Origin of the sequence: Stenotrophomonas daejeonensis, from assembly GCF_001431505.1 — a bacterium.
Lineage (GTDB): Bacteria > Pseudomonadota > Gammaproteobacteria > Xanthomonadales > Xanthomonadaceae > Stenotrophomonas > Stenotrophomonas daejeonensis.
The window spans coordinates 1-57,215 of record NZ_LDJP01000022.1 but is presented as its reverse complement, the minus strand read 5'-3'; the positions used below and the strand labels follow the sequence as shown (position 1 = coordinate 57,215).

Genomic DNA, 57,215 nt, shown 5'->3' with positions numbered 1-57,215 from the left:
GCTGGGTGGCCATCGGGTCCAGCCACTGCTGGTCGTTGCGCAGCGCCGCCTCCACCAGCGCGCGGGCGCGGGCGGCATCGACGCTGAAATCGGCAGGCAGGCTCGGCGGCGTCTCCATCAACGCCGCCTGCGCCTTGCGGTAGCGCACCAGGTGCTGGAAACCGCGCACCGCCTCGGCCTCGCTGGGGTAGGTCGGCACCCGCGCGGTGTTCAGCGTCGCGGTGGCGCGCTCGTCGTTGCCCAGCCAGACCGCGAACACCGGCTTGTCGCGCAGCTGCCGCGGGCGCTGGCCGAGGCTGCGGGTCAGCGCCTGCGCTGCGTCGGCCGAGGAGGTGAACGCGGTCGGCACGTTGACCACCAGCAGCGCGTCGTTGGCCTCGTCGGCCAGCAGCGCCTCCACCGCCGCGGCGTAGCGCTCGCCGTCGGCATCGACCACGATGTCCACCGGGTTGTCGCGCGACCAGCCCTGCGGCAGCGCGGCGTCCAGCCGTTCGACGGTGGCCGGCGACAATGCCGCCAGCGTGCCGCCCAACGCCTGCAGCTGGTCCACCGCCAGCCGGCCGACGCCGCCGCCGTTGCTGAGGATGGCCAGCCGCTGGCCGGGGAAGGTGCCGAGCCGGCCCAGCGTTTCGGCGGCGGTGAACAGTTCGTCCAGCGCGTTCACCCGCAGCAGGCCGGCGCGGTTGAAGGCCGCGCCGTACACCGCGTCCGGCGCGGCCAGTGCCTGCGCGTGCGAATCGGCGCCGGCCGCGGCCGCGCGCGGCTGGCGCCCGGACTTGACCACCACCACCGGCTTGGCACGCGCGGCGGCGCGCGCGGCGGACATGAACTTGCGCGCGTCGCTGATCTGGTCGACGTAGAGCAGGATCGCGCGGGTGCGGTAGTCGCTGGCGAAGTAGTCGAGCAGGTCGCCGAAATCCACGTCCAGCGCATCGCCCAGCGACACCACCGCGGAGAAGCCGATCGAGCGCGCCACGCCCCACTCCACCAGCGCCGCGGCAATGGCGCTGGATTCGGAGATCAATGCCAGGTCGCCGGCCTGCGGCGTGTGCGCGGCGATCGACGCGTTGAGCCGCGCGTGCGGGGCGATCACGCCCAGGCAGTGCGGGCCGAGCACGCGCATGCCGCGGGGCCGCGCCGCCGCTTCCACCTGCGCGGCCAGCGAGCCGGGGCCGTGGCCCAGCCCGGCGGTGAGGATGATGGCACCAGCCACGCCCAGTTCGGCGGCCGCGGCCACCACCTGCGGCACCATCGCCGCCGGGGTGGTGATGACCACCAGGTCCGGCACCCACGGCAGGTCGCGGAGCCGCTTGACCGTGCGCATGCCGTCGATCTCGGCATGCCGCGGGTTGACCCAGCCGATCTGCCCGGCGAAACCGCCCGCGCGCAGGTTGCGTACCACCGCGCGCCCGGCCGAACGCTCGCGCGGGCTGCCGCCGACCACGGCCACGGAACGGGGGCGGAACACGGTCTGCAGGTGGTAGATGCTCATCGCGGGGCCGGCGGCGGGAACGTGGTCAAAGGTACACGGCCGCGGGTGGACGCGGGATGCGCCGGATCAAAAGGCAGGTGATCTCACAATAGCGTCCCGCCGAGGATCATCGCGGCGATGCTGAAGTAGATGACCAGCCCGGTCACGTCCACCAGCGTGGCCACGAACGGCGCCGAGGCGCTGGCCGGGTCGAAGCCCAGCCGCTTGAGCACGAACGGCAGCATCGACCCGGACAGCGAGCCGAAGGTGACGATGCCCACCAGCGCCGCGCCGATGGTCACTGCCAGCAGCTTCCAGTGCGCGCCGTAATCGTGCAGGCCGGCCAGTTGCCAGACGGTGATGCGCACGATGGCCAGCAGGCCGAGGATGCCACCCAGCACCACGCCGGTGGGCAGCTCGCGCAGGGCCACCTTCCACCAGTCGCGCAGGCGCAGCTCGTGCAGGGCCAGCGAACGGATCAGCAGCGAGGTTGCCTGCGAGCCGGAGTTGCCGCCCGAACTCATGATCAGCGGGATGAAAAGGGTCAGCACCACCGCGCGCGCCAGTTCGTCCTCGTAGTGCTGCATGGCGCTGGCGGTGAGCATCTCGCCGAGGAACAGCACGCTCAGCCAGCCGGCGCGCTTCTTGATCATGTCGAAGAAGCCGATCTGCATGTATGGCCTGTCCAGCGCCTCGACGCCGCCGAACTTGTGCACGTCCTCGGTGGATTCGTCGATCAGCGCGTCGAGGATGTCGTCCACGGTGACGATGCCGAGCATGCGCTGCTGCGCGTCCACCACCGGGATCGCCAGCAGGTCGTGGCGGCGGATCAGCTGCGCCACCTCTTCCTGGTCCAGCAGCGGGCCGACCGTGACCGGCGGGTTGATCTGGGCCACGGCGAGGATGGAATCGTCCGGCGCACCGGTGATCAGCCGGCGCATCGTCACCACCTGCCGCAGCTGCTGGTCGTGCGGGTCCAGCACGTAGATGGCGTACACCGTCTCGCGGGTGCGCTCGACCTCGCGGATGTGCTGCAGGGTCCGGGCCACGGTCCAGTCGGCGGGCACGCTGACGAACTCGGTGGTCATCAGCGCGCCGGCGGTGTTGGCCGGGAAACCGAGCAGCAGCTGGATCGACTGGCGCGCCTGCGGGTCGAGCAGCGGGATCAGCCGCGCGCGCTCGTCCTCGTCCAGCTCGTGGACGATGTCGGTGGCGCGGTCGTCGGCCATCAGTCCCAGCAGCGCGGCGGCGCGGGCCGGCGGCAGCGCGGCGACCAGTTCGCCGGCGCGCTGCAGCTCGGGCGCCTCCAGCAGCTTGACCGCGCGCGGCAGCGGCAGCGCGGCCAGGGTGTCGGCGGCCTGCGCCGATTCGAGGTGGTTGAGGTACACCACCGCGTCGGCGGTGTTGAAATCCGCCAGCGGTGCGCTCAGTGCGGCGGCGTCCGCCATGCGGCGCAGGAGTTGCTTCTGGTTCATCGTGATTCGCCTTTACGGGGGTGCGACCGCAACGCCCGTGGCGGCGAACCGGCCCACTCAGGCGGTTGCCGTCACCGGCGTCGAACGAGATCGACTGCTACTGTCGCTGGGCATGGGTGGGCTCCGAAGGAATGCCACGCGGTGTCCACCGCGCAGCGGCGCGAGTCTGCGGGCAGGCACGGCGGGGGTCAAGCAACGCCGAGTGAATTTTCCAATGCCGGTGCCCGCGCGGTAATCTTTCACCCGTCGATAGCCGCATTCGTCATCGCCCGCCGTATGGCGGTGCGCGGCGCCCTTTCCTCCCTTTCGAGAGCACGAACCCGATGCATGGCGGCGGTCTGGAGCTGGCCCTGGTACTGCTGCTGGCGGCGGTGATCGCCGTACCGGTATTCAAGCGTTTCGGGCTGGGCGCGGTGCTCGGCTACCTGGCCGCCGGCGTGGTGCTGGGGCCGCACGTGCTGGGCTTCGTGCAGGACGCCGAGCGCATCCTCAACGCCGCCGAGATCGGCGTGGTGATGCTGCTGTTCCTGATCGGGCTGGAACTGTCGCCGTCGCGGCTGATGGTGATGCGGCGGCCGGTGTTCGGCGGCGGCAGCGCGCAGGTACTGCTCAGCGCCGCCGCATTGGGCGGGCTGTTGCTGCTGTACCACTTCCACTGGAAGAGCGCGCTGGTGGTCGGCACCGCGCTGGCGCTGTCCTCCACCGCGGTGGGGTTGCAGCTGCTGTCCGAGCACAAGGCGCTGAACAGCGACCACGGCCGCTTCGGCTTCGCCATCCTGCTGTTCCAGGACCTGGCGGCGATCCCGTTGCTGGCTGCCATCCCGCTGTTGGGCGGCATCCGCAACGCCACCCTGACCTGGCAGAACGCCGCCGCCGCGCTGGGCGCGCTGGCGCTGGTGATCCTGCTCGGGCGGCCGCTGCTGCGCTACCTGTTCCGCAGCGTGGCGCGCACGCGCATGCCGGAGGTGTTCACCGCCAGCGCGCTGCTGGTGGTGCTGGGCACGGCATGGCTGATGCAGACGGCCGGGCTGAGCGCCAGCCTCGGCGCGTTCCTGGCCGGCGTGCTGCTGGCCGATTCGGAATTCCGCCACGAGATCGAAGCGCAGATCGAGCCGTTCAAGGGCCTGCTGCTGGGCTTGTTCTTCATCGCCGTGGGCATGGGCATCGACCTGGACCGCGTCGCCGCCGAGCCGGCGTTGATCGCCATCGGCGTGGCCACGCTGCTGCTGGTCAAGTTCGGCATCCTGCTGCTGGTCGGGCTGGCCGCGCGGCTGCCGCTGCGCAGCGCGTTGATGTTGGGCAGCGTGCTTTGGCTGGGCGGCGAATTCGCCTTCGTGGTGTTCAACGAGGCCGAGCGGGTCAAGCTGCTCAACCACGCCGACCACGACCGGCTGGTGGCCATCGTCGGCCTGTCGATGGCGCTGACCCCGCTGCTGATGATCGGCCTCAAGCACCTGCTGAAGTCGCGGGTACCGGGTGTGGCGCCCACGCCCGCAGCGGACGACATGCGCGAGGCGCAGGCACAACACCCGCAGGTGCTGATCGCCGGCATGGGCCGCTTCGGCCAGATCGTCGCGCGCCTGCTGACCGCGCAGCGCATCCCGTTCGTGGCGCTGGAATCGGATCCGGGGACGGTCGAGGACCTGCGCCGCTTCGGCAACCACCTCTACTACGGCGACCCTTCGCGCCCGGAGGTGCTGCGCGCGGCCGGCGGCGAGCAGATCCGCGTGTTCGTGATGGCGATGGACGACCCGGACACCAACCTGCGCGCGGTGCGGCTGGTGCGCCGGTTGTACCCGCAGGCCCGGGTACTGGCGCGCGCCCGCAACCGCCAGCACGCGTGGAAGCTGATGGACATGTCGGCCGAACCGTTCCGCGAGGTGTTCGGCTCCAGCCTCGAAATCAGCGAGCGCGTGCTGACCTCGCTGGGCATTCCCGAAAGCACCGCGCGCGAGCACGTGCGCCGCTTCCGCGAGCACGACGAGAAGCTGCTCAAGGCCCAGCACCTGGTCTACGACGACGAAGCGGCGGTGATCCAGACCTCGCGCGACGCCCGCGCCGACCTGATGCACCTGTTCGAGGCCGACGTCGGCGATAGCGACGCGGCGCCGCAAAACGAATAACCCGCAATCGCTACGCTGGCGCCCGACCGTTGCTCGGGCGGCGGGAGAGTTCAATGCAAGGGGCCGTGCCGACCAACGGTCGGCACCCATCGGGAATCGCGGATGCCGGGCTTGCCCGGTACGGGGCTTCCCGTCGCGGTGGGTTCAAGGCCTGCGGGGCAAGCCCCGCAGCTACGGATTCAATGGCTCAGCCCCGGTCGCGCAGGAAGCGGGCCATCGACGACACGCCCGGCACCGCCGGCTCGAAGGCGCCGGCGATGTCGACGAAACCGCGCATCACCGCGATCTCGCGCGGGCTGCGGTTGAGGTTGTCGCGGGCGTCCGGGTCGGCACCGGCGCGCAGCAGGCTCTGCACCAGCAGCGGCAGGCCATGCAGCGCGGCCAGGTGCAGCGGGCCGAAGCCGCGCGGGTCGCGCACGTCCAGCGCCACGTCCTCGTCGAGCAGGCGCTCGACCGCGGCCAGCACCACCTGCTCGTCGCAGGCGGTGCCGGGTTCGGCGCGCGCGCCCAGCAACAGCAGCAACGGGGTGACGGTACCGGCGGCGGGCTGGTCGGGTTCGGCGCCGGCCAGCAGCAGGGTGTCCAGCAGCGCCAGCAGGCGCGAGCGGTCGCGCGCGGTGAAGCCATACAGCGCGGCGCAGTGCAACGGCGCCAGGTGCTGGTCGTCGCCGGCATGCACGTCGGCGCCGGCGGTCAGCAGCTTGGCGACGATGTCCGGCAGGCCCAGCGCGGCGGCCAGCATCAGCACGGTGACGCCGCCGGGCAGGCGGTGGTCGATGTGCGCACCAGCATCGAGCAGCGCGGTGACGATGCCGCCCTGGCGCATGCTCACCGCCGCCGACAACGGCGTGGCGCCACTGGCGGCGGCGTGCTGCGGGTCGGCGCCGCGCGCCAGCAGCAGGTCCACCGCCGCGGCATGGCCGCCGCCGGCCGCGCGCAGCAGGCCGGTGCAGCCCTGCGCATCGGTGGCGTCCACCGGCAGGCCGAGGTCGAGCAGGCGGCGCACTGCGTCGGCGTCGCCGGCCATCGCCGCGGCCGGCACGTCGGCCTCGCGCAGCGCGCGCAGCGGCAACGGCCAGCCGCGCCAGTCCAGCCAGTCGGCCAGGTCGCGGCGGCCGCTGGACAGGGCCACGCCGAGCGGGGTCTGGCCGTCTGCGGCGCGCGCGTCCGGCGAGGCGCCCTGCATCACCAGCAGTTTCAGCGAGGCCTCGCGTGCCAGTGCGGTGGCCAGGTGCAAGGCGGTCATGCCATGACTGTCGCGCGCCTCGCGGTCCACGCCCAGCGCCAGCAACGCCTGCTGCAGTTTCAGCCAGCCCAGGCGCACGGCCAGCGCCAGCGGCGGGTCGCCGGCCGGCGAAGCACCGAACGGGTCGGCGCCGCGCTCCAGCAGTTCCAGCGCGAACTGCTCGGTACCGCGCGAGCCGTGGTCGTGGCGCGCGCAGGCGGCGAGCAGGCGGCCGAGCCCGCCGCGGCCGGCCGGCGACACGCCATGCCGCAGCAGCACCTGCAGGGTCGGGATGGCATCCACGCCACGCGCCAGCAGCGCGAACATTGGCGTGTCGCCGCAGGCATCCTGCTGTTCCAGCGCGATGTCGTGCTGCAGCAACCAGTCCACCACGCACGGTTGCAACGCCAGTTCGGGGTCGTGCAGCAGGCCGCCCAGTTCGGCCGGCGTGCACAGCTGCGCCATCGAGCGCATGCCATCGATGTTGCCGAAGGCCAGCGCTTCGCGCAGCAATTCCAGCGGGGCGCGGTCGCTCAGCGGCGATGGCGTGGCGGCGCCGTCGCTTTCGCCATTGGCCTGCGCGTCGCTGACCGCGACCGGCAGCGGATAGTCCGGGTCGAGCAGCGCGACGATGCTCCAGCGCCCGGCGGCGGCGGCATGGTCGATGGCGCGGCGGCCATCGGCGGCGGCCACGTCGCGGGCGACGCCCAGTTCGAGCAGCCAGCGCACCAGCGTCGCGCCGACCTGCTCGGCGCGGCAGGCCAGCAGCAGCGCGTTGTTGCCTTCGCCATCGACGGCGTTGACGTCGGGCCGGTGCGCGAGCAGGCGTTCGAGCACGCCGGCATGGGCCTGCGCGGCGGCGTCCAGCCACGGCGTGCGGCCGGCGGCGTCGCGCGGTTCGATGTTGGCGCCGGCGTTGAGCAGGACCTCGACGATCTCGGCATGCCCGGCCAGCGCGGCCTCGTGCAGTGCGCTGCGGCGGCGACGGTCGCGCGCGTCCAGCCGTGCCTTGTGCTTGAGCAGCAGCTGCACGCCGGCCGGGTCGTCGTCCTCGGTGGCGGCGGCAGGCACCAGCACCGGCACGCCATCGGCCGGCTCCACCTTGGCGCCGCGTTCGAGCAGGAACTTGGCCAGCCGCCAGTTGCCGCTCTGGCAGGCCACCGCCAACGGGCTGTGGCCGTCGTGGTTGAGCGCGTCGATCTGCGCGGCGGCATCGCGCAGCAGCGCGGCCACGCCAGGGTCGGAACTGCGCGCGGCGTGGTGCAGCGGAGTGTTGCCGTCGGCGTCGGTGGCGCGCGGGTCGGCGCCGTTGGCCAGCAGGGTCATCACCGCTTCCGGGCGGCCGTGCCAGCTGTCGCGGGTAGCGGCCAGCAGCGGGGTCATGCCGCGGTGGGCCAGGTTCACGTCGACGCCGCGGCCAATCAGCGCGCGCAGCAGGCGCAGGTCCGGCAACACCGCGGCCAGCACCGCCAGGCTGCGCTGGTCGCGCGAGTCGTCCGGCGGCAGCGCATGCGGATCGGCGCCAGCGTCCAGCAACTGCAATGCGCGGTCGACGCGGCCACCGCGCGCGGCGTCGTACAGCTGCGGCAGCAGTTCGTGCTGCGCCAGCGGTTCCAGCGGCGCCGGCTCGGCCAGCGGCTCGGCGAAGGGATCGAATACCGGCGCCTCGGCAACCGGCGCCGGCGGCGCGCTGGGCAGCCGTTGCAGCACGCCGTGCAGCACCGGCGACAGCAGCGCGGTGGCGATCGCCAGCGGCCACTGCCAGCCGGTGCCGAGCAGGCCCGGCCAGGCCGGTACGAACACCGCCGCGCACAGCGCCAGCAACGCCAGCGCCGCGCCCAGCCCGTGCCAGCTTTCCATGCCACGCGCCGACAGCGCCTGCCCCTGCGCGCGCAACGTGCCACCCTCGCGCTCCAGCGCCTGCCACAACGGCCAGCTGCGCCACAGCGCCAGCACCGCGATGCTCACCGCCACGCTCACTGCCAGCACCGCCGGCAGGCTGCCGCTGTCGCGCAGCGCCCGCAGCGGCCACGACACCAGCAGTGCCAGCAGCAGTACGCCGCCGGCCCACACCGCCAGCAGGGCCGGCAATTCATGCTTGAACAACGCGGCCGGCGCGGTGGCGGCACGCGTACGCCGCCACCACGACACGCCCAAGGCAAACGCGGGTTGCGCCAGCAGGCCGCACACGGCGGCGGCCGCACCACCGAACCCGGCGACGAGGGCAAGCAGCGCGCCGGCGGCCAGCGCACCGGCGGCACGGGTACGCAGCGGGTCAGTCATCGCGGCCGTCGATGCGGGCGATCTTCACCGGCGCCAGCGGCTGCGGCGGCAACTGCAGGTGGAAGCCGCGCTCGGCCAGGTTGGCGCGCACCAGCGCGGCGTCGGCCTGGGCCAGGCGCCGCTCCGGGGTCAGGGCGACCTCCAGCACGAAGCTGAACGGTGCCAGCGTGGCACCGAGCGTGGGCGGGATCGCGTCGAAATCATCGCGCTTGGCAAGGTAGACGTAGGTGTCCTGCTTGCGTTGGCTCTTGTAAACGTAGGCTTGCATGCCCGCGGGCTTTGCCCTGCTTGGGAATACGCAGGATTGTGTCGGAAAGCCGACGCAGGCGAAAGGCATTTGTGCCCGCAGCGGCCGCCTTCTTCGGCGAAGCTTCATTCATTTTCATCAAGACGCCGACGTCGGTATGCCGGCATGGAGCCATGCGGCGGACGGCGCACCGATATACTCGCGCCCCGTCCAGGCCCCGGAAAACCGCGTGACCGCCGCTCCGTCCCCGCGCCAGCTCCCGCTGAACATCCTCGCGCACAGTGCCACCACCGCACTGGGCGCCGGGCTGGATGCGCAGCGCCGGGCGCTGGCGCAACGCCGCAGCGGGCTGCGCCGCAACGATTTCGGCAGCGACCCGCTGGACTGCTGGATCGGCCGCGTCGAGGGCGTGGAGGACGTGGTGCTGCCACCGGCCCTGTCCGGCTTCGCCTGCCGCAACAACGCGCTGGCGTGGCTGGCGCTGCAGCAGGACGGCCTGCTCGATGCGCTGGCCGGTGTCATCGCCCGCCACGGCGCCGGCCGCGTGGCGGTGGTGATGGGCACGTCCACCTCCAGCATCGGCGCCACCGAGGAGGCCTACGCGCACCTGCAGGCCGGTGCCGACGACGTGGCGTGCTTCCCGCCGGACCTGCGGCGCCCGCGCATCCATACCCCGCACGCGCCGGGCGACTTCGTGCAGGCCGCCACCGGGCTGCGCGGGCCGTGCGTGACCGTGGCCACCGCCTGCTCGTCAAGCGCCAAGGTGTTCGCGCAGGCGGCGCGCCTGATCCACGCCGGCTTCGCCGATGCCGCGCTGGTGGGTGGCGTCGACACACTGTGCGGCAGCGTGCTGTTCGGCTTCCATTCGCTGCAGCTGGTCGCCAACGATCCCTGTCGGCCGTTCGATGCCCGCCGCAATGGGCTGTCGCTGGGCGAAGGCGGCGGCTACGCCGTGCTGGAACGCGCCGGCGCCGGCCCGGACACCGCGCTGCAACTGCACGGCTACGGCGAATCCAGCGACGCCCACCACATGTCGGCGCCGCACCCGCAAGGCCTGGGCGCCCGCCTGGCGATGCAACGGGCGCTGCACGGCGCCGGCCTGGACGCCATGCAGGTGGGCTACCTCAACCTGCACGGCACCTCGACCCCGGCCAACGACGGCATCGAGGCGGCGGCGGTGGCCGCGTTGTTCCCGCCGTCATTGCACGCCAGTTCGACCAAGGGCTGGACCGGGCACACGCTGGGCGCGGCCGGCATCGTCGAATCGGTGTTCGCGCTGCTGGCCCTGTCCGACGGCCTGCTGCCGGGCACGCTCAACAGCGAGGTCGCCGACCCGGCCTGCGGCCCGCAGATCCGGTTCGACAACGCGCACGCGGACATCGGCCATGCGATGAACAATTCCTTCGGCTTCGGCGGCAACAACTGCTCGCTGGTATTCGGCAAGGCGGGGTGAGGCAGGTGCGCGAAGCGATCGTCGAAGGCATCGGCTTCTGGGGCAGCGGGCTGCCCGACTGGGACGCGGCCTGCGCCTGGGTGCGCGAAGGCCGGCGCCCGCCGCAGGCACCGGCACGCCCGGCGGCGGCGCTGCTGGCGGCCAACGAGCGCCGCCGTGCGCCGGCCACCGTGGCGGTGGCGCTGGACGCCGCGCTGGCCGCCTGCGAAGCGGCCGGGCGCGAAGCGGCGACGCTGCCGTCGGTGTTCGCCTCCACCCACGGCGAGATGTCGATCACCGACTACATGTGCACGACGCTGGCCGACGACCCGCGCGCGATTTCGCCGACCCGCTTCCACAACTCGGTACACAACGCCGCCGCCGGCTACTGGACCATCGGCACCGGCGCACACGCGCCGGCCACCGCGATCAGCGCCGGGCCGGGCAGCTTCGCGCAGGGCCTGGTCGAGGCGGTGGCGCAGCTGGCCGCGGGCAGCGAAGCGGTGCTGCTGGTCGCCTATGACGGCCCGGCCTGCGGGCCGCTGGGCACGCTGGTGCCCAGTGAGGGCCTGCTCGGCATCGCGCTGGTGCTCTCGCGCATGCCCTGCCCCGGCCTGCCGGTGCTGCGGCTGGAATTGGCCGGGCAGACCGGCACGCAGGCGCCCGGGCCGCTGTCGCGGCTGCTGGCCGGCAACGCGATGCAGCCGGCGCTGCCGTTGCTGGAGGCACTCGCGCTGGAACAGGAACGGGCATGGCTGCCGGCCGGCGCGGGGCAGTGGCTGCGGGTCGACATCGGGCATGGCTGACTCGTTGCCGCTTGGCCCGGACGACGTCGCCGTGGTGATCCCGGCGCTCAACGAGGCGCTGCGCATCCGCGAGGTGGTGGAAGGCGCGCTGGAACATTTCCCGCACGTGATCGTGGTCGACGATGGCTCGGAGGACGACACCGCCGTGCGCATCGCCGACCTGCCGGTCACCGTGCTGCGCCACCCGCAGCGCCGCGGCAAGGGCGCCGCACTGCGCAGCGGCTTCGCCGAGGCGGTGCGGCGCGGCCTGCGCGGCGCGTTGACCCTGGATGGCGACGGCCAGCATGCCGCCTCCGACCTGCCGCGGCTGCTGGCCAGCGCCAACCGCCACCCCGGCTGCATCATCATCGGCGCGCGCCTGCGCAAGCGCGCCTCGCAGCCCCTGCTGCGGCGGCTAGCCAACGAATTCGGCGACTGGGGCGTGGCCTGGGGCACGCATTACCAGGTGGCCGACAGCCAGAGCGGGCAGCGCTTCTACCCGGCCGAAGTGATCGCCATGCGCGAGGTGCCCGGCGAGGGGTTCGTGTTCGAGGCGCAGGTACTGATCTCGGCCGCGCGGCGTCTGGGCACGCGCTGCGTGTCGGTGCCGATCGAATCGCGCTACCGCGATGCCGGCAATGGCGAATGCTTCCGCCCCAGCCATTTCCGCCCGCTGCGCGACCTGTACCGCATCACCAGCCACATCGTGCGCTTCGCGCTGCGCCACGGGCGGGTGCGGCAGGTGCATCGCACCATCCGCGCCAATCCGCCGGTCATCGACGAGACTTGAGCCGGGTCAGCCCATGCCGCCGTTGATGCCGATCACCTGCCCGTTGACGTAGGCGGCCGCATCGCTGCACAGGAAGGCGACCAGCGCCGCCACTTCCTCCGGCTTGCCGGCGCGCCCGGCCGGCACCATCTGCTTGATCGCCTCGGGCGGGAAGGCGTCGGCCGTCATCCTCCCGGCGATCACGCCCGGCGCGACGACATTGACGCTGATGCCACGGCTGGCCATTTCCCGCGCCAGCGACTTCGAGGCGCCATGCAAGGCCGCCTTGGCCGCGGCGTAGTTGCTCTGGCCGCGGTTGCCAAGCACCGCCGCCACCGAGGAAATGCTGACGACGCGGCCCCAGCGGGTGCGCGCCATCGGCAGCAGCAGCGGCTGGGTGACGTGGAAGAAGCCGTGCAGCGAGACGTCGATCACCCGCCGCCATTTCTCCGCATCCATGCCGGCCATCGGCGCGTCGTCGTGCACGCCGGCGTTGTTGACCACGATCTGGATCGGGCCATCGGCCAGCAGGATTTCCAGCGCCGCCGCGGTGGCCGCGCCATCGGCCACGTCGAAGGCCACCGCCTGCGCGCTGCCGCCGGCCGCGGCGATCTCCGCGGCCACCGCCTGCGCCCGCACCAGGTTGCCGTTGGCATGGACGATCACGTGCACGCCATCGGCGGCCAGCCGCCGGCAGATCGCGCCGCCCAGGTCGCCACTGCCGCCGGTGACCAGCGCGCGTCGCTTCGTGCCCATCGTCATTCCCTCCTCGTGCATTGCCTTATCCATCATCCGGGTTGCAGCATTACCGCGGCGCGCCCTTCGGCCAGCACGCGCGTGCCGTGGTTGATGCGGAACGCATACTGCTGGCTGGTTTCCGCCTCGGCCAGCACCTGCGCGGTAGCCTCGATGGCACCGTCGAGATCATCGATGCGCGCGAGGTGCAGCTGCACGTCGCGCAGCGCCACCAGCACGCCGGGCCGCACCGCGCCGCCATGCTGGCGCGCGCGCAGGCCGCCGTGCACCGCCATCGCCTGCGCGCCGTATTCGCACAGATGGATGGCATGCAGCCGGCCGCCGCTGCGCAGCGGATGGTCCGGGGCACGGTGGTTGAAGGCGCGCAGCGCGATGTCCGTGGCGGTCCAGGCGCTCACCTCGTCCCACAGGCACATGCCGCCCTGGTGCGGGACCAGTTGCAGGATGTCCTCACGCGCCAGCATCGGTCGCGGCCTCCTGCCAGGGTTCGCGCGCGATCAGCAGCGCCAGCACGAAGTTGCACACCACGCCCAATGCCACGGTGCCACCGATCGCGCGCAGCACCGGAATCGAGGACAGGCCGAGCAGGCTGAACACCAGCAGCGTCATCACGCTGCACACCAGCAGGCCGTGGAAGGTGCGCAGCTGGTCGGCGAGGCTGTCGCCGGCATGCTCGAAGAACAGGCCATAGTCCAGGCCCAGGCCGGCGGCGAGGATCAGCCCGATCAGGTGGAACAGGTTCAGTTCGATGCCGGCGCCGCGCAGCGTGGCCAGCACCACCAGCGTGGCCAGCAGCATCGGCAGCAGCACCCGCAGCACGCGGCGCGGCGAGCGCAGCGCCACCCACACGGTGGCGGCCAGCAGCAGCATGGCGACGGCCAGCGCCGCCAGCACGCGCCCGCGGTAATCGGCCACCAGCGATTCGGAGGCGTGCTTCAGGTCCAGCAGCTCGGCGCCGTGCAGGCGCGCGGCGGTCGCCACCGCGGCCACGTCGTGCAGGCCACTCAACGAAACCAGCGCGGTGGCCTGGCCGCCGCCCTGCAGCAGCAGCCCGCCGACCACGGTCGCCAGGGGCGTGCCGCGCAGGTCCCGCGGCAGCAAGGGCGGTGCGTCGCGGGCGCGCTGCACGTCGGCGACGAAGGGCTCGAACGCATCGTCGCGGAACGGCGTGGCGGCCACCGCCGCGGCCAGCGCGCCGCGCAGCGTGGCCGCGTCCGGCAACCGTTGTTGGCGCTGGCGCTGCAACGCCGCGCTGGGCAGGTAGCGCGCGGCCATGTCGTAGCGCTCCAGCGCGCCATCGGCAACCAGCCGGTCCAGCGCCGGGCGCAGCCGCTCGCTGGCCTGCAGCGCCGCCTGCGCATCGCCGCCGTGCACGGCGACCACGTAGCGCACGTCCGGCGTACCCAGCTCGCGGCTCAACTGCGCATGGCGCAGCAGGTCGGCGCCATCCACCGGCGTCAGCTTGCCCAGGTCGTTCTGCCAGAACGGTCCCGGCGCCCAGGCCAGCACCACCAGCGCGGCGGCCGCCAGCACCGCCAGCGAGCGGCGCGGGCGCGGCAGCCGCCGGGTATGCCGCCACAGGCGGGCCAGCCATGCCGAATCGGCGAAGTCGCGGGTGGCCGGGTCCACCAGCGCCGGCAACAGGTAGCGTGTAGCCAGCGCCGCGGTGGCCAGCGCGGTGATGGTGAACACCGACAGCTGCTTCAGCCCCTCGACGCCGGAGAACAGGAAGGTCAGGTAGGCGATGCAGGTGGCGACCACGCCGGTGCCCAGCGTCGGCCACAGCGCGCGCACGTTGTCCCACGGCGAGCGGCCGGGGCGCTGGTGGCTGAAGAAATGGATCGGGTAGTCCTGCACCACGCCGATCAGGGTGAAGCCGAAGGCGATGGTGATGCCGTGCACGCCGTCGAAGGTCAGCGCCACCGCGGCCAACCCGGCCAACCCGGCGCTGGCCAGCGGCAGGAAGCCGAGGATCGGCATCTTCCAGCTGCGGTAGGCGAGCCACAGCAGCAGGATCATGCCGATCGTGTCGATGCTGCCGATGGTGCCGGCCTCGCGGGCGGTGCGGTTGCCGATCTTCACCGAGAACGCGCCCGGCCCGCTCGTCTCCAGCCGGCTGCCGCTGCCGGCGGCGATGCGCTCGAAGATGCCGTTGATCGTATCCACCGCCTGTTGCTGCGCACCGGGGTCGAAGCCGGCCGCGTGCGTCTGCACCAGCAGCAGTGCCTGCGTGCCGGTGTGGTCGAACCAGACCTCGTCGATGCGCTGCGGCGCATTGGCCGGTTGCAGGGCTTCGGCCACGCGCAGGACCTGCAGGGTGGGGTCGGACGGCAGCAGCGGCTCGACCAATGCGCCGGCGGGTGATGCGAGATCCTGCAGCCGCGCCTGCAGTTCATCGCCCAGGTGGCCGGCGTCGAAGGCGTCGGCGGGCAGGTCGTCGATCAGGTAGCGGTAGGGCAGCAGGCGCTCGGGAAACGCCTCCAGCCCGGCCTGCCCGCCATTGGCGACCAGCTCGAACTGCGGATCGGCCGCCAGCGCCGCGTGCAGTTGCCGCGACTGCGCGGCCAGCCGTTCCGGCGCCGCGCCGGACAGGGCCAGCAGCAGCAACCGCGCGCCGGGGCCTTCGCCCAGTTCGTCGAGCAGCAGCTTCTGCGCCGGGGTGCGCGCATCGGGCATGAACTTGCGCAGGTCGCCACTGACCTGCATGCGCTGGCCGACCCACGCGCTGAGCAGCCCCAGCAGCAGCAGCCAGCCGATCGCCAGGCCGATGCGCCGGCGCGGGGTCAGCTTCAATGCCCGCTCCTGCCGGGAGCGAGCCCGGCGGGAGCCGGCCCATCGCCATCGCGGCCGTCACGGCACAACGCGGCCAGCGCGTCGGCCTGGCGTACTTCGCCGGCGGCAGCGGCCGCGCTGCCGAGCAGGGTGCGCTGCAGGTCGCCCCGCGCCGGTTGCGTCTCGATGCAGCGCAGTTCGCCGGCGCGGCCGCGCAGCGTCACCTCGCGCACCCGCGCGGCCAGCGCCTGCGCCTTCGGCGTGAGCACCAGTTGCCAGTGCTGCGCGCTGCCGGAAGCGTGCAGGCGGTAATCCCGCTCCAGTGCCGCCAGGTCGCCGGACAGCAATGCGCCGAAACTGGCCTGCAGGTCCGACAGCTCCGGCACGCGCTGCAACGGGAACACGCGCGGCGGCTTGCCGGCGCGGTCGATGCTGACCTTGCCATCGGCGATGGTGGTGGTTTCGGCGTAGGGCGCGCGCACTTCGCGCACCAGCGTGCCGGCGTCCGGGCGGCGGTATTGGCCCTCCACCCGCAATGGCTCCTTCAGCAGCGCCGAGCCACGCAGCTCGACGAAGCCGGTCTGGCTCGGGGCCGGCTGCGCCAGCTGGCGCAGGACCCACGCCGCATCAACGTCGCCGGCCAGCGCCGGGGCGATGCCGCAGCCCGCGGCCAGGGCCGCCGACAGCATCCGGCGATACGGGAGGAAGGGCTTGGGAATGCCAGAAATCATAGAAATTGAACCAGTTCCAGGGGGCGCTTCGCAGGTGCTGTTCCAGCCTGCCGGCATAACGATGAACCAGCGCCGACAATGCCTCGGCGCGCTGTGCGCGCGGCACCTCGACCGTCGATGCGAACGGCTCGAACAACAGATCGTAGCGGTTGCCGCCGCGGTACAGGCCGAACGCCAGCATCACCGGCGCCTTCAGCACGCTGGCGATCAGCCACGGCGCGGCCGGGAACGCTGCCGGCGCGCCGAGCAGCGGCGCCGGCAGCGCGGCCTCGCCCGGGCGTGTGCGATCCACCAGCAACGCCACCATCGCGCCCTCGTCCAGTGCCTGGCGGATGGCGAGCACCACCGTCGGCCCATCCTGCCCGGCGTCGATGATGCCCGCGGCCAGGCCGGGGTCGAGTTCGGCCAGCAACTCGGTGATGGCGGCGTTGTGGGCGCGGTCCAGCAGCACCCGCAGCTTCAGGTCCGGCCGCTGCCGGCCCAGCGCGCGCAGCGCGTCGAAACTGCCCAGGTGCGCGCCGAACAGCAGCACGCCACGGCCCTGGTCGAGGCAATCGAGCAGTTGCCCGGTGCCCTCGGTGTGGATGGTGAACAGGTCCATGCGCCCGCTGAGCAGGAACACCCGGTCGAGGATGGTCGCGGCGAAGGTGTGGATGTGGCGCGCCACGTCCCGCAGGCCGGCGCGGCGCCCCAGCACGCGGCGCAGGTAATCGCGCGAGGCACGCCGCTCGCTGCCGCGCACCAGCAGGAAATAGGCGGTGATCGGGTACAGGCAGGCTCGGGCGATGCCGCGGCCGCCGTGGCGGGCGATGGCGGCGATCAGGCGCACCGCGGCGCGGCCGCCACCCTCGGGCCGGTGCTTCCAGTCGGCGTCGTTCATGCCGCCACGTCGCCGGCCGCCAGCTCGCCGCGCGCCAGCAGCACGTCGCCGCGCCAGACCCGGAACTTCCAGCGCGGCGCCTGCCCGTCCAGCTCGATCCGGGCCGGCTGCCCGGGCAGCAGCGGCGCCATGAACTTCACCTGCGGCAGGCGCAGGGCCGCCAGCGGCACACCGGCCTGCGCCTCGACGGCGAGCAGCACCTGTTCCAGCAGTACCACGCCCGGCACCAGCGGCCGCCCCGGGAAATGGCCGGGCAGGCAGGGGTGGTCGTGGGCAATAGTGAAGTGCATGGCGTGGCGGAGGGCGGGCGCAGGCCAGAGGATACCCGCGGCCTGCGACTTCAACGCAGCAGGTCGCGCCAGAACGCCGGGCCGAGCCTGCCCATCTCGCGCACGAACTGCCCGGCCCGGCGGTACGGCCGCTGCGGGAACAGGCGGCAGCGCAGCGCGTACTCGGCCACGAAGAAACCGCCGATCAGGCCCCAGTCCGCCACGTTCGTGCACCAGGACCACCGTGCGTGATCCAACGGCCACCACGGCGTCCACCCGAACGCGGCCAGCAGGCCGTCGGGCACGACGCTCAGCGCCAGCGCCAGGTTGATCGCCGCCAGCAACGCCAGCAGCAGTGCCCAGGCGGCGGTCAGGCGCCGGGCATAGCGTTCCAGCGCCGCCTCGACCGGCACGCCGGCGCGCGCGTGCAGTGCATGCACGATGCGCGCGACCAGCGGGACGCGGCCCGGCAACAGCGAACGCGCGAAACCCCATGCCACCAGCAACGGGAACACCACCGGCGGCGCCTGCAGCAGCACCCACGCCCACGGCGAGCGCCCCAGCCAGGCCAGCAGCAACGCCGCCGCCGGCAGCGCGCCCCAGGCCCATGCGCGGCGCCGCGCCAGTGCGCCAAGCAGACACAGAAACACCAGTCCGAACAGTGCCAGCGCGGCCCAGAGGCCCTCGCCGCGCTGGCTGGCCAGATGCGAGAGCACCGGGTAGGCCAGCAACAGGACCACCCGCAGCACACCCACCGCCGGCCCGTGGCCGGTGCCGTCCATCGCCGTCAGTTCGTGCGGTTGGCCTGCACGTGCGCCGACAGCGCGCGCAGCGAGGCGAAGATGCGGCGGTTGTCGTCGTTGTCCGAGCGCAGCTGGAAGCCGTAGCGCTTGCCGATGGCCAGGGCCAGTTCCAGCGCATCGATCGAATCCAGGCCCAGGCCGTCGTTGAACAGCGCGGCTTCCGGGTCGATCGCCGCCGGGTCCACGTCTTCCAGGTTCAGGCTCTCGACCAGCAGTTCGGCCAGCTCGCGCTCGGCCTCGGTTTGTTGCGACATTGCCACTTCCACGAAGAGATGATGCGCAACGATCCGGTATCGCCGCCGCCAGCGCAACCGCGGCACGCGTGGGCTGCGCAGTATCATGGCGCATCTGCAGCACCCGATCCGCCCGCACAATGACGTCCCGGTTTCCCGCATCTTCGCCCCTGCCCCCGCCTTTCGACCCAGCCGGCCGCTGCCATCGCGAGGGCCTGCGATGAGCGCCGTTCCCGGCGTCCGGCCCGGTACCGGGCTGGAGGTGGACTACGCCGACCCGGCCCGGCTGCCGGCGTTGCTGGCCGATCCGCATGTACTGGCGGTGTTCGGCTTCCGCGCCGGCGATGCGGCACCGCCCAGCGACGACCCCCGCTACCTGCAGGTAGGCCTGCAGCCCGATGGGGAACCGCAACTGGAAGTCTGGCGCAGCACCGGCGCCGTGCAGTGCGGCCGCGACGCCGACGGCCTGGCCTGGGCCAGCGACGGCGCGCTGATGTTCGGCGCCCTGCAGATCGACGAAGCCCGCCACGGCGGTATCGCCGGGGCCGCCGAGCATTCTTACGCACAGTTGCTGTCGGCGCTGCCCCGGCACGGCTATCCGCATCTGCTGCGGATCTGGAACTACCTGGACGCGATCATCGAAGGCGAAGGCGACGACGAGCGTTACCGCCAGTTCTGCATCGGCCGCGCGCGCGGGCTGGGGGATGTCGATCCGGGCACCCTGCCGGCCGCCACCGCCATCGGCCGCCTGGACGGCGTGCGCGTGCTGCAGGTCTATTGGCTGGCCGCCCGCGCGCCGGGCACGCCGCTGGAGAATCCCCGCCAGGTCAGCGCCTGGCGCTATCCCCGCCAGTACGGGCCGCAGTCGCCGAGCTTCGCCCGCGCCATGCTCGCCGCACCGGGCAGCACGTTGCCGCTGCTGCTGTCGGGCACCGCCAGCGTGGTCGGGCACGCCACCCTGCATGGCGAGGACACGCTGCGCCAGCTGGAGGAAACCTTCGCCAACCTCGATGCGCTGGTGGGTACGGCGCGTGCGCGCCTGCCGGCGTTGCCGGCGCGTTTCGGCGCCGGCAGCCGGTTGAAGGTCTATGTGCGCGACGCGGCCGAGATTCCGCTGGTGCGGCAGGCGTTGTCGCGGCATCTGCCGCCGGAGGTGGCATACATCGTGCTGCATGCGGCGGTGTGCCGGCGCGATCTGCGGGTGGAGATCGACGGGGTGCATGGCGCCTGACCGCGGTTGCGGTTGCGGTTGCGGTTGCGGTTGCCCGTGATTCTGCCGTTGCCTCTGGCTTTTGACTTCCCCGGCCGTAGAGCGAGCCGAGCACCGCAGCGGGACGGGGGGCGAAGAGGCGCACGTGTCTGAGCGAAGCGAGTTGTGCGCCGTCCCCCCGGCCCGCGAGGAGCACAGGGGACCGGCGGGCACAGCCCGACGGATCGCGGCCCGGCCCGTGTTTCTCTTGGTTACTTCTCTTTGCACGAGCAAAGAGAAGTAACTCGCGCCCCGAAGGGGAGCGAAAGCTCTTGATCCTGCTTCAGCCGTTGCTTTGCTCTTTAGCACTGGAAAGAAGCAACGACCAAAGCGGAAGCTTGAAAGCAGAGCTTTCACTCCTGCTTCGCAGGAGCGAGCCACCTTTCTTTGCTCGTGCAAAGAAACGTGGCCCAAAGAAACACGCCCCTGCCTACGCGCCCAGCCCGCTACGCGTGCTGGGTCCACTCCGCCGACGGGATTTTTCGACGAGACATCCCTGTCTCGTCGAAAAACAACGTGCATCCATGCACGTCGCCCCTGCGGGGTCTTGTCCGTCGGCTCCGTCGCTATGGAAGGGGACCCGGAAGTCAAAAGCCAAAAGCAACGGCAACGGCAACGGCAACGGCAACGGCAGAATTATTCCCCGCCCCGCAACAACGCCAGTACCGCATCCCTCGGCAACTTCCCCGTCTCATTGCGCGGCAAAGCCTCCACCTTGCGCAGCGGCCGCGGCAGGAACACCGGGTCCATGCCGGCACGCAATTCGTGCAGGATCTCCGCCTCCCCGCACCCCGGCGCAACCACCAATGCCGCGATGCGGCCCACCGTCTGGCCCGGCTCCGGGTCCAACTGCACCACCACCGCATCGCGCACGCCGTGCACCGCCTGCAGGCGCCGGGTCAGGTCACCCAGCGAGGCACGCTTGCCGGCGATCTCCAGCAGGTCGGCGCGGCGGCCGCGCAACAGGAAGCGGTCTTCCGGCAGCAGCTCGACCAGATCGGCCAGCGCCACCGCCTCCGGCAGGTGCGGTGCATGCACCAGCGTGCCTTCCTCCTGCGGCTCCAGGCGCACGCCCGGCAACAACGTCCAGGCCTGCTCGCGGGCGGTGCGGCGACGGGCGAAGATGCAGGTTTCGGTGGACCCGAACACCTCGCGCACCTGCGTGGCGAAACGCCGTTCGGCCGCTTCGGCCAGCGCCTGCGGCAGGGGGGCGGTGGCGGTGACGATGCCGGCCAGCGGCGGCAATGCCACGCCCGATTCCACCAGCGCCTTCAGGTGCACCGGCGTGGTGACCAGCAGCCGCGGCGCGGTCGCCTCGGCCAGCGCCTGCGCCACGTCCTGCGGGAAGAACGGCCGGCCGGCATGCAGCGCGGCCGGGGCCAGCAGCGGCAGCAGCACCGACATTTCCATGCCGTACATGTGCTGCGGCGGCACCGTGGCGATCACCGTCGGCATGCCCTCCCACAGGTCGGCCAACGCCTGCAGGTTCTGCAAGGTACTGGTCGCGAACGCGCCCCAGTGCTTCGGGTTGGCGGTGGGTGCGCCGGTGCTGCCGGAGGTGAAACCGATGGCGACCAGCTGCGCCGCGTCGAGCATCGGGGTTTCACCCGGCAACCGCGGCAGCTCCGCCGGCAGCACGAACCAGTCGGCCGGCAGCGGGTCGGGCGCGCGGTCGCCCAGGCACCAGGTCCGCTCGTGGCGGCGCTGCACCTCGGCCACCACCGCCGGCGCGCGCGAGGGCGGCAACAGGTTCACCTGCCCGCGCAGGGCGATCGCGCAGAAGCCGACCAGGAAGCGGTAGCGGTCCTCGCACAGATTGACCGCATGCCGGCCCGGCGGCAGCAACGCCGCCACCCCGCGCACATGCTCGAAGAACATGGACAGGTCGATCCGCTCGCCGCCGGCAATCGCCAGCAGTCGTGCGGGTTCACCAACGGCGAGGGGATGGCGGGACGGGGAAGACGGATCGGCGACGGGCACGCGAGACAAACCTTGGGAAGACGAGGGCCGCGGAACCAAGGCGCGGCCGGCGCCCAGCATAATGCGGGGCGCGCGTGCATTCGCACCATCCATGTCTCTGCGGGCGGCGACGCAAGGGGACTCGAGACGCCACCCGCTTGAAGTGGTGCGCGCCCATCCATGACCACTGGCCCAGCCCCCGCGCCTGCCCGGCTGCTAGGCTTTGCCGGTTTTCTTCCACCGGTGCCCACGATGCCCAGATTCCTGCCCCTGTCCCTGCTGCTGTTGGCCGCCGTCGGTGGCGCCCACGCCGCGCCCACGCCGATCACCATCGAACAGGCGATGGCCGACCCGGACTGGATCGGGCCGCCGGTGGAATCGGCATGGTGGTCGTGGAACGGCCAGCAGGTCGAGTACACGCTCAAGCGCCAGGGCAGCCCGGTGCGCGATACCTTCCGCCAGCCGGTGGCCGGCGGCGCGGCGCAGCAGGTCGCCGACGACCAGCGCGGCACCCTCGACGCGGCCAACCGCGCCTACGACCGCCAGCGCCAGCGCATGGCCTTCGTGCGCAACGGCGACGTGTTCGTGCGCGACCTGCGCAGCGGCGCGCTGACCCAGCTCACCCGCGGCAACGAGAGCGCATCAAACGTGGCGTTCGCCAACGACGGCGGCGTGCTGTGGAACGTCGGCAACGACTGGTACCACGGGGACGCCGGCAGCGGCGCGACCGCGCTGGTCGCCCAGCTCAAGGCCGAAAAGAACCCCGCCGACGCGCCCAAGGCCGACGTGCTGCGCGACCAGCAGCTGCACGCGCTGGAAACCCTGCGCCGCGACCGCGCCCAGCGCGAGGCCCTGCGCGAGCAGGGCGAGCGCTGGCGCCAGAGCGACCCGACCCGCGCGCCGGGCCCGGTCTACCTTGGCGCCGACGTGGAGATCGTGGACAGCGCGCTCTCGCCCGACGCCACCCACCTGATCGTGGTGACCAAGCCCAAGGGCTTCGACGAGGGCCGCGGCGGCAAGATGCCGCTGTACGTCACCGAATCCGGCTACGAGGAAAGCGAGGACACCCGCGAGCGGGTCGGCCGCAACGGCTTCGCGCCGCATGCGCTGTGGCTGGTCGACGCCGCGACGGGCGAGGTCAAACCGCTGGCGCTGGACGCCCTGCCCGGCATCGCCACCGACCCGCTGGCCGCGCTGCGCAAGGCCGCCGGCAAGGAACCGCTGAAGGGCAACCGCGGCGTGCAGGTGATGGGCGACTTCATGGGCGGCGGCATCCAGTGGAACGCCGACGGCAGCCAGGCCGCGGTGATGCTGCGCGCCAACGACAACAAGGACCGCTGGATCGTCGGCGTCGATGCCGGCGGCCGGCTGCAGAACCGCCACCGGCTCACCGACCCGGGCTGGATCAACTGGAGCTTCAACGACTTCGGCTGGATGGACGACGGCCGCACCCTGTGGCTGCTGTCCGAGGAAAGCGGCTGGTCGCACCTGTACACGCAATCGGGCAGCGGCAAGCCGCGCGCATTGACCGGCGGCCAGTGGGAAACCTCCGCGCCGGAATTGTCGGCCGACGGCAAGGGCTTCTTCTTCCTGTGCAACCAGCAGGCCCCGCACGACTACGAGGTGTGCAGCGTCGATGCCGCCAGCGGCCAGGTGCGCGAGCTGACCGACCTGAACGGCGTCGAGGATTTCTCGCTCTCGCCCGACGGCAGCCAGCTGTTGGTGCGCTATTCGGGCGCCTACCTGCCGCCGCAGCTGGCGGTGGTGCCGGCCACCGGCGGCAGCGCGCGCGTGCTCACCGACACCCGCAGCGCCGGATTCAAGGCGCGCCAATGGGTCCAGCCGCAGCTGGTGGCGGTGCCGTCGCAACATGGCGCGGGCCACGTCTGGGCCAAGTACTACGGCCCCGAGCACAAGGAACCGGGGAAGAAATACCCGATCGTGATGTTCGTGCACGGCGCCGGTTACCTGCAGAACGTGCACCAGCGCTACCCCACCTACTTCCGCGAGCAGATGTTCCACAACCTGCTGGTGCAGCAGGGCTACATCGTGCTGGACATGGACTACCGCGGCAGCGAGGGCTACGGCCGCGACTGGCGCACCGCCATCTACCGCAACATGGGCCACCCGGAACTGGAGGACTACCAGGACGGGCTGGACTGGCTGGTGCGCGAGCAGCAGGGCGACCGCGACCACGCCGGCATCTACGGCGGCTCCTACGGCGGCTTCATGACCTTCATGGCGCTGTACCGCGCGCCGGGCACGTTCAAGGCCGGCGCCGCGCTGCGCCCGGTCGGCGACTGGCACCAGTACAACCACGGCTACACCAGCAACATCCTCAACACCCCGGACATCGACCCGGAGGCGTACCGCGTGTCCTCGCCGATCGAGTATGCCGACGGCCTGCAGGACCACCTGCTGATCGCCCACGGCATGATCGACGACAACGTGTTCTTCCAGGACTCGGTCAACATGACCCAGCGCCTGATCGAACTGCACAAGGACAACTGGTCGATCGCGCCGTACCCGCTGGAACGCCACGGCTTCACCCGCGCCGACTCCTGGCTGGACGAGTACAAGCGCATCCTCAGGCTGTTCGAGGAAAACCTGAAATGACCCTGGGCAAGGGCGGCCACCCACCGCCCTTGCCGCGTTCCGCAGGAGCGACGCGAGTCGCGACGAGGCTTTCCCGGTGAAGCCTCGTCGCGACTCGCGTCGCTCCTGCAAATAAACACCGAGCGCAAATATCCGCCATGCCCCCCATCCGCATCGTCACCGCGGTGATCCTCGACGCCGCCGGCCGCGTGCTGGTGGTGCGCAAGCACGGCTCGGACAGCTTCATCCAGCCCGGCGGCAAGCGCGAGACCGGCGAGGAGCCACTGCAGACGCTGGCGCGCGAACTGCGCGAGGAGCTGGGCGTGGCCCTGCGCGAAGGCAGCGCGCGGGCGCTGGGCACGTTCGAGGAAAACGCCGTCAACGAACCTGGCCGGCGCGTGCAGGGCGCCGCCTATCTCGTCGAAGTGGACGGCACGCCGCGGGTGCAGGCGGAGATCGCCGAGCTGGCGTGGATTCCGCTGCAGGCGCCGCACGGCGTGAAGCTGGCGCCGCTGAGCGAACGCCACATCCTGCCGGCCGCACGGGCCGGCAGGCAGGCCTGGGCCACGCCCCCGGCGTATTCCGCCCGGCTGCCGTGACGTCGCCCCGGCCTGTAAAAACACCACGAACCCGGCGATAGTGCGGCCCTCCTTTCCTGCGTGCTTCCCGCATGAATCCACTCCCGCCACCCCGCAGCGCCGCCGCGGCGTTCGTCGATGTCACCGCGAAGCTGTCGCTGCTGATGGCCGGCCTGTCCGTGCTCTGGTGCCTGCTGCAGCTGCTGCTGGCCACGCTGCTGGACCAGTTCGACCCCGTCGGCTGGCTGCAGCGGCAATACCTGCCGGTGCCGCCGGCGCTGGAGTGGGCATTGCACCACGCACTATCACTGAGCCTGGCGATGCTGCTGCTGGCGCTGGCCTTCGCCGCGGTGTCGTGGGCACTGCTGCGCCATCGCGGGTGGGGGCGCCGGGGCTTCATCGTGTTCCTCGTCGCCGTGGCCGTGGCCAACTTCGCCATGCTGCCGCTGCTCGACGGCATGTTCGACGCGATGCAGGCGATGCTGCCAGCCGACTTCCTCGCCACGGCGCAGGGCCGCGAGGCCATGTTGCAGATGCGTAGTGGGCGCTGGGTCGCGCTGGCCAGTGCCGGCATCACCGCGCTGGCCTTCGCCGCCCTGCACGGCTGGCTGGTGCTCAGGCTGTGCCGGCCGGACGTGCGCGCCCTGTTCCGCTGAACACCTGCGCTAAAGTACGCCGATGAACGATTTCGACCGCGTACGCGACTATCTCACCGGCCTGCAGGACCGCATCTGCAGCGCCATCGAACAGGCCGACGGGCAGGCCCGCTTTGCCGAGGACAACTGGCGCCGTGCCGATGGCGGCGACAATGGCTCGCCACTGGGCGGCGGCGGCCGCACCCGCGTGCTGCGCGAAGGCGCGGTGTTCGAGCAGGCCGGCATCGGCTTCTCCGACGTCGCCGGCACCCGCCTGCCGCCTTCCGCTTCGGCGCACCGCCCGGAACTGGCCGGTGCCTCGTGGCGCGCCTGCGGTGTGTCGCTGGTGTTCCACCCGCGCAACCCCTACCTGCCGACCACACACGCCAACGTGCGCTACTTCCAGGCCGAGCGCGACGGCCAGGCGGTGGCGGCATGGTTCGGCGGCGGCTTCGACCTGACCCCGTTCTATCCGTTCGACGAGGACGTGCGCCACTGGCACACGGTGGCGCGCGACCTGTGCGCACCGTTCGGCGCCGATCGCTACGGCGAACACAAGCGCTGGTGCGACGAATACTTCTTCCTCAAGCACCGCAACGAGACACGCGGCGTCGGCGGCCTGTTCTTCGACGACCTGCAGGGCGACTTCGAGCGCGACTTCGCCTACCTGCGCGCGGTCGGCGACGGCTTCCTCGATGCCTACCTGCCGATCGTCGAGCGCCGCAAGGACACCCCGCACGGCGAGCGCGAGCGCGAGTTCCAGCTGTACCGGCGCGGCCGCTACGTCGAGTTCAACCTGGTCTACGACCGCGGCACCCTGTTCGGGCTGCAGAGCGGCGGCCGCAGCGAAAGCATCCTGATGAGCCTGCCGCCGCGCGTGCGCTGGGAATACGGCTACCAGCCGGAAAGCGGCAGCGACGAAGCGCGGCTGGCCGGATACCTCGTCCCGCGCGAGTGGGTGTGACGCCGGCACGCTGGCACCCGCGTGCCGGCGCCCCACGATTCCATTCGCGGATGCCGCATCGGCCGCGGGCGGATGGCGCGACCTCCATCTTCAGCGGCATGTCGAAGGCGTCGCCCGGCCCGGATGTCACGTGATCGGGGCAAAAAAGAAGCCCCGTCGACCAGGGGGGGATCGACGGGGCCGGGAGCGGGAACTTGGGGAGGAATCCCCGCTCGGAGATCTGCTCCAGGGGATGGGAGAGATCCAGGACAGGCGTTGCGCCTGTCGAGGGCTATATGACCATTTCCGACATTGATGGATCGTGAAGAACGCGCGTGTTTTTCGGAAGGATTAAGGGGCGATTCATGCGCACGACAACGTTGCAAATGTTGAATGCGCGCCGCATGACGCAACGTTCCATCCATGTGCACCCGCGACGTTAAATAACCGGAAAAAAGTGGTGCCGATCACAGAGTCCGGCACCACGGAAATCCTCGCGGGAGCACGCGGTTTTCCGATGGACGGCGCCCCGGCATATCCACCGCGACGGCCGCGCCCATCGCGCCGCCACGCAGCGATGGAATGAATGGCCGTCAATGCGCCTCGTCCCGCACCATGCACGTCCTTCGGCGGCGACCAGGCGTCTCGCGTCGCCACGCACCAGCGAAATGAATGGCCGTGGCAAACGTTGTCAGTGCGCCTCGTCCCAGTTATCCCCCACCCCGCTGTCCACCACCAGCGGTACCCGCAGCGATGCGGCCGCGGTCATGCGCGCCTCCACTTCGCCGCGCAGGGTGTCGATGAAATCCGCATCGGCCTCGAACACCAGTTCGTCGTGTACCTGCAGGATCATCAGCGCGCGGTTTTCACCGGACGCGTTGCGCTGGTCGGTCAGCCAACCGTCCACGCTGACCATCGCGCGCTTGATGATGTCCGCCGCGGTGCCCTGCATCGGCGCGTTGATCGCCGCGCGTTCGGCGCCGGCGCGCAGGTTCTGGTTGCGGGCGTGGATGTCGTTCAGATACAGGCGGCGGCCGAACAGCGTCTCCACGTAGCCCTGCTCGCGCGCCTGCTCGCGCATGCGCTCCATGAAATCGCGCACCGCCGGGTAGCGGCTGAAGTACAGCGACACGTAGTCCTGCGCCTGGCCGCGGTCGATGCCCAGGTTCTTGGCCAGCCCGAATGCGCTCATGCCGTACATCAGGCCGAAGTTGATCGCCTTGGCGGCGCGGCGCTCGTTGGCCGTCACCTCCTCCAGCGCGCGCCCGAACACTTCCGCGGCGGTGGCGCGGTGCACGTCCAGGCCCTGCTCGAAGGCGCGGATCAGGCCGGGGTCCCCGGACAGGTGGGCCATGATCCGCAACTCGATCTGCGAGTAGTCGCAGGCCAGCAGCTTGCGCCCCGGCGGGGCGACGAAAGCCTTGCGGATGCGGCGGCCGTCGTCGGTGCGGATCGGGATGTTCTGCAGGTTGGGGTCGGACGAGGACAGCCGCCCGGTGGCCGCGCCGGACTGGTGGTAGCTGGTGTGCACGCGGCCGGTGTCGGGGTTGACCATCTCCGGCAGCTTGTCGGTGTAGGTGCTGCGCAGCTTGGCCAGGCCGCGGTATTCGAGGATCACCCGCGGCAGCTCGTGCTGCTCGGCGATCGCCTCCAGTGCCTCCTCGTTGGTCGAAGGCTGGCCCTTGGGCGTCTTCACCAGCGCCGGCAGGCCGAGTTCGTCGAACAGCACCGCCTGCAACTGCTTGGGCGAATCGAGGTTGAAGCTGCGCCCGGCCAGCTCGGTGGCCTTCTGCTGCGCGGCCAGCATGCGCGACGATAACTCGACGCTCTGCCGCCGCAATTCGGCGCCGTCGATGCACACGCCGTTGGCCTCCACGCGCGCCAGCACCGGCACCAGCGGCATCTCGATGTCGCGATAGACCTTCTCCAGCGCCGGTACGGCCGCCAGCTGCGGCGCCAGCACACGGTGCAGACGCAGGGTGATGTCGGCATCCTCGGCGGCGTAGGCGCTGGCCTCGTCCAGGCCCACCTGCGAGAACGAGATCTGCTTGGCGCCCTTGCCGGCCACGTCCTCGAAGCGGGTGGTGGTGTAGCCGAGGTAGCGCTGCGCCAGCGAGTCCATGTCGTGGCGGGTGGCGGTGGAATTGAACACGAAGCTCTCCAGCATGGTGTCGTCGGCATAGCCGCGCACCTCCACGCCGTGGCGGCGCAGCACGTGCAGGTCGTACTTGCCGTGCTGGCCGAGCTTGTCCTTCGCCGCGTCCTCCAGCAGCGGGCGCAGCGCATCGAGCACCTGTTCCATCGGCAGCTGCGGCGGCGCGCCGGGATAGTCGTGGCCGACCGGGATGTAGGCGGCCGTGCCCGGCTCGACCGCCAGGCTGATGCCGACCAGCCGCGCGCGCATCGCGTCCAGCGCATCGGTTTCGGTGTCGAAGGCGAAGCCGTCGGCCGCCCGCAGGCGCTGCACCCAAGCCTGCAACTGCTCGTCGGTCAGCACGGTTTCGTATTCGCCCTTGGCCGCCAGCGCCGCATCCACCTCGCCGACCGGCGCGGCATCACCGGCCTTGGCATAGCCGGCGGCGGTGCCGCGCAGGCTGCTGGTGCCGCCCTCGGCGACTTCCGGCAATGGCGCGCTGCCGCCCAGCTCGCGCAGCGCCTGGGTGAAGCCGTAGCGGCCGTACAGGCCGCGCAGGACCTCCACGTCCTGTTCGCGCAGCTGCAGGTCGCGCGGGCCCTGCTCCAGCGCCACGTCGGTGCGGATGGTGACCAGATCGCGGTTCAGCGGCAGCCGCGGCAAGGCGGCGCGCAGGTTCTCGCCGATCTTGCCCTTCATCGCCGGCGCGGCGGCGATCACCCCGTCCAGCGTGCCGTATTCGGCCAGCCACTTGGCCGCGGTCTTGGGGCCGCACTTCTCCACGCCGGGCACGTTGTCCACGGCGTCGCCCATCAGCGCGAGGTAATCGACGATCTGCGCGGCGCGCACGCCGAACTTGTCCAGCACCGCCGCGTCCGAATCGGTACGGCTGCCGGTCATGGTGTTGACCAGGATCACGCCCGGGCGCACCAGCTGGGCGAAGTCCTTGTCGCCGGTGGAGATGGTCACCTCCAGCCCATCGGCGGCGGCGGCCAGCGCCAGCGTGCCGATCACGTCGTCGGCCTCCACGCCCGGCACGCGCAGGATGTCGATGCCCAGCGCGTGCACGATGTCGCACATCGGCTGCACCTGCGCGCGCAACTCGTCGGGCATCGGCGGGCGGTTGGCCTTGTACTCGGCGTACAGGTCGTCGCGGAAGGTCTTGCCCGGCGCATCGACCACGAAGGCGACGTAGTCGGGCTTTTCCTTCAGCGTGGCGCGCAGCATGTTGACCACGCCGAACAGCGCGCCGGTGGGTTCGCCGGCGGCGTTGGACAGCGGCGGCAGCGCGTGGAAGGCGCGGTACAGGTAACTGGACCCGTCGATCAGGACTAATCTGCTCATGCCGCGATTCTACGCGGCGGGGCCGGGCGGCGACGCGCACGGCTGGCGCGCACAGGCATAATCGGCGCATACCGATGCGAGGAGTCGCCGCGATGAAACACCTGTTGCTGATCCCGCTGCTGGCCCTGGCCGGCTGCGCCACCACCGGCGGCAACGCCGACGCCCCGCCGGTCGACGTCAACGGCGCCGACGTCGACCGCAAGGTGATGGACAACGGCGACACCATCGAGGAATACCGCGTCGGCGGCCAGCTGCGCATGGTCAAGGTGACGCCGGCGCGCGGCGCACCGTTCTATCTCTACGACCGCAACGGCGACGGCCGCATGGACAACGACAAGGACCGCGTTTCGCCGGTGTACTGGAAGCTTTACAGCTGGTGAGCGCGAGGGCGGTGCCGTCACTCCGGTTTGCGGGGACAGCGGCGAGGATGGAACGCTCCTTGCCTATGGAGATGGCCTTCGCCTTCCCCCTCCCTGATGAACAACCCGGAACGCCGCACGCCCCACATCCCCGCAAACCCGCGTGAAAGCCTCACCCCGCAACAGCAGCAGGCCGTGGAAACACTGGAGTTCTTCGGCTGGCACCTGAAGTTCGTCCGCCGGCCGCTGTTCCGCGACCCGATCCCGGTGCTGTTCGAGCGCGCCGGCACGCGCTACGTCGTGGTCCTGCCCGACGGCACCTTGGACGAATCGCAGACGTTGAAGCTGCGCGACTGAATGCACGGCGCGCGACGGCCGAGCGATGACACCGGCCGCCGCCTTGCACCTTTCAACATGCCGGCCGCGGCCGGCCGGCACCGGCTAGCGGATCACCAGCACCGGTACCGCGCTGCGCGCCAGCACCTCGGCGGTCTGGCTGCCGAGCAGCACGCGGGTCACGCCGCGGCGACCGTGCGAGGTCATCACGATCAGGTCGCTGTCGCAGCCGCCGGCGGTGTCGATGATGCCGTCGGCGGCATAGCGGTCGAGCACGTGGTGGGTCTTCGGGTCGGCCACGCCGGCGGCGACGGCCGCTTCCAGCGCCGGTTTCAGGATCTTCTGCGCGGCGTCCTCGCGGTCCTGCCGGTATTCGTCGCTGGCCTCGTAGCCGGCGCTCCAGCCCATCGCGTCGTACATGCCCACCGCCCACGGCTCGGAGACGGTGACGATGTCGACCTGCGCGCCAAGCTGCACGGCCAGCTCCAACCCCTTGTCCAGGCCCTTGGCGGCCAGTTCCGAACCATCGGTGGCGATCAGGATGCGCTTGTACATGGCGTCAACTCCGGGTGGCAGGTGCCTACCATGACACACCCGGCGCCGGGCGGCCGCGTTGATCCGGATCAAACCGGGGGCGATCGGCCAAGTGCCCGGTTCATGCCATGCGATATCCCCGATCCCGGCACAATGGCCCCGGCTGCCGGCAGCAGAATGGCGCATTCATCCGAGGAAGCTCCGACCATGCGATCCGTCCTGCTGTCATTGGGCCTCTGCCTTGCTCCGGCAACGGTGGCTGCCTGCCCCCTGGCCACGAATGACCCCGCCACCTTCGACAGGCTCCGCCGGCATGACTTCGCCATCGGCGACGCTGCCCGCCTCCGCCCGCTGGCGCTGGCCCTGGTTCCCTGCCTGTCATCGCCCGACCCCGCCGTGCGCGATGACACCGCGCTGGCCGCACTGACCGAATGGATGCGCGGCGACCGGCTCGACGTGGCCACGCTGCGCGAGCTCCGCGCACGGGGTTACGCACGGCTGGAAAGCAACGATGCCGAAGGCTTCACCGGCCCGTTCACCGCATTGATGCTGGCCGAGGTCGCCCGGACCGACCGGCGCATGGCGTGGATGGACGATGTCGAGCGCGCCACGATGGTCGAGCATGCAGCGCATCATCTGGAACAGGTGCGCGACTACCGCGGGCATGTCCCCGGCGAAGGCTGGCGCCACGGCGTCGCCCACGGCGCCGACTGGCTGATGCAGCTGGCGTTGAACCCGGCGCTGACACGTCCGCAGCTGGACCGGCTGCTTGCCGCCATCGCCAGCCAGGTGGTGCCGGCGTCATCGCATGCCTATGCCGAAGGCGAATACGAACGGCTGGCGCGGCCGGTGCTGTTCATCGCCCGGCACGAGGCGCATGCGGAGGACGACTGGCGGCAATGGCTGGCAGGCATCGCCGCGCGGCTGGACGAGACCGGCCCCGCCTGGCGCGACCGCGACTGGCTGGCCCGGCGCCACGACCTGCTGGTGTTCCTCGCGGTGCTGAACCTGCAGATCGACCTGGCCCCCGACCCGGCGCTGCTGCCATTGCAGCAGGCGGTGCAGGCGGCGGCGCGGGCCATGCCCTGACCTGCATGCAGAGCATCCGGCCGCCCGAAGGCGGCCGGATGACATTCAACCGTTCGACGCCACGGGCTTACCAGTCATACGACACCGAGAAGCGCACGCCACGCGGTGCCTGGAAGAACGTGGGCAGGCCGTAATTGGGATTGCGGTCGCCCGGCCCCAGCTCGCCCACCTCGTTGACCTCCAGCACCCGGCCGCTGTTGAAGATGTTGTTGACGTCCATCTTCACCCCCAGCCGCTTGCCCGCCCATTGCGGCCGATATTCCAGCCCCAGGTCGAGACGGAAGGTCCACGGCGTGGTACCCAGCGAGCCGCGCGGGTACAGCACCGGGTTGTAGGTGCCATCGTCGCTGAGGTCGCAGTAGAACGACTCGGCGCCGTAGGCAGCGGCGAATTCGTCGGTGGGGTGGTTGCCAAAGCAGTTCTTCGGGCGTCCGGAGGCGACGTTGACCAGGCCGCTGGCCTTCCAGTCGGCGGCGAACTGCCAGGCGCCGAACAGCTTGAACTGGTGTCGGCGGTCGTTGGGCAGGTTGCCGTAGGCACCTTCCAGCAGGCCGGGCTGGTCGAACAGGGTGGTCAGGCCGGCATCGCCCTGGCCGTTGTCCGAGCGCACGTAGCCCTCGTTGTTGCCGTAGCTCTTGGACCAAGTGTAGGAGCCCTGCAGGAACCACACGCCGTCCCACGCGCGGTCGAGGGTGAACTCCAGCGCGTGGTACTTGCGCACCGACTTCGGGTAGCCCAGCTGCGCCGCGCTCAGGTTCAACTCTTCCAGCACGCCGTCGCCGTCCATGTCGACGAAGATATTCATGGCCTTGCCGGGGTTGGTCAGCACGTAATAGTCGAACCCGCCGGCATGGAAGTCGTCGTAGCCGTTGGCGGCGGCGTAGTCGTTCAGCGCCGCGTCGATGGCGATGTCCTCGATGGTGCTCTTCAGGTCGCGGCGGATGGCGCGCACGCCCGCGGTCCAGCCGCGCGCGATCTCCTGCTGGTAGCCGAGGATGAACTCGTCCTGGAACATCGGCTTCAGGTTCTGGTCGACGATGGTGCGCGGGTCCTTGACCGTGCCGTCGCTGAACACCGACAGGTCGGTCAGCGCCGCGCCCAGCACCGGCGTGTAGTCGGCGTTGACGCCATCGAGCACGAAGAACTGCTCTGTGAAGAACTCGGCGCCGGCCAGGCGGATGTTGGTGTTGCCGGCCACCGGCAGGTGGTAGCGACCGGCGTTGGCGAAGAACTTGCGCTTGCTGTCGCCACCAATGTTCCAGCTCAGGCCCACCCGCGGCGCCCACTGGTTGGTCTGTTTGGTGAAGGTTTCGCCCAATGCGTTGCGGTTGTCGAACTGCTCGTTGCGGATGCCCAGCACCAGCAGCAGGTCGTCGCTCACGTCCCAGTGGTCCTCGAGGTAGAACGCCCGCGATTCGGTCTCGAAGCGACCGCCGTTGCTCAGGAAGCGCTGGCGCACCTCGAAGCCGGTGGGCGAGCGGGTCGCCTCGCGGTACTGCCACAGCACGCCGCCGGAATAGAAGCTGTCGTCCTCGGAGGTGTTGGTTTCCTGGTCCAGGCCGAAGCGCAGGCGGTGGTTGCCGTGCAGCCACTGCCCGATGTCCCACTCGGCATCCAGCCGGTAGGCCTCGCGGGTGTCGAACGCGGTGCCGGGGATCTGGTTGGACCAGCAGCCGCGGCGGATCTGGGTGCCGGTGCGGTTGTCGAGGATGACCGGGCAGGCATCACCCTCGCCGATGTCCGAGCGGTCGAACTCGCCCTTGCCGTACAGCGCCGACAGGGTGAAGCGGTCGCCGAGGTAACCGGTGTAGCGGAAGATGTTGTTGCGGCCGCCACGGCGCAGTTGGGTCGCCCCCACGCGCTCGCCGATGGCGTCGGCCTCGTGGTCATACAGGTAGGTGGTGTCGACGATGTGGCGCTGGTCGCGGAAGCCGGTGTATTCGAGCAGGTGGTCGTCGCTGATCTGCCAGTCCAGCTTCACGCCCCAGAACGGGTCGTCGTTCCTGCGGTCGCGGTAGGTACCCACCGCATGCAGCGTCTCGTCCCAGTTGCGGACGTTGTAGATGCCGGCGAAGAACAGCCGGTCCTTGATGATCGGGCCGGCCGCGCTGAAGTTGGCCTCGATTTCGTTGGCGGTGTCGCGGCATGTCAAGGTCAGCACCGTGCCATCGGGCCGGCTCACGCAGTAGCCATCCTCCTGCAGGCTCTTCGGCGCGAAGTACACGTTGGCGCCGAACTCCCACTCGTTGGTGCCGCGCTTGGTGATGGCGTTGATGACGCCGCCGGTGGAGCGGCCGAACTCGGCGCCGTAGCCGCCGGTCTTGACCTGGAACTCGCGGTAGAACTCGAACGGCACCGTGCTGCCGCCCAGGCCGTTGCGGAAGTTGGTGACGTTGAAGCCGTTGATGTAATAGGCGTTCTCGCCGACCGTGGCGCCACCGAAGGAGGCCAGGTTGCCGAACGCGGCGTCGCCGACCGTGGTGCCCGGCGCCAGCAGCACCACGTCGGTCACGGTGCGCGCCACCGGGATGGCGTCGAGGATGGCCTCGGTGAGGATGGTGGCCGACTCCACCGACGACACGTCGATCGGGTTGATGCCGGCGGCCACCACCTCCACCCGGTCGAGCGTGGCCACGTCGGTGGCGACGAAGTTCACGTTGGCGCCGGTGCCGGTGGAAACGGAAATGTTCTCGCGCACCGTGGCGGTGCCGTCGGCGGCGCGGCGCGTGACCCGGTAGGCGCCGGGTGGCAGCGCACCGACGCGGAACGCGCCGTTGCCGGCCACCGCCACCTCGCGGCTGAAGCCGGTGGCCGGATTCTCCACCACGATGACGTCACCCGAATGCGCCTGGCCATTGATGCTGCCGCTGGTGTTGGACTGCGCGTAGGCCGCCGACGCGAAGCATGCGCCGATGGCAAGGCACAACGCGCTGTTCCTGATCTTTCTTCCGATAGCGGGTACCGGCATGGTTGCTCTCCTCGATTGTTCTTGTTTGTCCCCGGATGCGCTGCCGGCCGCGTCGACCGCACCGGGACGCACGCGCCCTTCCCGGCTGCCGGAGCAGGCGGGTGCGGGCGGAAACGTGTCCACGTGGCGAAAGCGGCGGGCCGATGCGGCAGGCAGCATTGCTGCGCCCGGTCACCGTTGCCGGCGATGTTTTCGTTTCATCCGGGCGCACCGACACAGTAGTGCCCGCTGCCGGCGGTGAATTTCCCTCGCCGGTGCCATCGTTTGGCGGATCTTGTGTTTTGCGTTGCGGCGGCATGCGTTCGTCGCAACCGCACGGAAACGGCATAATCGATCCGGCGATTCCGCACCGCCGCCCGCTTCCGCATGCCACGCGACCACCACGACATCCTCAGCGCGCTGCCCGCCGAACGCCTGCGCATCGGCGACGCACACGTGGATGCCGGTACCCGCGAGATCACCCGCGGCGACGGCCGGCGTACCCGCGTGCCGTTGAAGGCGATGGACGTGCTGACCACGCTTGCCCTGCAGCCGGGCAAGGTGTTCGCCCGGCAGGAACTGCTGGAGGCGGTATGGCCGGACACGCTGCCCGGCGACGAGGTGCTCACCCAGGCCATCGCGCAACTGCGCCGCGCACTGGGCGACGGCAAGCCGGCCACCTGCATCGAAACCATCGCCAAACGCGGCTATCGGCTGCTGCCCGCGGTGGAATGGTTGCCCGAATCCGCTGCCGGCGACGCCACGACGGACGCACCCGTTGCACCACCACGCCGCCGCTTGCCGCCGATGCTGGTCATCGCCTGCATGTGCATCGCCCTGCTGCTGGCCTGGTGGTGGCACGACGGCAGGCGGCAGGCCGCCACGCCAACACCTGCGGCCGTTGCCTACGAGCGCCTGACTTCGCGGCCCGGCAGCGAACTGTGGCCGGCGCTGTCGCCCGACGGCACGCTGGTGGCCTACAGCAGTTTCTCCGGCGACGAGCGGACCGCCGCGCTGATGCTGCAGACCACCGGCTCGATGCAACCACGCGCCCTGACCACGGCCGTGACCGGCGAACGCCACACATTGCCGGCGTGGTCACCGGATGGGCGCGAGATCGCCTACTTCCGCACCCTCGATGGCCAGTGCCGGTTGATGCGCATCGCCGCCAGCGGCGGCGAGCCCCGCGAGATCGGCCCCTGCCCGGCATCGCCGCAGAAGTTCGGCTGGCACCCGGACGGCAGGCATCTGGTATTCGGCGGGCCGTTGCTGCGCACGCTGGAGTTGTCCAGCGGCACGGTGCGGGAGCTGGCCTACGCGCGCGCGCCTGACGATGCCGATTCGCACCCGGCCTATTCGCCCGACGGGAAGTGGATCGCCTTCCAGCGCGGCATCTCGCGCGGCGACCTGTGGCGCGTGCCGGCCAGCGGCGGCGACCCGGAGCGGCTGACCCGGCTGGAAACCAACCTCTACGGCTTCGCCTGGACACCGGACGGCAAGGCGCTGGTGCTGTCGCGCTTCCTCGACCATCGCCTGCACCTGTCGCGGCTGGAACTGGCCGGCGGCACGCTGGCCGACCTCGGCGTCGACGACGTCGCCTATCCGCATATCGCCCGCAACGCGCCGGTGCTGACCTTCATCGCCGGCATCGCCACCTCCAGCGCGCTGTACCGGGTGCGCGTGCCCGAGGCCGGCGATGCCGCTCCGCCGCCGGAGCGCGTCTTCACATCCACCGGCAACGACACCCTGCCCTCGCTCAGTCCCGACGGCCGCCTCCTGGCCTTCCTGTCCGACCGCAGCGGCAGCACCCGCCTGTGGTGGGCGGTGCGCGACCGCCCCGAATCGCCGCAACCGGTCGATGGGCTGGCGCCGTTGCTGCGGCAGGTGCCGGCATGGTCGGCGGATGGCAGCCGCCTGCTGGTGGTCGGCACTACGCCGCAGGGCGAGCGCCTGCACGAGGTCACCCTGCCCAGCGGGCGCGTCGGCGTGCTGCCGGCGCCCGGGCCGGCGCCCACCCATGCCATCGCGTTGCCGGACCGGCGCCTGCTGGCCACCCTCGACCACGGCAAGGGCCTGAGCGCGGCCACCCTGTACGACACCGCCACCACGCCCTGGCGCACGCTGGCGCGGCTGGAGGACGTCGGCTTCGTGTTCCATGACCCGGCCCGGCAACGGTTGCTGTTCACCCGCCGCAGCAGTTGGGGCGTCTGGGAGACGGGCATAGCATTGGCTGCGCCGCGGCTGCTCGACGGCCTGGACGCCGGCGACGGGAGCCGCCTGCTACTGGCCAGCAGTCCCTACAACCAGGGCCGGCGGATCGTGGCGTGGCCGGGCGGCAGCGCCCTGCTCGGCAACGATGGCGAATGCGGCCTGCGCTGGATCCCGTTGCCGCGCCGGACGGATGCCGATGCCCCCTGCCTCGACCCGCGGCCGGGCAGCCTGCACGGCGCCAGCCTGGACCCGCAACGGCGCGAGCTGTACTACAGCTTCGGCAGCGGCCACAACGAGGACATCGGCTGGATGCCCCTGCCCGGCGGCCGTTGAACCGGCCGCAATATTTTTTTCATCCCCGCGTCAGTTCGATTTCAGCGCGAAATCATCCGATCCTGCGAACTTCCCGCGCCGTCGCGGGCAAACAGGAAGCCTGTCCCGGACGAGGCTTCCGACCATGCTCGACATCCTGACCGCCGATCGCGGCGCCACCCACGACCATCCCGTTCCCACCGGGCCGCGCTGGTTCGCGGTGTCGCGGCTGGGCAACCTGCAGTTGCCCGGCCAGTCGGTGGTGCTGTGCCTGCAGATGCGCGGCGGCTCGCGCATCGATGCCCGCGAAGGCGTGTTCCAACTGCAGCGCGGCGACTGGGTGGTGTTCGAGCGCGACTCGGCGCCGCAGGTGCAGGCCGGCCGCGGCGGCCTGCTGCTCGGCATCACGGTGCCGGCCGCGGACTGGGAGCAGGCCGCACGGGACGCCGGGGCCGCCCCCTTGCCGGGTCGCTGCCGGCTGCCGGCCGCCGAACTGCGCAGCCTGCTGCGCCTGTGGCGGCAGGGCACGCAAGCCACCGGCGAGCGCCGCCAGCGCTGCCTGCGGGTACTGCTGGCGTTCCTGGCACCCCGGCAGGCCGACATCGCCGGCCTGCTCGCACGCTGCCCGGGCCGCAGCCGGCAGCGCAAGCTGCAGGTGCTGGCGCGGCTGCAGCGCACCTGGCTGTTCCTCGAAGGCAACGCCCACCGCACGGTGCGGCTGGCGGAGCTGGCGGAACTGAGCAGCCTGTCGGTCTGCCATTTCGCCAAGACCTTCCAGTCGCTGTACCGGGAAAGCCCATTGGCCGCCAACCACCGCCTGCGGCTGGAACGCGCCTGCCGCCTGCTGGCTTCCACGCCGCTGTCGGTTTCCGACATCGGCCAGGCCTGCGGCTTCGACAGTTGCTGCAGCTTCTCGCGCGCCTTCAGCAACCGCTACCGGCAACCGCCCTCACGCTACCGCAGCACCGTGGCTGCTCACAGCGCGGTCAGGTTGGCGTAGGCCATCACCAGCCACTTGCTGCCGGCCTCGGCGAACTCCACCTGTACCCGAGCGTGGGCGCCGCTGCCCTCGTAGTCGGTGACCATGCCTTCGCCGAACTTCGGGTGGGTGACCAGCGCACCGAGCTTCAGCGGCGGCGCTTCCAGCGCGGCGTGGCCGGCCACGCGGCTGGCGCCGAGCGAGGCCGGGCGCGAGACCTGCACCTTGGGCCGCACTTCGTTGAGCAGCTCGCGCGGGATCTCGCGCAGGAAGCGCGAAGGCAGGCTGTAGTTGTCCTGGCCGTGGATGCGGCGCGATTCGGCATAGCCCAGCACCAGCTTCTGCCGGGCACGGGTGATGCCGACGTAGGCCAGCCGCCGTTCCTCCTCCAGCCGCCCGCTTTCCTCCAGCGAACGCGCACCGGGGAACAGGCCCTCCTCCATGCCCGCGAGGAACACCAGCGGGAACTCCAGTCCCTTGGCCGAATGCAGGGTCATCAGCTGCACGCCGTCCTCGCCGGCCTGCGCCTGGCCTTCGCCGGCCTCCAGCGAGGCATAGGACAGGAACGCGACCAGTTCGCTCATGTCGGCGGCGCCCTCCTCGTCCTCGTCGCGCTGGATGAAGCGCGAGGCCACCGACACCAGTTCGTCGAGGTTGTCGCTGCGCGATTCCGAATCCAGCGTATTGCGGCTTTCCTTGCTCCAGTGCTCGCGCAGCGCCGAGCGCACCAGCACGTGGTCGATGCGCTCGGCCAGCGTCATCTGCGCGGTTTCGCCGCCGATCTGCTGGATCAGGTTGAGGAAGCCGGCCAGCGCGTTCTTCGCGCGCGACGTGAGGTCGTTGCCCTGCGTGGCCAGCATCGCCGCTTCCCACAACGACACGGCCTGCGCGCGGGCGATGCGCCGCACCTCGTCCAGCGTGCGCTCGCCGATGCCGCGGGTGGGCGTGTTGACCGCGCGCTCGAACGCGGCATCGTCGTTGCGGTTGGTCAGCAGCCGCAGGTAGGCCAGCGCGTCCTTGACCTCGGCGCGCTCGAAGAAGCGCATGCCGCCATACACGCGGTACGGCACCTGTTCGCTGAGCAAAGCTTCTTCAAAGGCGCGCGACTGCGCGTTGGAGCGGTACAGCACGGCGATGTCGCCATAGCTGCCGCCGTCGCGCACCCACTGCCGCGCGCGCTCGACCAGGTAGCGCGCCTCGTCCATCTCGTTGTAGGCCGCGAACAGGTCGATCGGTTCGCCGTCGCCGCTGTCGGTCCACAGCTGCTTGCCGATGCGGCCGGGGTTGTGCGCGATCACCGCGTTGGCGGCACCCAGGATGTTGGCGCTGGAACGGTAGTTCTGTTCGAGGCGGATGGTCTGCGCGCCGGGGAAATCCTTCAGGAACTGCTGCACGTTCTCGACCTTGGCGCCGCGCCAGCCATAGATCGCCTGGTCGTCGTCGCCGACCACGAACACGTTGCCCGAGTCGCCGGCCAGCACCCGCACGAAGGCGTACTGGATGGCGTTGGTGTCCTGGAACTCGTCGACGAGAATCTCGCCGAAGCGCGTGCGGTAATGCGCCAGCAACGCCGGGTTGTCGCGCAGCAGTTCGTGCGCGCGCAGCAGCAGTTCGGCGAAGTCCAGCAGCCCGGCGCGGTCGCAGCGCTGCTGGTACTCGATATAGCACTGGCGCATCGTCTCCAGCCACGCGTCGTGCGGCTCGGGCTGGATGTGCTGCGGGCGGCGGCCCTCGTCCTTCTGCTGGTTGATCCACCACGCGATCTGCTTGTGCGGGAACTTGCCGTCGTCCAGTTCCAGCGCCTGCACCACGCGCTTGACCAGCCGCAGCTGGTCGTCCGAATCCATCACCTGGAAGGCTTCGGGCAGCTTCGCATCTGCCCAGTGCAAACGCAGCAGGCGGTGTGCCAGGCCGTGGAAGGTGCCGATCCACATGCCACGCGCACCGTTGCGCAGCTGCAGGTCGATGCGCTGGCGCATCTCGCCGGCGGCCTTGTTGGTGAAGGTCACCGCGAAGATGCCGTGGGTCGGCACGCCATGCACCTCGTGCAGCCAGGCGATGCGGTGGGTGAGCACGCGGGTCTTGCCGGAACCGGCGCCGGCGAGGATCAGGTAATGACCGGGAGGCGCGGAAACGGCCTCGCGCTGGGCCGGGTTCAGCCCGTCGAGCAGGTGGGAAACATCCATTGAGGTATTTTAGCGGCTGCGTTGGCGTATATTTTCTCCTCCATCCCGGCCAACCATACCTGCCGCTTCTTGACCAGTTGCGGTTCGAAGGTGCACTCGCGGTCACGTGGCGTGTCGATTTGCAGCTCCCCGACCATGCTGCGCATCATCTTGCAGTTGCGTGGGTTACCGCCCGAGGCACCAGACCACTCGTGGCCCACATGTACCTGCATCTCCGCTTCCAGCGAGCGATTGATCATGTGCTGGAGCATCTGCGAGAACAGCTTCTTCACGTCGCCCGGCGTCTAGCAAGCGGCCGTCGACACCTCCAGCATCGACTCGTCCAGCTCCACCATGCCTGCTCCTCACGGCCCGTCGCCGCATTGTCTTAAAGGCAGTTACACAGTTCAAATTACAGACTCTACACAGCCACTGGCGACGCCACACTTCGCCTGCTTCTTCATTTCCATATTCAGCTCCCGGGGAGCGGCGGCACTATACCGAGACAGGAATCTCCGGGGCCAATGCGGCACACAAGCCCCCCCTGAATCAGCCACGGGATGATGTTTCGCATATCTCGCAAACAGTCTTGTTGGTGAAAGCTCGACGTGAAGATGTCATGGGCAGGCATGCCACGCGCTTCGTTGAGCGATGCAATGCAATGCCCGATCCTGCGGATACTGGCGCGGTTTGGAGGCTACCAAGCTCACACTGTCATCATGGACCATTCACCGCGCATTCATTCGAATCATGAGATTCGTCACACATGCGCAGCATGTATCCGATGGGGTTCCCCTTTAAATAGCTGGCTGGAGAAGAAACATGAACAGAAAGATAGCCACATTGATTGGCACTCTGGCATTGACTGCAGCTGGCAGCGCCCTTTCCACGGAACAACCACACCACAGCAGTGTCGATGGCTATCGCACCACCATTTCTGTTCTGGTGGAGGTGGATGCCCAAGGTGACGCAACTAGGATTTCTCCCGCCATCAAGCTTCCGGATGCCTTGGATCATCTCCTGCATACCAGCATCGTCAATCACATGCAGGTCCACCCTGTCCGCGATCAGTTCCTGGCCCACATGGCCATGGAAGTCATCCCTGTAGATGATGACCACGTGACCGTGCAGTTTTTGCACGTCTCTTCGAAGGAATTGCCAAAAGGTAGCTGGTACTGGGCAAACACCGACGAACAACATCCCATGTTGGCGTCAGAATCGGATAACAATGCCGAATTCATCCAGCGCATCAGGCCCTTTTACGTGAGAGGTGATGCTCCAGGCATCAAAGAACCGCTCAGCCGGTATTGACCCTTGTGCCAATGCTGGGATCTCCGCTTGTTCCCGGTATAACCGCGATGATGGAAACGCCGGATGTAATGACATCCGGCGTTTCCTTTTTCATGCCCATGCATCTGACTTGTCTGATGCCACGCCAATCCTGCGAACGACGCCACCAAGCACCTTGCTAAACAAAACGATGGGCGACGTCGTCAGCCTGTACCCGCAACTCCGGTATCGCCAGACTTTCCCACAGGGTGCCGATGCGCAGGCTACCGACGACCCGAATGCGGGCGTCGGCCACGCCCTCGGCGTCGAGCAGGCTGCCGTCGGCACTGCTGTCGACGCCGATGCCGTGCGGGCCGGGGCGGGCGATGCCGCTGCCCAGCAGTTGCTGCAGCAGCGGGTTGCGCATGGCCTGCGCGCGCATTTCCACGCCGGTGGCGTTGATGACGCATTGCACGTCCAGCTGGAACGGGCAGCGCCGCGGGTCGAGCGCCACCAGGTGCACGCAGGCGCCTTCGGCGACCACCGTCTCCAGCCGCCCGCGATGCAGGTGCAGGCGACCCTGCCGGCGCAGCTCCATCAGCTGCGCATGTACCGGAACGGCAATGCGGTGGCGATGCACGTCCCAGTAACGCACCACGTGGCGCAGGAAGCGGCGCTGGTCGTCGGGCGTCAGCGACTGCCACAACGCCTGCCCCAACGGCCGGATGCGCTCCATCACGTTCTGCCACGGGATGCCGCGCAGCGCCGCCTCGGCGGCATGGCGGCGCAGCATGCGCAGGCGTTGGCGCAAGGGCATCGCCAGCAGCGGTTGCGGGTCGTAGTCGGCGGCCGGGCCGGCGGCGTGCGGCAGGGGCAGCAGCGCGTGGCGCGACAGCACGTGGACATGGCCTTTGTGCCCCGCCGCGGCCAGCGACACCACGCTGTCGGCCATGCTCAGGCCGGAGCCGACGATGGCCACGTCCGCGTTCGTGGGGATGCCGCGCACCGCGTCGAAATCCCAGGCTTCGACGCGCTTGCCCGCCGCCACCGCGCCGGCACCGCGCGCCGGCAGCGGCCGCAGCGCATTGCCGCTGCACAGCGCCACGCGGCCGGCCAGCAGCGGCTGGCCCGAATCCAGCTGCAGCACGACGCCATCGGCATGCCGTTCCAGCGCCACCACGCGGCCGGCGCGGACATCCAGCTGCGCCGGGCTGGCGTCCACCGCCTGCTGCAGGCGCCGGCGCAGGTAGCCGGCGTAGTGCAGCCGCGGCACGAAGGTCCGCGCCAGCGCGTCGCGCTGCAGCTGCGGGAATGCGCGCTGCTCGACCAGGTAGTCGAGGAAATCGTCGGGACGGTCGGGAAAACCGCTCATCTTGCCAGCCGGCACGTTGAGCAGGTGCTCGGGATGGCGCGTGGCATAGGCCACGCCGCGGCCGAGCGGCAACTGCGGCTCGACGATCACCACCCGCAGTGCGGCAGTGGCGGCACGCAGCACGCCGATCGCGGCGAGCGTGCCGGCGGCGCCGCCGCCGATGATCGCGACGTCGCAGGCCTGCGGCTGGTCGGAAATCGTCATCGGCCGATTGTAGGCGATGCCGGCGGAAAGCCTGATGCCAGCGGCGCATGTGCTGATGGCAACGACGGCCACCGGTTTTCACCTTCCTGAAACACGAAACCCGCCTTGCGGCGGGCTTCATGCGAAACGGCAGATGGCAATCCTCACGGATTACTTGATCTTGCCTTCCTTGTACAACACGTGCTTGCGAACGACCGGGTCGTACTTCAGGAATTCCATCTTCCCGGGGGTGTTCTTCTTGTTCTTGTCCGTCGTGTAGAAGTGGCCGGTGCCGGCCGAGGAAATCAGACGGATCTTGTCGCGCTTGCCTGCCATGATTGTTTACTCCTCAGACCTTTTCGCCACGAGCACGCAGCTCAGCCAGAACGGAATCGATGCCGTTCTTGTCGATGGTGCGCAACGCGTGCGCGGAAACACGAAGCTTGACCCAGCGGTTCTCGCTGGCGACCCAGAAACGGCGCTCGTGCAGGTTCGGCTGGAAGCGACGGCGGGTCTTGTTGTTGGCGTGCGAGACGTTGTTACCCGTCTGCACCTTCTTGCCGGAAACTTGGCAAACTCGGGACATTGCGCACCTCGGTAATGTCGGTTGTGTCTTCCTTGGCCAGAAAGACGGCGGCCCCGGCGGTCGCCCGCCACACGTCATGGGAATCAAGGGTCACGCCGGCGTTGGGCTGTGCGGGGACGTGCTCCCGGCACCGCCGCCCGGACTGAACCGGACACAGCGAGCCGCGCATTATGCGGCAGCGCAAGGCGCCTTGCAAGTTGTCCACAGAGCAGGCCGTGAGGTGCCCTCGCTTCCTATTCCGGTGCGAAGGACAGCGAGCGCCGCGCACGCAGCGGAGTGGCCGCCCGCGCCGGGTCCGGCGGGAACAGGCTCAGGTAGCCGGCGGCGATGGCACGGTCGCGGATACGCTCGCCCACGCCCTCGGCGACTTCCACCTCCACATGGGTCACCCGGCCCTGTGGGTCCACATCCATCGCCCAGACCAATCGCCCGCTCCATTCGGCCGGCGGGATCGAGCCATCGTAGTTGGGCCGGCCGGCCACGTAGGGAACGCCGCGTTCGAGGTGGTAGGGCGAATCCTCGATGCGCGGATCGACGCGGACCGTCCTTTCCTGCGCGCGGCCATCGCCCAGCCGGGCTCTGGCCGTCCAGACGCCCGGCGCGCCATCCTTGCCGAGGTTGGCCGGGTAGCAACGCTTGGTGCCTGGGTAGTCGGCATGTTCCTCCAGCGAAACCCGCCGGCCATCGGCGTCGAGGAATTCGACCCACAGGCCGCCCACGTCGGTTTCCTTCGCATTGGCGGCCACGCAGACCTGATGTTCATGGCCGCCCTCGGTGAGGAACTGGCGCGTCTCCTGCCGGGCGATGGCCCCCTGCGGCGTCTTCGACCACAGGAATTCGATGTAGATGCCCTCGGCAGCAGCGCTGCCAGCCACGGCCGACGACAGCAGGACGATGATCCAGCGCATTCTCATGGCGCTTCCCATTCTCCTCGTGCGATGGACGACAGGATGCCGCACGTCCTCCCGTTCAGGAAGCCGATCCGGTGCAGCCCTCGTCCTGCCCGCGCAGCTCGTGCCACGCCGCGCGCGCCACCCGCCAGGCCGAGCGCAGGAACAGCAGCAGCAAGGCCACGGCGATCAGCAGGTCCGGCCAGCCGGCGCCGAAGGCCCATACCGCCAGCGCGGCGAGGATCACCGCGCCGCCTTCGTAGACATCGTTGAGCGAGCAGGCCCACGCCGAGGCGAGGTTGATGTCGCCCTGCCGGTACGGCCACAACAGGCGCAGGCACAGCAGGTTGGCGGCCAGGTTCAGCAGCGCGGCGATGCCCATGCTCTCGAACAGCGGCAGGTGCGGATGCGCCAGCTTCCAGCCGATGCCCGCCGCCACCGCCAGCGCGGCACAGAGGATGAACACCGCCTTGAGCATCGCCACCCGCGCCTTGGCGGCGACGCTGGCACCGACCACCGCCAGGCTCAACGCGTAGGTCAGCGCGTCGCCGAGGTTGTCGAGGCTGCCCGACAACAGCGAGGCCGAGCCGCTGTGCCAGGCCGCCAGCATCATCATCGCGAAGGTGAGCAGGTTGATCGCCAGCACCAACCACAGCACGCGCCGCTGCCGCGCCTGCATGCGCTCGACTTCCAGCGTCTTGCCGCAGCCGCAGCAGTCGCTCATGTCGCCTCCGCCCCGTTCATGGCCCGGCATTGTCGCGCCGGTGCAGCCAGCGGTACAGCACCGGCAGCACCAGCAGGGTCAGCAGGGTGGAAGAAACGATGCCGCCGATCACCACCGTCGCCAGCGGCCGCTGCACCTCGGCGCCGGCACCGACGTTGAAGGCCATCGGCACGAAGCCCAGCGAGGCCACCAGCGCGGTCATCAGCACCGGCCGCAGGCGGCCCAGCGCGCCCTCGCGCACGGCGGCGTCCAACGCGTGGCCGGCTTGGCGCAGGTGGCGCACGAAGCTGACCATCACCAGTCCGTTGAGCACCGCCACCCCGGACAGCGCGATGAAACCGACGCCGGCCGAGATCGACAGCGGGATGCCGCGCAGCGCCAAGGCCAGCACACCGCCGGTCAGCGCCAGCGGCACGCCGCTGAACACGATGACCGCGTCCCTGCCCGAGCCGAACGCCCAGAACAGCAGCGCGAAGATCAGCAGCAGGGTCAGCGGCACCACCACCGCCAGCCGCTGCCCGGCCGCGATCAGCTGCTCGAAGCTGCCGCCGTAGTCGATCCAGTAGCCGGCCGGCAGCGCCACCTGCGCGTCGACCGCGCGCTGCAGTTCAGCGACGAAGCCACCGAGGTCGCGGTCGCGCACGTTGGCGGTGACGACGATGCGGCGCTTGCCGTTGTCGCGGTTGATCTGGCTCGGACCTTCGCTGGTGCCGATGCTGGCCAGTTCGCGCAGCGGCACGGTGGCCGGCGCGCCCGAGCGCCAACTGGCGCCACGGCTGGCCTCGTCATGCTGGCCGCCGGCCAGCGCCGGCGCCAGCGACACCGGCAGGTCGGCCAGCACCGCCGGGTCCTGCCGCAGGGCCTCGGGCAGGCGCACCACGATGTCGAAACGGCGGTCGCCTTCGAACAGCTGCCCCGCCACCTCACCGCCCACCGCGGTGGCGACGGTGGCCTGCACCTGCCCCGGGTTGAGGCCGTAGCCGGCCAGCTTCCGCCGGTCCGGGGTGATGGTCAGCAACGGCAGGCCGCTGGTCTGCTCCAGCCGCACGTCGGCCGCGCCCGGCACGCCGGCGGCCACCTTCTCGATGCGCCGGCCGACGGCCGTCAGCGTGTCCAGGTCGTCGCCGTAGAGCAGCACCGCCACGTCGGCACGCACGCCGGAGATCAGCTCGTTCATGCGCATCTGGATCGGCTGGGTGAACTCGTAGTTGTTGCCCGGCAGCGCCTCCACCGCCGCCTCCAGCTCGGCCAGCAGCACGGCGCGCGGCTTGCGCGGGTCGGGCCAGTCGCCGCGCGGCTTCATCATGATGAAGGTGTCGGCCACCGACGGCGGCATCGGGTCGGAGGCCACCTCCGGCGTGCCGATCTTCGAGAACACCTTGGCCACTTCCGGGAACTGCAGCAGGCGCTGCTCGATCTGCTGCTGCATGCGCACCGACTGGCTCAGACTGGTGCCGGGAATGCGCATGGCGTGCATCGCCACGTCGCCCTCGTCGAGGGTCGGCACGAACTCGCTGCCCAGCCGTGTCGCCAGCAGGCCGCAGCCAAGCACCAGCGCCAGCGCACCGCCGGCCACCCAGCGCCCGTGGCGCAGGGCGAGGTCGAGCAGCGGCCGGTAACGCCGGCGCAGCCATGCCATCAATCGGTTTTCCTGCTCCTGCACGCGGCCGCCGAGGAACAGCGCGATCGCCGCCGGCACGAAGGTCAGGCACAGCGCCATCGCACCGCCCAGCGCCAGCACCACGGTGATCGCCATCGGGTGGAACATCCTGCCTTCCACCCCGGTGAGCGCGAACACCGGCAGATAGACGGCGGTGATGATGCCGAGGCCGAACAGGCTGGGGCGGATCACCTCGGCGGTGGCGCTGGCGGTTTCGGCGAAGCGCTCATCGCGCGTCATCGCCCGGCCCAGTGCATGCGTGCGTTCGCCGAAGCGACGCAGGCAGTTCTCGATGATGATCACCGCGCCATCGACGATCAGGCCGAAATCCAGCGCACCCAGGCTCATCAGGTTGGCCGACACGCCGCCGCGCGCCATGCCGGTGAGGGTGAACAGCATCGCCAGCGGGATCACCGCCGCGGTGATCAAGGCCGCGCGGAAATTGCCCAGCAGCAGGAACAGCACCACGATCACCAGCAGTGCGCCTTCCAGCAGGTTCCTCGCCACGGTGGCGATGGTGCGGTCCACCAGCGCGGTGCGGTCGTAGCTGGCGGTGACGGTGACGCCCTCGGGCAGGCTGCGCTGCGCCTGCTGCAAGCGCGCGGCCACCGCCTGCGCCACCTCACGGCTGTTGGCGCCGACCAGCATCATCACCGTGGCCATCACCACTTCATGGCCGTCCTGGGTGGCCGCGCCGCTGCGCAGCTCCGGGCCATCGGCGACGTCCGCCACGTCGTGCACGTGGATCGGCACGCCCTCGCGGCGGTCGAGCACGATGTCGCCGATCTGTTGCAGGTCGGCGACCTGCCCGGGGATGCGCACCAGGAACTGCTGGCCGTTGCGCTCGATGTAGCCGGCGCCGACGTTGCGGTTGTTGGCCTGCACCGCGGCGACCACGTCCTCCAGGGTGAAGCCCAGCGCGCGCAGCTTGGCCGGGTCCGGGGTGATGTGCACCTGCCGCTGGTAGCCGCCGATGCTGTTGACCTCGGTGACGCCGGGCACGGTGCGCAGCTGCGGGCGGATCACCCAGTCCTGCAGGGTGCGCAGGTCGGTGGCGGTGTAGGGCGTGCCGTCGGCCTTGCGCGCGGCCGGGTCGGCGTCGATGGTGTACATGAAGATTTCGCCGAGGCCGGTGGCGATCGGCCCCAGTTGCGGGTCCAGGCCTTCGGGCAGTTGCGACTTCACCTGCTGCAGGCGTTCGGCCACCTGCTGGCGGGCGAAATACAGGTCGGTGCCGTCGGCAAACACCACCGTCACCTGCGACAGGCCGTAGCGCGACAGCGAGCGCACGTTCTCCATCCGCGGCAGCCCGGCCATCGCCGTCTCCACCGCGAAGGTGATGCGCTGCTCGGCTTCCAGCGGCGAGTAACCGGGTGCGGCCGTGTTTATCTGCACCTGTACGTTGGTGATGTCGGGGGTGGCGTCGATCGGCAGCCGGGTGAAGCTCCAGATGCCGGCCAGCACCAGCACCCCGGTCAGCGCCAGCATCAGCCAGCGGTGGGCGATGGCGGCGGCGACGGTGCGTTCGAGCAGGCCGGCGCGCGCGGGAAGCTCAGTGTTCATGGCCCGCCCCCGCCTTGCCGATGTCGGCCTTCACCGTGTAGCTCTGCTCTACCACCACCTGCTCGCCGGCCAGCAAACCCTGCGTTACCGCCACCTGCGTGGCATCGCGCGCGCCGAGGACGACCGGCCGCGCGCGGTAGGTGTCGCCCTCGCGCACGAACACCACGTCGCGGCCTTCCATGTTCTGCAACGCGGCCAGCGGCACCACCACGTCGGCGGGCATGCTGGCCACGACGATGCGCGCGCGCACCGCCGCGCCCTGCCGCCACAGGCCGTCTTCGTTGCCGATGGTGGCCCGCGCCACCGTACTCTGGCTGGCGGTTGCGGTGCCCGGCAGCACGCGCTCCAGCGTCGTGCCCTGGCTGACGCCGTCGGTCATCCGGGTGATGGTGACCGGCACGCCGGCGGTGATGTGCTGGGTGTCGCTGCCGAAGATGTGCAGGTCCACCCACAATTTGGAAAGGTCGCCGATCTCGAACAGCAGCTGCCCTTCGCCGGCGACGCCGCCCACCTGCGCCTGCCGCGACAACACTACGCCGGAGATCGGCGCGTTGATCGCGTAGGTGGTCAGGCTCAGGTTGCTGTCGATGCTGGCCAGCGGCTGGCCGGCACGCACCACATCGCCGACGTCGGCGCGTAGTGCGCGGATCGGGCCGGGGAAACGTGCGGTGACCTGCGCCATGCGCCCGTCGATCGGTGCGAGCAGGCCCTGCACCTCGTGTTCGTCGGCGATGGTGCCGGGGCCGGCGGCGGCGCTGACGATGCCGGCCGCGCGCGCCTGCGCGGCAGGGATGGTGGTCTGCTCGGCGTCGTGTTCGTCCGCAGGTTCATCGCCGTGGCCGTGCGCATCGCCACCGTCATCGGCATGTGCATGTTCGTCGGGCGCAGCGGTTCCGCCCTTCGTGTCGGCGCGGTCGCCACAGGCGGCCAAGCCTGCCAGCAGCAGCGCCAGCACGGTGGTACGGAACATCGGGGAAAGGGGCAGGCAGGCCTTCATGGCATGGTTCCTTCGGAAGCGGTGGCGAGCAGCGGTTGCCCGCTCAGGCGCTGGATTTCGATCAGGGCGGTTTGCGCGGCGAGCGCGGCGGCGAGCTGGCGTTGCCGCGCTTCGATGCGCATGGCTTGCAGCTGCGCCCATTCGAGGTAGCTGATCGCGCCCGCGCGCCATGCGGTTTCCGCACTCTTTTCGGCGCGCTGCAGTTGCGGCAGCACGTCGCTGCCGAGGCGCCGCACCTCCAATCGCGCGGTGCGGTAGCGGCCGTGGGCTTCGGCCAGCGTCGCGTGCAGTTGCAGCACGCGGGATTCGCGCTCCAGCGCCGTCATTGCCAACTCCGCCTGCGCGGCGCGGATGTCCGGTGCGGCACGGCGGGCGCCGCCCAGCGGCAGGTTGAAACCGCCGACCAGCGCGGTGTCGCCGCTGGCGCGATCGTTGCGCACGCCCAGTTGCCACGACAGGTCGCCGCGCTGCTGGCTGCGCGCCAACTGCACCTGCGCCTCGCGCACGCGCACCTGCCCGGCGATCAGCGCCAGCTCCGGGGTATCGGCCAGCAGCTGCGCCAATTGCCGGAAATCCTGCACTGCCGGCAATTGCAGCGGATCGCCACTGACCGCGTCGAAATCCGCCTCGCGCGCATTCCACAACGCGGCCAGCGACAGCCGCGCGGCGCGGCCGGCCTCGATGGCGCGGTCGCGGTCCAGCTCGGCCTGCGCCAGTGCAGCCTGTGCGGTCAGCAACGTGGACGCGGGGGAAGCGCCGGCCTGCAGGCGCAGGCGCGCGGCCTGCACCGCGCGGCGGCGCTGCTCGATATCGTCCAGCGCGATCCGGTGCCGGTTGTCCGCGGCGGTGACCGCCAGGTAGCGGCGTGCGACTTCGGCCATCAGGTCCAGTCGTGCGATCTCGCGCTGCGGGGCCACGGCGTCGAGGTTGGCCTGCGCCACCGCGCGGCGGGCGTCGAGCTTGCCGCCTCGTTCGAGAACACCGGCCAGCGAGACCGTGACTTCACTGCCGTCGAAGCCGCGGCGGGTGCCGGTGCCGAGGACATTTTCGACTTCGACGCCGAACGCCAGCGGCGGCTTGAAGCCGGCGCCATCATGACGGGCTTCGGCGGCGGCACGCTGCAGCGCCGGCAGGCGCAGGTCGGGATGGAGGCGGGCGACGCGGCCGATCGCCTCGTCGAGGGTCAAGGGTGCAGGCGGCGACGGCGCCTGCGCGAAGGCGCACGGCGCGATCGCCAGGGCCGCGAGCGCGGCCAGGCGTTTCCACATGGGGAATCTCCGGTTTCGGAAAAGGATCGGGGCGTCCGCAGCGCGGACGCGGGATCAGGCCGGAATCGGGGGACGCAGCAGGCTTTCCAGCGGTGCCGGACGCCAGTTGTCGTCGTTTGGTGTCGGCGTGGTCACGGCCGGCGGCATCGCCACCTCCCACACCGGCGCGGCGAACGGCAACACGCCGCCGTGGCCGTGGCAATGGCCGCAGTGGACCAGCAGGTGCAGCAAGCGTGCTTCGCCGTCATCGTCGTCGCGGGCATCCGCTGCCGGCAACGCATGCGCGGCGGCGTGGTCGGCATGGCCCGCCGCATGCAGCTCGCCCAGGGCCGACACCAGCGTGCCGCCGGCGCTGCCGAGCGCGACCACCACCAGCACCAGCAGGCGGAGCAGCAACGGCGAACGGCGGCGCAGGAAGGCGAGCATGCGCGGCAGGGTAGCGATGGCACCGCGCGTTACACAATCGCAGGGGAACGCGCCCAAGCAGTGCCGGCCGCTGGCCGGCAACCCCGCATTCCAACATCGTGCAGTGGCGCAGGTCGGCCCTGCGTGGCCGACGCAAGCAATCCCGGGGCCACCTGCGCTCGTCGATCCGGTTTGATCCGGCATGTCGATCCGGCACGTCGGGGACATAGCCCCGACCTACTGGCGGGCAACCTTGGTATTCCGGCATCGTGCGGTTGCCGGCCGGCGGCCGGCACTACCCGTCAGCGCATCAGTGGCGTAGGTCGGCCCTACGCGGCCGACGCAAGCAATCCCGGGGCCGCCTGCGCTCGTCGATCCGGTTTGATCCGGTATGTCGATCCGGCCCGTCGGGGACATAGCCCCGACCTACTGGCGGGCAACCTTGGTATTCCGGCATCGTGCGGTTGCCGGCCAGCGGCCGGCACTACCCGTCAGCGCATCAGGCCTTCTTGCGCGCTTCGATCCAGGCCTTGATCTGCTGCTCCAGCACCGGCAGCGGCACCGAGCCCTGCTTGAGCACGGCGTCGTGGAAGGCCTTGACGTCGAACTTGTCGCCCAGCTCCTTCTCGGCCTGCGCGCGCAGCTTGACGATGCTGATCTCGCCCAGCTTGTAGCTCAGTGCCTGCGCCGGCCAGGAGATGTAGCGATCCACCTCGGTAGTGACCTCGTGCTCGCTCAGCGCGGTGCGGTCGCGCAGGTAGGCCAGCGCCTGTTCGCGGCTCCAGCCGAAGTGGTGCACGCCGGTGTCGATGACCAGGCGGCAGGCGCGCCACATCTCGTAGGTCAGCCGGCCGAAGTCCTCGTAGGGGGTTTCGTAGATGCCCATCTCCACGCCCAGCTTCTCGCTGTACAGGCCCCAGCCTTCGCCATAGGCGGAGATGTAGGCGCCACGGCGGAAGTCCGGCTGTTCGCCCTGCTCGGCGGCCAGCGCGCCCTGCAGCGCGTGGCCGGGGTCGGATTCGTGCAGGGTCAGCGCCGGCAGGTTGTACAGCGGGCGCGCCGGCAGGTTGTAGGTGTTGAGCCAGTAGGTGCCCATGCCGCCGCGGCCGGCGGTCCAGAACGGGGCGATGTCCGGCGGCACCGGGACGATGGTGAAGCGCGCGCGCGGCAGGGTCATGTAGCGGCCGATCACGCCATCGATGCGCTTGGCGATCCACGCCGCGCGCCACAGCAGTTCGTCCGGGGTCTTGGCGTAGAACTGCGGGTCTGTGCGCAGGAATTCGAGGAAATCGGCGAAGCGGGTCTGTGCGCTTTTGCCCTTGAAACCCACCTTGTCGATGATCGCGTCCATTTCCTTCTGGATGCGCGCCACCTCCTCCAGCCCGATCGCGTGGATCTGCTCGGGCGACAGGTCCAGCGTGGTGTATTCGCGTATCTGCTGGCGGTAGAACGCTTCGCCGCCGGGCATCTTCTCCGCGGCCAGGGTGGTGCGCGCCTGCGGCACGTATTCCTCGCGGAAGAAGGTGAGCAGTCCGGCGAAGGCCGGGATCACGCTGCCGGCGATGGCCTGCCGTGCTTCATCGCGCAGCTCCTGCTGCTCGGCGGCCGGTATGCCCGCCGGCAGCTTCTTGAACGGCGCGTACAGCGGCGACCCGGTCGGGTCCTCGAGCTCGGCAACCATCGAGATCGACACGTCGCGGCCGTCGAGCACCGCGCGCGGCACGCTGAAACCGCGGGACAGGCCGGCGCGCATGTTCTCGGTCTGCTGCCCGAAGTAGCGCGGCACGTCGTTCAGGCGCGCGATGTAGTTGCGGTAGTCCTGCGCGGTCTTCATCTCGCGACGGGCCATGAACGACAGGTTCGACCAGAACGAGGAGTCGGCGTTGAACGGCATCTCGTAGGTGCGCAGGCGCACCGCGTCGGCGAGGTTCTCGACCTGGTACCTGTAGATGGCGTAGTTGACCTGGTTGTCGGCCGACAGCGTGGCCGGGTCGATGGCTTCGAGCTGCTCCAGCACCTGCTCCCACACCTTCAGCCGCGCCTGCTGCGCCTGCGCGCCGACGTCGGGCAGATGCGTGGCGCTGGCCGGGGCGTCGCTGTCCTCGTCGGCCTCGCCGCCGGCGCTCTGGCGCCAGGCCCATTCCTTCTCGTAGATCGCCTTGAACTGCGCGTCGGCGGCATGCGCGGCCAGCGTGGCGGGCGCGGACGGCGTGGCGGCAAGAGCGGGCGCGGCAGCCAGGCCGAGGGCGAGGGCGAGGGCGAGGGCGAGGGCGAGCAGGATGGCGGCGGTCAACGGCGATTTCACGGTCGGGTTCCCCGGATGAATGGCAGGTTGCCCCGATCATCGCATTGAATCCATTGGCCGACCTAGACCGATTCAGGCGGAAAAATCGCCGGAATCAGTGCCCCGCCCGGTCGCGCTTCCAGCCGCGATGGCGGATGTCCAGATGCAGGCTGTACAGCGCGGTGAAGGCCGGGAACAGGTTCTGGATCACGCCCACCGCGTCCTGCTTGGCCGAGAACACGAAGTAGCTCAGCGTCATCAGGCTGCCGGCCACGCTCATGTACCAGAACAGCCGCGGGATCACCGGCTTGCCGGCGCGCCGGGAGGCGATGAACTGCACCAGCCAGCGGCCGCCGAACATCAGCGCGCCGGTCAGGCCGATCAGTTTCCACGGCGACATGTGCACGCCGGTCCACTCCAGCCACGGCAGCGACTGGTTCATGACGTCCATGCTCACAGTTCCTCGGCCGCCGTGCGCCTGCTGCGCGCGATCAGCCAGGCCACGCCGCGCAGGTCGCGGATGCCGACCAGGGCGCGGCCGAAGTTGGTGTACTTGGACACGCCGGCGGTGCGGTGGCGGTGGTTGACCGGCACGCTCACGGTCTTCCAGCCGGCGCGCTGCATCAGCGCCGGCAGGTAGCGGTGCATGTGGTCGAAGTACGGCAGGTCGAGGAAGGCGTCGCGCTCGAACAGCTTGATGCCGCAGCCGGTGTCGGGGGTGTCGTCGCGCAGCATGCGCGCACGGATGGCGTTGGCCCACTTGCTGGCCCAGCGCTTGGAACCGCTGTCCTGGCGGTTGACGCGCCAGCCGGCGAACAGCTTGACCTGCGGCGCGGCGGCATCGCGCGCGGCCAGCAGTTTCGGGATGTCGGCCGGGTCGTTCTGGCCGTCACCGTCGAGGGTGGCGATCCACGGCGCGCGCGCGGCCTTCACCCCGCTGCGCACGGCGGTGCTCTGCCCGCTCTGGCTGGCATGGTGCAGCACCCGCAGCTCCGGGTTGGCGGCTTTCAGCGACTGCAGCACCTGCAGGGTGTCGTCCTTCGAATCGTCATCGACATAGACGATCTCGAACGGCAGCCACCCGCGCAGCGCAGCGGTGATTTCATCGACCAGCGGGGCGACGTTGTCGCGCTCGTTGAAGACGGGGACTACCACCGAGAGTGCGGGCAGGTCCATCGCGGAATCCATGCGTTCGAGAAAGGGGAAGCCGCGCATTTTCCAGCACGTGGCTTGACGGGAGATGAGTCAGGCCGCCGCGCCGAAATAATCGTGGCACCACGCTACCACCGGCGGCAACCCGACCTCGATCGGCGTGGCCGGTTCGTAGCCGAAGGCGGCCTTCGCCCGCGCGGTGTCGGCCATCGTGCGCACCATGTCGCCCGGCTGCATCGGCTTGTAGACCTTGCGTGCCGGGCGGCCGGCGGCCTGCGCGATCACCTCGATGAAGCGCTCCAGTTCCACCGGGGTGTGGTTGCCGAGGTTGAACACCCGGTGCGGCACCGGCTCCTCCGGGGGATGGTCGAGCGCGCCGAGGATACCGGCGACGATGTCGGAAACATGTGTGAAGTCGCGCTGCATGCGGCCTTCGTTGAATACCTCGATCGGCCGCCCGGCCAGCACCGCGCGCGCGAACAGCAGCGGTGCCATGTCCGGCCGGCCCCACGGGCCGTACACGGTGAAGAAGCGCAGGCCGGTGGCACGCAGGCCGTACAGCTGCGCGTAGGTGTGGGCCATCAGCTCGTTGGCGACCTTGGTCGCCGCGTACAGCGAGCGCGGCTGGTCCACGCGCTGGTCCTCGGAGAACGGCGGCGTGGCCGAGTCGCCATAGACCGAACTGCTCGACGCATAGACCAGGTGCCGCACGCCGCGATGGCGGCACAGCTCCAGCATGTTGACGAAGCCGACCAGGTTGCTGTCGACGTAGGCATGCGGGTTCTGCAGCGAGTAGCGCACGCCGGCCTGCGCGGCCAGGTGGATCACCCGCGTCGGCCGGACCTCGTCGAACAGCGCGGCCAGGCCGTCGCGATCGCCGAGGTCGAGCGTGCGGATGTCGGCCTGCGGACACAGCGCGGCGACGCGGTCGCGCTTGAGCCGCGGGTCGTAGTAGTCGTTGTAGTTGTCCAGCCCGACCACGCGCTCACCGCGCACGGCCAGAGCCTGGCAGGTGTAGGCGCCGATGAAACCGGCGGCGCCGGTGACGAGGAGGGTCATCTGCTTGTTCCGGGAGTTTGCGGGATTCAGGCCCCTCCCCCTCCGGGGGAGGGGTTGGGGAGAGGGCCGGTGCGAAGCATCGCAACATCCGGTTGCAAGTGGCTCCAGCCGTACCCTCGTCCGGCGCTTTGCGCCACCTTCTCCCGGAGGGAGAAAGGACACAGCGACTACAGCGTCATTGGATCCTTTGCGAGAGCCTGCTTGCGCTCGGCGCTGAACGCCCACCACGGCTGCGGCGCCTCCCCGGCCATGAAGCGCACGATGGACAGGAACACGTCGATCACGCAGGGGTCGTGCACCACGCCGGTCTTCAGGCACAACTGCGCGTACATGTCGTAGGGATCACGCCCGCGCAGGTGCGCGGGGACACGGATCCCGATCATGCGCAGATCCTTTTCACAGGCCGGCCCGACATTCGGCAGGTCGGTCAGACGCAACAGGTGATTGCGGTCGACCTTGGTGGGGTTCATTGCCTTGCAGGTACCTCGAACGATGGAAGGAACATCAGCCCTGCGGGGGGCGGGCGCGCAGCTTTTCCAGCACGCCGTCGAGCGTATCCAGGTCGGTGTAATGGATCACCAGCCGGCCCTTGCCGCCGCGGCCGTGGTTGATCGCCACCTTGGTGCCCAGCGATTCGGACAGCTCGGTTTCCAGCGAGGCGATGTCGGCCTGCGGCGCGGCCGGCTTCGGTTTGGCGGTGCGCGCGCCCGGCACCTTGCCGGCGGCGAACTGCTGGGCGCGGTGCTCGACCTCGCGCACCGACCAGCCTTCGTCGGCGGCGTCCTGTGCCAATTTGGTCGCCAGTTCCGGTGCCAGCGTCAGCAGCGCGCGGGCATGGCCCATCTCCAGCCGGCGGCTTTCCAGCAGCACGCGCACGCCTATCGGCAGGTCGATCAGGCGCAGCAGGTTGGACACCGACGCACGCGAGCGGCCCACCGCCTGCGCGGCCTCGGCGTGGGTCAGCGAGAATTCGGAGATCAGCCGCTGCAGCGCCTCGGCCTCTTCCAGCGGGTTCAGGTCCTCGCGCTGGATGTTCTCGATCAGCGCCATCGCGATGACGGTGCGGTCCTCCAGCTCGCGCACCACCACCGGCACTTCGTCCAGCCCGGCCAGCTTCGACGCGCGCCAGCGGCGCTCGCCGGCGACGATCTCGTACCGGCCGCCGGCGACCTGGCGCACC

General features: G+C 70.3%; 46 protein-coding genes and 3 pseudogenes (1 of these 49 running past the window's edge). 16 read left to right on the top strand and 33 right to left on the bottom strand.

Features of this window, described 5'->3' with window-relative positions; genetic code table 11:
- Positions 1 to 1,492, bottom strand: partial view of a bifunctional acetate--CoA ligase family protein/GNAT family N-acetyltransferase gene (locus ABB34_RS04645; RefSeq protein WP_057640083.1) — the 5' portion only. The gene continues 1,217 nt to the left of window position 1, outside the view; the window shows 1,492 of its 2,709 coding nt (coding positions 1–1,492); it begins with the start codon at positions 1,490 to 1,492; its stop codon lies off the left edge, out of view.
- A gap of 83 nt (positions 1,493 to 1,575) precedes the next feature.
- The gene (mgtE, locus tag ABB34_RS04640; protein ID WP_057640082.1) at positions 1,576 to 2,946 is read right to left on the bottom strand and encodes a magnesium transporter; all 1,371 of its coding nucleotides are present in this window, start codon (positions 2,944 to 2,946) and stop codon (positions 1,576 to 1,578) included.
- A 323-nt stretch (positions 2,947 to 3,269) separates the two neighbouring features.
- Between mgtE and ABB34_RS15835 the strand changes: the two are divergent.
- Positions 3,270 to 4,392 (top strand): annotated as a pseudogene (locus ABB34_RS15835) (monovalent cation:proton antiporter-2 (CPA2) family protein); the annotation flags it as partial.
- A gap of 74 nt (positions 4,393 to 4,466) precedes the next feature.
- Positions 4,467 to 5,069, top strand: a pseudogene (locus ABB34_RS15830) (NAD-binding protein); the annotation flags it as partial.
- A 187-nt stretch (positions 5,070 to 5,256) separates the two neighbouring features.
- On the opposite strand, the gene ABB34_RS04630 reads toward ABB34_RS15830, so the two are convergent.
- The gene (locus tag ABB34_RS04630; protein WP_057640080.1) at positions 5,257 to 8,577 is read right to left on the bottom strand and encodes an ankyrin repeat domain-containing protein; all 3,321 of its coding nucleotides are present in this window, start codon (positions 8,575 to 8,577) and stop codon (positions 5,257 to 5,259) included.
- On the bottom strand, positions 8,570 to 8,845 hold the full coding sequence (locus ABB34_RS04625) for a YcgL domain-containing protein (RefSeq protein WP_057640079.1): 276 nt from the start codon (positions 8,843 to 8,845) through the stop codon (positions 8,570 to 8,572). The genes ABB34_RS04630 and ABB34_RS04625 overlap by 8 nt, the downstream gene beginning before the upstream one ends.
- A 208-nt stretch (positions 8,846 to 9,053) precedes the next feature.
- Between ABB34_RS04625 and ABB34_RS04620 the strand changes: the two genes are divergently transcribed.
- From ABB34_RS04620 to ABB34_RS04610, 3 genes are read left to right on the top strand one after another with little or no spacing between them, the layout of a single operon-like run.
- Complete coding sequence (locus ABB34_RS04620) at positions 9,054 to 10,277, top strand: beta-ketoacyl-[acyl-carrier-protein] synthase family protein (RefSeq protein WP_057640118.1); 1,224 nt, start codon at positions 9,054 to 9,056, stop codon at positions 10,275 to 10,277.
- A gap of 5 nt (positions 10,278 to 10,282) precedes the next feature.
- Entirely contained in the window at positions 10,283 to 11,062 is a 780-nt protein-coding gene (locus tag ABB34_RS04615) for a beta-ketoacyl synthase chain length factor (protein ID WP_057640117.1), read from the top strand.
- Complete coding sequence (locus ABB34_RS04610; RefSeq protein WP_057640078.1) at positions 11,055 to 11,831, top strand: glycosyltransferase family 2 protein; 777 nt, start codon at positions 11,055 to 11,057, stop codon at positions 11,829 to 11,831. The genes ABB34_RS04615 and ABB34_RS04610 overlap by 8 nt, the downstream gene beginning before the upstream one ends.
- A gap of 6 nt (positions 11,832 to 11,837) precedes the next feature.
- Here the strand turns inward: ABB34_RS04610 and fabG are convergent, their stop codons facing one another.
- From fabG to ABB34_RS04570, 8 genes are read right to left on the bottom strand one after another with little or no spacing between them, the layout of a single operon-like run.
- A complete protein-coding gene (gene fabG, locus ABB34_RS04605) occupies positions 11,838 to 12,566 on the bottom strand; it encodes a 3-oxoacyl-ACP reductase FabG (RefSeq protein WP_057640116.1) in 729 nt (242 codons plus the stop codon).
- A 32-nt stretch (positions 12,567 to 12,598) separates the two neighbouring features.
- Positions 12,599 to 13,030, bottom strand: a complete 432-nt coding sequence (locus ABB34_RS04600; RefSeq protein ID WP_057640077.1) for a hotdog family protein — start codon at positions 13,028 to 13,030, stop codon at positions 12,599 to 12,601.
- Positions 13,017 to 15,359: an MMPL family transporter gene (locus ABB34_RS04595; protein ID WP_057640076.1), complete on the bottom strand. Its 2,343-nt coding sequence runs from the start codon at positions 15,357 to 15,359 to the stop codon at positions 13,017 to 13,019. Before ABB34_RS04595 ends, ABB34_RS04600 begins: the two co-directional genes overlap by 14 nt.
- Positions 15,356 to 16,027, bottom strand: coding sequence for a LolA-related protein (locus ABB34_RS04590; RefSeq protein ID WP_057640075.1), 672 nt, complete (start codon positions 16,025 to 16,027; stop codon positions 15,356 to 15,358). The genes ABB34_RS04595 and ABB34_RS04590 overlap by 4 nt, the downstream gene beginning before the upstream one ends.
- Complete coding sequence (locus ABB34_RS04585) at positions 15,966 to 16,949, bottom strand: lysophospholipid acyltransferase family protein (protein ID WP_057640074.1); 984 nt, start codon at positions 16,947 to 16,949, stop codon at positions 15,966 to 15,968. The genes ABB34_RS04590 and ABB34_RS04585 overlap by 62 nt, the downstream gene beginning before the upstream one ends.
- Positions 16,946 to 17,239 carry an ApeI family dehydratase gene (locus ABB34_RS04580; RefSeq protein ID WP_057640073.1) on the bottom strand — a complete coding sequence of 98 codons (294 nt, stop codon included), beginning with the start codon at positions 17,237 to 17,239 and terminating at the stop codon, positions 16,946 to 16,948. Before ABB34_RS04580 ends, ABB34_RS04585 begins: the two co-directional genes overlap by 4 nt.
- A gap of 50 nt (positions 17,240 to 17,289) precedes the next feature.
- A complete protein-coding gene (locus ABB34_RS04575) occupies positions 17,290 to 18,000 on the bottom strand; it encodes a hypothetical protein (RefSeq protein WP_083490065.1) in 711 nt (236 codons plus the stop codon).
- Between the two features lie 5 nt (positions 18,001 to 18,005).
- Positions 18,006 to 18,275 (bottom strand): phosphopantetheine-binding protein, encoded by a 270-nt coding sequence (locus tag ABB34_RS04570; protein WP_057640072.1) that lies wholly within the window; start codon positions 18,273 to 18,275, stop codon positions 18,006 to 18,008.
- 199 nt (positions 18,276 to 18,474) lie between these two features.
- Here ABB34_RS04570 and ABB34_RS04565 point away from each other — a divergent pair, with 199 nt between their 5' ends.
- A complete protein-coding gene (locus ABB34_RS04565) occupies positions 18,475 to 19,485 on the top strand; it encodes a chorismate transformation FkbO/Hyg5 family protein (protein ID WP_057640071.1) in 1,011 nt (336 codons plus the stop codon).
- A gap of 654 nt (positions 19,486 to 20,139) precedes the next feature.
- Here the strand turns inward: ABB34_RS04565 and ABB34_RS04560 are convergent.
- The gene (locus ABB34_RS04560) at positions 20,140 to 21,576 is read right to left on the bottom strand and encodes an AMP-binding protein (RefSeq protein ID WP_425478962.1); all 1,437 of its coding nucleotides are present in this window, start codon (positions 21,574 to 21,576) and stop codon (positions 20,140 to 20,142) included.
- Between the two features lie 138 nt (positions 21,577 to 21,714).
- Here ABB34_RS04560 and ABB34_RS04555 point away from each other — a divergent pair, with 138 nt between their 5' ends.
- The 4 genes from ABB34_RS04555 (at position 21,715) to hemF (ending at position 26,234) form a co-directional block, all read left to right on the top strand.
- Positions 21,715 to 24,078, top strand: coding sequence for a S9 family peptidase (locus ABB34_RS04555; RefSeq protein ID WP_057640069.1), 2,364 nt, complete (start codon positions 21,715 to 21,717; stop codon positions 24,076 to 24,078).
- A 137-nt stretch (positions 24,079 to 24,215) separates the two neighbouring features.
- Complete coding sequence (locus ABB34_RS04550; RefSeq protein ID WP_057640068.1) at positions 24,216 to 24,656, top strand: NUDIX hydrolase; 441 nt, start codon at positions 24,216 to 24,218, stop codon at positions 24,654 to 24,656.
- A 71-nt stretch (positions 24,657 to 24,727) separates the two neighbouring features.
- A complete protein-coding gene (locus ABB34_RS04545) occupies positions 24,728 to 25,291 on the top strand; it encodes a hypothetical protein (RefSeq protein ID WP_057640067.1) in 564 nt (187 codons plus the stop codon).
- 22 nt (positions 25,292 to 25,313) lie between these two features.
- Positions 25,314 to 26,234, top strand: coding sequence for an oxygen-dependent coproporphyrinogen oxidase (gene hemF / locus ABB34_RS04540; protein WP_057640066.1), 921 nt, complete (start codon positions 25,314 to 25,316; stop codon positions 26,232 to 26,234).
- Between the two features lie 670 nt (positions 26,235 to 26,904).
- Here the strand turns inward: hemF and polA are convergent.
- On the bottom strand, positions 26,905 to 29,691 hold the full coding sequence (gene polA, locus ABB34_RS04535; RefSeq protein WP_057640065.1) for a DNA polymerase I: 2,787 nt from the start codon (positions 29,689 to 29,691) through the stop codon (positions 26,905 to 26,907).
- 92 nt (positions 29,692 to 29,783) lie between these two features.
- Here polA and ABB34_RS04530 point away from each other — a divergent pair, with 92 nt between their 5' ends.
- Positions 29,784 to 30,071, top strand: a complete 288-nt coding sequence (locus ABB34_RS04530) for a DUF2782 domain-containing protein (RefSeq protein WP_057640064.1) — start codon at positions 29,784 to 29,786, stop codon at positions 30,069 to 30,071.
- Positions 30,072 to 30,167: 96 nt separating this feature from the next.
- A complete protein-coding gene (locus ABB34_RS04525; RefSeq protein ID WP_057640063.1) occupies positions 30,168 to 30,407 on the top strand; it encodes a hypothetical protein in 240 nt (79 codons plus the stop codon).
- An 84-nt stretch (positions 30,408 to 30,491) separates the two neighbouring features.
- Here the strand turns inward: ABB34_RS04525 and ABB34_RS04520 are convergent, their stop codons facing one another.
- Entirely contained in the window at positions 30,492 to 30,941 is a 450-nt protein-coding gene (locus tag ABB34_RS04520) for a universal stress protein (protein ID WP_057640062.1), read from the bottom strand.
- A 234-nt stretch (positions 30,942 to 31,175) separates the two neighbouring features.
- Between ABB34_RS04520 and ABB34_RS04515 the strand changes: the two genes are divergently transcribed.
- Positions 31,176 to 32,009 carry a DUF2785 domain-containing protein gene (locus tag ABB34_RS04515; protein ID WP_161808893.1) on the top strand — a complete coding sequence of 278 codons (834 nt, stop codon included), beginning with the start codon at positions 31,176 to 31,178 and terminating at the stop codon, positions 32,007 to 32,009.
- A 67-nt stretch (positions 32,010 to 32,076) separates the two neighbouring features.
- Here ABB34_RS04515 and ABB34_RS04510 read toward each other — a convergent pair whose 3' ends face one another.
- A complete protein-coding gene (locus ABB34_RS04510) occupies positions 32,077 to 34,977 on the bottom strand; it encodes a TonB-dependent receptor (RefSeq protein WP_161808892.1) in 2,901 nt (966 codons plus the stop codon).
- 366 nt (positions 34,978 to 35,343) lie between these two features.
- Between ABB34_RS04510 and ABB34_RS04505 the strand changes: the two genes are divergently transcribed.
- The gene (locus tag ABB34_RS04505) at positions 35,344 to 37,500 is read left to right on the top strand and encodes a winged helix-turn-helix domain-containing protein (RefSeq protein ID WP_057640060.1); all 2,157 of its coding nucleotides are present in this window, start codon (positions 35,344 to 35,346) and stop codon (positions 37,498 to 37,500) included.
- A gap of 124 nt (positions 37,501 to 37,624) precedes the next feature.
- Positions 37,625 to 38,479: a helix-turn-helix domain-containing protein gene (locus ABB34_RS04500; protein ID WP_057640059.1), complete on the top strand. Its 855-nt coding sequence runs from the start codon at positions 37,625 to 37,627 to the stop codon at positions 38,477 to 38,479.
- Here the strand turns inward: ABB34_RS04500 and uvrD are convergent.
- Together uvrD and ABB34_RS04490 are read right to left on the bottom strand one after the other, a co-directional pair.
- Positions 38,455 to 40,644, bottom strand: coding sequence for a DNA helicase II (gene uvrD / locus ABB34_RS04495; RefSeq protein WP_057640058.1), 2,190 nt, complete (start codon positions 40,642 to 40,644; stop codon positions 38,455 to 38,457). The genes ABB34_RS04500 and uvrD overlap by 25 nt on opposite strands.
- Before the next feature lie 23 nt (positions 40,645 to 40,667).
- Positions 40,668 to 40,916, bottom strand: a pseudogene (locus ABB34_RS04490) (transposase); the annotation flags it as partial.
- Between the two features lie 529 nt (positions 40,917 to 41,445).
- Between ABB34_RS04490 and ABB34_RS04485 the strand changes: the two are divergent.
- A complete protein-coding gene (locus ABB34_RS04485) occupies positions 41,446 to 41,934 on the top strand; it encodes a hypothetical protein (RefSeq protein ID WP_152979501.1) in 489 nt (162 codons plus the stop codon).
- A gap of 157 nt (positions 41,935 to 42,091) precedes the next feature.
- Here the strand turns inward: ABB34_RS04485 and ABB34_RS04480 are convergent, their stop codons facing one another.
- From ABB34_RS04480 to ABB34_RS04410, 15 genes are all read right to left on the bottom strand, one after another.
- Complete coding sequence (locus ABB34_RS04480) at positions 42,092 to 43,468, bottom strand: FAD/NAD(P)-binding protein (protein WP_057640055.1); 1,377 nt, start codon at positions 43,466 to 43,468, stop codon at positions 42,092 to 42,094.
- 150 nt (positions 43,469 to 43,618) lie between these two features.
- Entirely contained in the window at positions 43,619 to 43,786 is a 168-nt protein-coding gene (rpmG, locus tag ABB34_RS04475; RefSeq protein ID WP_211258160.1) for a 50S ribosomal protein L33, read from the bottom strand.
- A 10-nt stretch (positions 43,787 to 43,796) separates the two neighbouring features.
- Complete coding sequence (gene rpmB, locus ABB34_RS04470) at positions 43,797 to 44,033, bottom strand: 50S ribosomal protein L28 (protein ID WP_054668347.1); 237 nt, start codon at positions 44,031 to 44,033, stop codon at positions 43,797 to 43,799.
- Between the two features lie 233 nt (positions 44,034 to 44,266).
- The gene (locus ABB34_RS15655) at positions 44,267 to 44,947 is read right to left on the bottom strand and encodes a hypothetical protein (RefSeq protein ID WP_245625405.1); all 681 of its coding nucleotides are present in this window, start codon (positions 44,945 to 44,947) and stop codon (positions 44,267 to 44,269) included.
- Positions 44,948 to 45,002: 55 nt separating this feature from the next.
- The gene (locus ABB34_RS04460; RefSeq protein ID WP_057640052.1) at positions 45,003 to 45,647 is read right to left on the bottom strand and encodes a cation efflux transmembrane domain-containing protein; all 645 of its coding nucleotides are present in this window, start codon (positions 45,645 to 45,647) and stop codon (positions 45,003 to 45,005) included.
- Between the two features lie 16 nt (positions 45,648 to 45,663).
- Positions 45,664 to 48,870, bottom strand: coding sequence for an efflux RND transporter permease subunit (locus ABB34_RS04455; RefSeq protein WP_057640051.1), 3,207 nt, complete (start codon positions 48,868 to 48,870; stop codon positions 45,664 to 45,666).
- Positions 48,860 to 49,867: an efflux RND transporter periplasmic adaptor subunit gene (locus ABB34_RS04450; RefSeq protein ID WP_083490060.1), complete on the bottom strand. Its 1,008-nt coding sequence runs from the start codon at positions 49,865 to 49,867 to the stop codon at positions 48,860 to 48,862. Before ABB34_RS04450 ends, ABB34_RS04455 begins: the two co-directional genes overlap by 11 nt.
- Complete coding sequence (locus ABB34_RS04445) at positions 49,864 to 51,135, bottom strand: TolC family protein (protein ID WP_057640049.1); 1,272 nt, start codon at positions 51,133 to 51,135, stop codon at positions 49,864 to 49,866. Before ABB34_RS04445 ends, ABB34_RS04450 begins: the two co-directional genes overlap by 4 nt.
- A gap of 54 nt (positions 51,136 to 51,189) precedes the next feature.
- Positions 51,190 to 51,561 carry a hypothetical protein gene (locus tag ABB34_RS04440; protein WP_057640048.1) on the bottom strand — a complete coding sequence of 124 codons (372 nt, stop codon included), beginning with the start codon at positions 51,559 to 51,561 and terminating at the stop codon, positions 51,190 to 51,192.
- A 478-nt stretch (positions 51,562 to 52,039) separates the two neighbouring features.
- Positions 52,040 to 53,845: a DUF885 domain-containing protein gene (locus ABB34_RS04435; RefSeq protein ID WP_057640047.1), complete on the bottom strand. Its 1,806-nt coding sequence runs from the start codon at positions 53,843 to 53,845 to the stop codon at positions 52,040 to 52,042.
- 94 nt (positions 53,846 to 53,939) lie between these two features.
- Positions 53,940 to 54,275: a lipid-A-disaccharide synthase N-terminal domain-containing protein gene (locus tag ABB34_RS04430; protein ID WP_057640046.1), complete on the bottom strand. Its 336-nt coding sequence runs from the start codon at positions 54,273 to 54,275 to the stop codon at positions 53,940 to 53,942.
- Between the two features lie 2 nt (positions 54,276 to 54,277).
- Positions 54,278 to 55,000, bottom strand: coding sequence for a glycosyltransferase family 2 protein (locus tag ABB34_RS04425; protein WP_057640114.1), 723 nt, complete (start codon positions 54,998 to 55,000; stop codon positions 54,278 to 54,280).
- A 69-nt stretch (positions 55,001 to 55,069) separates the two neighbouring features.
- Positions 55,070 to 56,035, bottom strand: coding sequence for an NAD-dependent epimerase/dehydratase family protein (locus ABB34_RS04420; RefSeq protein WP_057640045.1), 966 nt, complete (start codon positions 56,033 to 56,035; stop codon positions 55,070 to 55,072).
- Between the two features lie 167 nt (positions 56,036 to 56,202).
- Positions 56,203 to 56,505 (bottom strand): helix-hairpin-helix domain-containing protein, encoded by a 303-nt coding sequence (locus ABB34_RS04415; RefSeq protein ID WP_057640044.1) that lies wholly within the window; start codon positions 56,503 to 56,505, stop codon positions 56,203 to 56,205.
- A gap of 34 nt (positions 56,506 to 56,539) precedes the next feature.
- Positions 56,540 to 57,215: ParB/RepB/Spo0J family partition protein (locus ABB34_RS04410; RefSeq protein ID WP_057640043.1), on the bottom strand; the 676-nt coding region annotated here is incomplete at its 5' end.

Excerpts from the sequence above, each read along its gene's own strand:
- mgtE (WP_057640082.1), bottom strand. The coding sequence starts at position 2,946 with ATGAACCAGAAGCAACTCCTGCGCCGCATGGCGGACGCCGCCGCACTG.
- ABB34_RS04630 (WP_057640080.1), bottom strand. The coding sequence starts at position 8,577 with ATGACTGACCCGCTGCGTACCCGTGCCGCCGGTGCGCTGGCCGCCGGC.
- ABB34_RS04625 (WP_057640079.1), bottom strand. The coding sequence starts at position 8,845 with ATGCAAGCCTACGTTTACAAGAGCCAACGCAAGCAGGACACCTACGTC.
- ABB34_RS04610 (WP_057640078.1), top strand. The coding sequence starts at position 11,055 with ATGGCTGACTCGTTGCCGCTTGGCCCGGACGACGTCGCCGTGGTGATC.
- fabG (WP_057640116.1), bottom strand. The coding sequence starts at position 12,566 with ATGGGCACGAAGCGACGCGCGCTGGTCACCGGCGGCAGTGGCGACCTG.
- ABB34_RS04600 (WP_057640077.1), bottom strand. The coding sequence starts at position 13,030 with ATGCTGGCGCGTGAGGACATCCTGCAACTGGTCCCGCACCAGGGCGGC.
- ABB34_RS04590 (WP_057640075.1), bottom strand. The coding sequence starts at position 16,027 with ATGCTGTCGGCGGCCCTGGCCGCGGGCTGCGGCATCGCCCCGGCGCTG.
- ABB34_RS04585 (WP_057640074.1), bottom strand. The coding sequence starts at position 16,949 with ATGAACGACGCCGACTGGAAGCACCGGCCCGAGGGTGGCGGCCGCGCC.
- ABB34_RS04580 (WP_057640073.1), bottom strand. The coding sequence starts at position 17,239 with ATGCACTTCACTATTGCCCACGACCACCCCTGCCTGCCCGGCCATTTC.
- ABB34_RS04575 (WP_083490065.1), bottom strand. The coding sequence starts at position 18,000 with ATGGACGGCACCGGCCACGGGCCGGCGGTGGGTGTGCTGCGGGTGGTC.
- ABB34_RS04570 (WP_057640072.1), bottom strand. The coding sequence starts at position 18,275 with ATGTCGCAACAAACCGAGGCCGAGCGCGAGCTGGCCGAACTGCTGGTC.
- ABB34_RS04565 (WP_057640071.1), top strand. The coding sequence starts at position 18,475 with ATGAGCGCCGTTCCCGGCGTCCGGCCCGGTACCGGGCTGGAGGTGGAC.
- ABB34_RS04560 (WP_425478962.1), bottom strand. The coding sequence starts at position 21,576 with ATGGATGGTGCGAATGCACGCGCGCCCCGCATTATGCTGGGCGCCGGC.
- ABB34_RS04555 (WP_057640069.1), top strand. The coding sequence starts at position 21,715 with ATGCCCAGATTCCTGCCCCTGTCCCTGCTGCTGTTGGCCGCCGTCGGT.
- ABB34_RS04550 (WP_057640068.1), top strand. The coding sequence starts at position 24,216 with ATGCCCCCCATCCGCATCGTCACCGCGGTGATCCTCGACGCCGCCGGC.
- ABB34_RS04545 (WP_057640067.1), top strand. The coding sequence starts at position 24,728 with ATGAATCCACTCCCGCCACCCCGCAGCGCCGCCGCGGCGTTCGTCGAT.
- hemF (WP_057640066.1), top strand. The coding sequence starts at position 25,314 with ATGAACGATTTCGACCGCGTACGCGACTATCTCACCGGCCTGCAGGAC.
- polA (WP_057640065.1), bottom strand. The coding sequence starts at position 29,691 with ATGAGCAGATTAGTCCTGATCGACGGGTCCAGTTACCTGTACCGCGCC.
- ABB34_RS04530 (WP_057640064.1), top strand. The coding sequence starts at position 29,784 with ATGAAACACCTGTTGCTGATCCCGCTGCTGGCCCTGGCCGGCTGCGCC.
- ABB34_RS04525 (WP_057640063.1), top strand. The coding sequence starts at position 30,168 with ATGAACAACCCGGAACGCCGCACGCCCCACATCCCCGCAAACCCGCGT.
- ABB34_RS04520 (WP_057640062.1), bottom strand. The coding sequence starts at position 30,941 with ATGTACAAGCGCATCCTGATCGCCACCGATGGTTCGGAACTGGCCGCC.
- ABB34_RS04510 (WP_161808892.1), bottom strand. The coding sequence starts at position 34,977 with ATGCCGGTACCCGCTATCGGAAGAAAGATCAGGAACAGCGCGTTGTGC.
- ABB34_RS04505 (WP_057640060.1), top strand. The coding sequence starts at position 35,344 with ATGCCACGCGACCACCACGACATCCTCAGCGCGCTGCCCGCCGAACGC.
- ABB34_RS04500 (WP_057640059.1), top strand. The coding sequence starts at position 37,625 with ATGCTCGACATCCTGACCGCCGATCGCGGCGCCACCCACGACCATCCC.
- uvrD (WP_057640058.1), bottom strand. The coding sequence starts at position 40,644 with ATGGATGTTTCCCACCTGCTCGACGGGCTGAACCCGGCCCAGCGCGAG.
- ABB34_RS04485 (WP_152979501.1), top strand. The coding sequence starts at position 41,446 with ATGAACAGAAAGATAGCCACATTGATTGGCACTCTGGCATTGACTGCA.
- ABB34_RS04480 (WP_057640055.1), bottom strand. The coding sequence starts at position 43,468 with ATGACGATTTCCGACCAGCCGCAGGCCTGCGACGTCGCGATCATCGGC.
- rpmB (WP_054668347.1), bottom strand. The coding sequence starts at position 44,033 with ATGTCCCGAGTTTGCCAAGTTTCCGGCAAGAAGGTGCAGACGGGTAAC.
- ABB34_RS15655 (WP_245625405.1), bottom strand. The coding sequence starts at position 44,947 with ATGAGAATGCGCTGGATCATCGTCCTGCTGTCGTCGGCCGTGGCTGGC.
- ABB34_RS04460 (WP_057640052.1), bottom strand. The coding sequence starts at position 45,647 with ATGAGCGACTGCTGCGGCTGCGGCAAGACGCTGGAAGTCGAGCGCATG.
- ABB34_RS04455 (WP_057640051.1), bottom strand. The coding sequence starts at position 48,870 with ATGAACACTGAGCTTCCCGCGCGCGCCGGCCTGCTCGAACGCACCGTC.
- ABB34_RS04450 (WP_083490060.1), bottom strand. The coding sequence starts at position 49,867 with ATGAAGGCCTGCCTGCCCCTTTCCCCGATGTTCCGTACCACCGTGCTG.
- ABB34_RS04445 (WP_057640049.1), bottom strand. The coding sequence starts at position 51,135 with ATGTGGAAACGCCTGGCCGCGCTCGCGGCCCTGGCGATCGCGCCGTGC.
- ABB34_RS04440 (WP_057640048.1), bottom strand. The coding sequence starts at position 51,561 with ATGCTCGCCTTCCTGCGCCGCCGTTCGCCGTTGCTGCTCCGCCTGCTG.
- ABB34_RS04430 (WP_057640046.1), bottom strand. The coding sequence starts at position 54,275 with ATGGACGTCATGAACCAGTCGCTGCCGTGGCTGGAGTGGACCGGCGTG.
- ABB34_RS04425 (WP_057640114.1), bottom strand. The coding sequence starts at position 55,000 with ATGGACCTGCCCGCACTCTCGGTGGTAGTCCCCGTCTTCAACGAGCGC.
- ABB34_RS04420 (WP_057640045.1), bottom strand. The coding sequence starts at position 56,035 with ATGACCCTCCTCGTCACCGGCGCCGCCGGTTTCATCGGCGCCTACACC.
- ABB34_RS04415 (WP_057640044.1), bottom strand. The coding sequence starts at position 56,505 with ATGAACCCCACCAAGGTCGACCGCAATCACCTGTTGCGTCTGACCGAC.